Genomic DNA, 56,790 nt, shown 5'->3' on the forward strand with positions numbered 1-56,790 from the left:
CCCGGACGGTGGCCTTGCCCGCGTGGTCCCGGTAGGACAGCCGGGCGCGTTCACCGCGGCGGCAGGCGGAGGCCAGCTCCAGCAGCGTGCCGGACGAGATCTGACGGTCCGCGGGCCGGGGGGTGTGGACGAAGGTGGCGTCCATCTCGCCCAGCCGGTCGGCGATCCGCGGCGGCAGGACCGCCCGGAGTTTCAGCAGCGCCGACAGCGCGGCCTGGTCGCCGCCCAGGACACCGCTGAGCGCGGCCTCCCGCAGTGCGACGGCCACCGCGAGCGCCTCCTCGTCATCGAGGATCAGCGGCGGCACCCGGATGCCGCCGCCGAGGCGGTAGCCGCCCCACGGCCCGGGGTCGGACTCGACGCCGTAGCCGAGCTCCCGCAGCCGGGCGATGTCCCGCCGGACCGTGCGGTCGGTGACCGCCATCCGCTCGGCCAGCTCGCGGCAGGTCCATGTCGGCCGGGCGGACAGCAGGGAGACCAATCGCAGCAGGCGGGCGGAGGTACCGATCACATCCTGAAGTGTCCCCGATGACCAGGACCGGAACTGTCCTGGTCCCGTCATAGCGTCCTCCCATGAGCACCGAACCCGCATCCGCACCCGCGATCCGTCTGCTGTCCGTCGACTTCGACTGCCCGGACCCCGCCGAGCTGGCCCGCTTCTACGGCGACGCGCTCGGCCTGCCCGTCGTCTACTCCAGCGACGACTTCGTCCTGCTCGGCCGGGAGGGTTCATCCGGACTGGGCTTCATCCGGGTGGCCGACTACCGGCCTCCGACCTGGCCGGATCCCTCCCAGGGCAAGCAGGCCCACATCGAGCTGGGCGTCGACGACCTGGAGTCCGCCCAGGCGCGGATGCTGGCGCTGGGCGCCTCGGAGCCCCCGGTCCAGCCGCATCCCGACGAGCGGAGGGTCCTGCTGGACCCCGCAGGCCACCCGTTCTGCATCTCCACGCAGAACTGAGCGCCGTCGGCCGGCCGCCGGACCCCGGTGACGCGCTCGCTCGGGTGCCCGTCGCGCGCCGGTCGGGGGCCGGGCGTCCCCCGCATGAGGCGATCCTCTCAGGAGAACCGGCCTCCGCCGAAGCCGGGGCGCTCCACCACGAGATGATCGCCTCATGGTGGATGTGATTTTCTTCGATCTGGACGGCACCCTGGTCGATCACCGAAGCGCGGTGTGGGAGGCCATCGGCCGCATCGTCCGGGCGGCGCCGAACGCGACGGCTCCGCCGGAGGAGCTGGTGACGCTGTGGTGGACGCTGGAGGGGCGCCACATGCGGGAGTACCTGGCGGGTGAGTGCTCCTTCGCCGAACACCACCGGCGCAGGATCCGTTCCTTCCTGCCGGTGCTCGGCGAACCGGTCCCGGAAAGCCCCGGCCTTCTGGACGCCTGGATCGCCGAGCGCTACCTCACCGTGTTCGAGGAGTCCTGGCGGTGCTATCCCGATGTCCAGCCCTGCCTGGAGACCCTGAAACGACTCCCCGCGGGACCGCGTCTGGCCGTTCTCACCAACGGGGACCCCGAGCAGCAGCGCGCCAAGCTCGCCCGCTTCGGTCTCCTGGAGTACTTCGAAGCCGTCCTGACTCCGACCGAGCTCGGCGTGGCCAAGCCCGCCGCCTACGCCGCCGCCTGCCGGCGGATGGGGACGGACCCCTCGCAGGCGGTCAACGTGGGCGACATGCTGGAGAGCGACGTGAACGCGGCCGCCCTCGCCGGGCTCACCGGCATCTGGCTGGACCGCGGTGTCGACTTCGTCACCGGTGGGCCGTCGCCGACGGCGGACGAGACGGTGCTCCGCATCGAACGCCTCACCGACCTCCCCGGCCACCTGTCACGCACGAACGCCTGACCGGCTCCCACGAACCGCAGCGCGGCCCGGGTCGGGGAGTCCGCTCTTCTCCCCGCGCCAGGCGGGCCGGACGCCGCGGTCCGCGACCGCCCGGGGGCGGGCAGGGAACGCGGCGGGCATCGGGGCGGTCAGGCGCCGTCCGGGCCGGAGGGTTCGACGGCGGCCAGGCGGCGGCGCAGGTGGGCGCGTTCGGGCTCGGTGCCGGCCAGGGCGAGCGCCTCGCGGTAGGCGGCCGCGGCCTCGGGGAGCCGGCCGAGCCGCTGCAGCAGGTCGGCGCGGGCCGCCGCGTACGGGTGGTGGGCGTGCAGGCGCGCCTCACCGGCCAGGCCGTCGAGCAGCCGCAGCCCCGCCTCGGGGCCGTCGCGCATCGCCACCGCCACGGCCCGGTTGAGCGCGACGACCGGGGACGGCGCGAGCACCAGCAGCACGTCGTACAGCGCCACGATCTGCGGCCAGTCGGTGGTGGCGACGTCCGCGGCCTCGTCGTGCAGCGCCGCGATCGCGGCCTGCACACCGTACGCCCCCGGCGGGCCGCCGCTCAGCGCGGCGAGCACCAGAGCGCGACCCTCCTCGATCATCGTGCGGTCCCAGCGGCTCCGGTCCTGGTCGGCCAGCAGCACCAGCCCGCCGTCCGGGCCGGTCCGGGTCTCGCGCCGGGCGTGGACCAGCAGCATCAGGGCGAGCAGCCCGGCGACCTCCCGCTCGGCGGGCATCAGCCGGCGCAGGATCCGCGCCAGCCGGATCGCCTCCTCGGCGAGGTCGAACCGCTGCAGGTCCGCACCCGAACTCGCCGCGTACCCCTCGGTGAAGATCGAGTACAGGACCTGCAGCACCCCGGGCAGGCGCTCGGGCAGCTCGTCGGCGCCGGGCACGCGGAACGGGATCCGGGCCTGGCGGATCTTCTTCTTGGCCCGCACGATCCGCTGGGCCATCGTCGCGGGCGGGACGAGGAAGGCCCGCGCGACCTCGGGCGTGGTCAGCCCGGCCAGGCAGCGCAGCACCAGCGCCGCGCGGTCGTCGGCGGCCAGGGCCGGATGGGCGCAGGTGAAGAAGAGCTGCAGCCGCTCGTCGGGCAGGCCGCCGTCGGCCTCCGGAGGCGGAACGGGACCGGCCCGCTCCGCCTCGACCTGCAGGACGGCCAGCCGGGCGGCGTAGGCCTTGTCCCGGCGCAGCCGGTCGACGGCCTTGCGCCGCGCCGTCGTCAGCAGCCAGGCGCCCGGCCTGGTCGGCACGCCCGCCGCCGGCCAGTGCGCCAGCGCCGCCTCGATCGCCTCGGAGGCGACCTCCTCGGCCAGGTCGAGGTCACCGAAGCGGCGCACGAGGGAGGCCAGCAGCCGGCCGTACTCCTCACGGAACAGCGCCTCCACCGCCGCGCCCGCTCCGGCCGCCCGGCCGGCGTCCCGCATCGCCGTCAGGCCCCGAAGTCGGCGACCGGCCGCACCACGACCGCCCCGCTGCCGCGCGCGCCGGGGCAGCGGGCGGCCCAGTCGAGCGCGGCGTCGAGGTCGGGGACGTCGATGACGTAGAAGCCGCCCAGGACCTCGCGCGTCTCGGCGAACGGCCCGTCAGTGACGGTCCGCTCCCCGGAGGAGCCGACCCGGACCGTCGTGGCGGTCACCAGGTCCGCCAGCGACTCGCTCGAGACGTGGATCCCGGCGTCCCGCACCTCCTTGTCGTAGGACATCCAGTCCTCGACCGTGCACTCGGCGGACGCGCCGTTCTCGTCGACGGCACCCGCATGGATGAGCAGCATGTACTTCACTGTCGTCTCTCTCCGATCCTGTTGTGATCCCCGTACGGCGGTCGCCGTACATCATGACGACGAACGGGGGACGACCGGATCGACAGCGCCTTCGAAATTTCTCCCCCGGGGGCGGGGACGCCGGTCCGGTCCTCCCGGCGGGAGCCGCCGGAAGGACCGGAGAGCGCCGGGTCGCGGGTCCGTTCCCCCGGCGGAGCGGCATCGCCGGGTCACCGGTCCATCCCCGCCCGGCGGCTCCCGTCCCGCCGGAGACGCCCCGCCTCCGTCACCGGGCCAGGGCGCGGCCGATCACGAGGCGCTGCACCTGGTTGGTGCCCTCGACGATCTGCAGGACCTTCGCCTCGCGCATGTACCGCTCGACCGGGAAGTCCTCCACGTAGCCGTAGCCGCCGAGGACCTGGACGGCGTCGGTGGTGACCTTCATGCACATGTCAGTGGCGAACAGCTTGGCCATCGCCGCCTGCGTGCCGTACGGCCGGCCCGCGTCGCGCGCCCGGGCCGCGTCGAGGTAGAGGGCGCGGGCGGCGGCGAGCTGGGTGGCCATGTCGGCCAGCAGGAAGGAGAGTCCCTGGAAGTCGACGAGGCGCGATCCGAACTGGCGGCGCTCCTTGGCGTAGGCGGTGGCGGCGTCGAGGGCCGCCTGGGCCACCCCGACGGCGCAGGCGGCGATGCCGAGCCGGCCGCCGTCCAGCGCGGCCATCGCGATGCGGAAGCCCTCCCCCTCGGCGCCGAGCAGCGCCTCCGGCGCGAGCCGCGCGCCGTCGAAGCGGACCTGCGCGGTCGGCGAGGAGCGCATGCCCATCTTCTTCTCCGGCGCGGCGGACGAGAGGCCGGGGGTGGCGGCGGGCACGTGGAAGCAGGAGATGCCCCGGGCCCCGTCGTCGGACGTGCGGGCCATCAGGGTGTAGAAGTCCGCGACCCCGCCGTGCGTGATCCAGGCCTTGACCCCGTCCACGGTGTAGCCGTCCTCACCGCGCACCGCCCTGGTCGTCAGGGCCGCGGCGTCGGAGCCGGAGTGCGGCTCCGACAGGCAGTAGGCGCCCAGCAGCTCGCCGCCGAGCATGTCCGGCAGCAGCTCGGCCCGCTGCGCGGCGCTGCCGTAGGCCGCGACCGGGAAGCACGAGAGCGTGTGCACCGACAGGCCCAGCCCGACCGCCAGCCAGCCGGCGGCCAGCTCCTCGATCACCTGGAGGTACACCTCGTACGGCTGCGCGGCCCCGCCGTGCTCCTCGGGGTAGGGCAGGCCGAGCAGCCCGGCGCGGCCGAGGGTGGTGAACACCTCGCGGGGGAAGCGCCCGGCGGACTCGTCGGCGGAGGCCCGGGGCGCGACCTCCTTGCCGACCAGGTCGCGGACCAGGTCCATCAGGTCGTGGGCCTCGGGACGGGGAAGGACGCGCTCGACGGACATCTTCCGCACACTCCAGATCATGGGCGTGGAACACGGGGACGGGGTGACCGGGATCACCGGCCACCCCGATTCTGGCATCCGCCGCGCCCCGGCGGAGCCCCGCCCCGGCACGCCCGGGGCTCGGACGCGGGCACCGCGACCGGACCCCGGCCCCGACCCGGACCCCGGCCCCGACCCGGACCCCGACCCGGACCCCGACCCCGACCCCGACCCCGACCCGGACGACGGACCGGACGACGGGCCTAGACGACGACCAGTTCGCGCGGGCGGTGGTTGACCCGCTCGCCGCCGTCCTCGGTGCAGATCACGATGTCCTCGATCCGGGCGCCGTGCGTCCCGGGCAGGTAGACGCCCGGCTCGACGGAGAAGGCGAAGCCCGGGGCCAGCGGCTCGGCGTTGCCCGCGACGATGTAGGGCTCCTCGTGGGTCTCCAGGCCGATGCCGTGGCCGGTGCGGTGGATGAAGTACTCGCCGTAGCCCTCGGCCGCGATCACCTCGCGGGCGGCGGCGTCGATCGCCTCGCACGGCACGCCGGGCCGTACGGCGGCGCAGGCGGCCTCCTGGGCGCGCCGGAGCACGTCGTAGGAGCGCAGGAAGTCCGCCGGGGGCTCCCCGACCGCGTAGACGCGGGTGGAGTCGGAGCAGTAGCCGCTGGGCATCTGCCCGCCGATGTCGACCACCACCGGCTCGCCTGCCCGGATGACCCGGTCGGACAGCTCGTGGTGCGGGCTGGCGCCGTTGGGCCCGGAGCCGACGATGACGAAGTCGACCGTCTCGTGTCCGGCGGCGATGATCGCCTCGGCGATGTCCCGGCCCACCTCGCGCTCGGTCCGGCCCGCTTTCAGGAAGCCGGGCACCTGCGCGTGGACCGCGTCGATCGCCGCGCCGGCCTCGCGCAGCGCGGCGGCCTCGGCGGCGCTCTTGCGCATCCGCAGGCCCCGCAGGACCGTCCCGGCGAGCACCTGCTCGGCTCCGGGCAGCGCGTCGCGGAAGCGCAGCGACTGCATCGCCCACATCCGGTCGGCCAGGCCGACCCGGGCGACCGCGCCCAGACGGGCGCCGACGGCCGCGTAGGGGTCGTCGGTCTCGTCCCAGGGCACGAACTCGACGCCGAGCCGCGCGGCCGGGGAGTGCTCGGCCGCGGGCAGCTCCAGCCGCGGCACCATCAGGAAGGCGTCGCCCTCGGCGGGCAGCACCAGGCAGGTGAGCCGCTCCAGCGGCAGCGCCTGGTAACCGGTCACGTAGCGCAGGTCGGGGCCGGGGGTGAGCAGCAGCGCGTCGAGCCCGGCGGCGGCGGTCGCCTCCTGCGCGGCGGCCAGGCGGGCGACGGGATAAAGGTCGTAGGACTCCGTTGTCACGCCGACCAATCTACGGGCTCCTCCCTCCTCGTGCCGATCACCGGACCCGCGGGGCGGCGCCGCCCCGACGCCTCCCGACGGCCTCACGGACGCGCCCCCGCACCGGACGCGCCCTCGCGCCCTCGCACCACCGCGCCCGACGCGGCCCCGCACCGGATGCCGGCGACGCTCCCGGTTGGTTAGATGGGGCCATGTCCGGCCTTCTGCTCCTCGACACTCCCTCTCTCTACTACCGCGCGTTCTACGGGGTGCCCGAATCGGTGACCGCACCCGACGGGACGCCCGTCAACGCGGTCCGCGGCCTCCTCGACATGATCGCCGCGCTGGTCCGGGAGCACTCCCCCCGCGAACTGGCCGCCTGCATGGACGCCGACTGGCGGCCCGCCTTCCGGGTGGCGGCCATCCCCTCCTACAAGACCCACCGCCTGGCGGCGGACGGCGGGGAGGAGACGCCGGAGGCCCTCGTCCCGCAGATCGGCGTGATCGAGCGGGTCCTCGATGCGGCGGGCATCGCCCGGATCGGGGTGGCCGGTTACGAGGCCGACGACGTCATCGGCACGTTCACCGCCCGGTCCGCCGGTCCGGTGGACATCGTCACCGGTGACCGGGACCTGTTCCAGCTGGTGGACGACGCTCGACCGGTCCGCGTCCTTTACACAGTAAGGGGAATCAAGAACATCCAGCCCGTCGACGAGGCCGCCGTCACCGACAAGTACGGCATTCCGGGCCGCTCCTACGCCGACTTCGCCGTCCTGCGCGGCGACCCCAGCGACGGCCTGCCCGGCGTTCCCGGCGTCGGCGACAAGACCGCCGCCGCGCTGGTCACCCGGTACGGCTCGCTCGCGGCGCTGCTCGACGCCGCCGACCGCGACGACCCCGCCCTGACCAGGGCCCAGCGCGCCAGGCTCGCCGCCGCCCGCGACTACCTGGCCGTCGCCCCGGCGGTGGTCCGGGTGGCCCCGGACGCGCCGGTCCCGGAGACGGACCTGCGCCTGCCCGCCGAGCCCCGCGACCCCGGGGCGCTGGCCTCCCTGGGCGAGCGGTACGGCCTGGCGAGTCCGCTCAAGCGCCTGGCCGCCGCCCTGGGCTGGCCGGCCTGACCCGCCCGCGCGAGGGCGGCCCCGGTGCGAAAACGCCTGGCGAAGAGTCGTGTCCTACCGGCTTCCAGGCGCGGCCGACCGCCCCGCCGCGTCCTACTCCTCCGGCTTCCAGGCGCGGAGCAGTCGGGAGCCGCCGGCGGCTTGCCGATCCCCATCCGGTGGCAGCGGCGTCGGGCTCGGCCGCCGGTCGTTCTGGTCACCCGGGTCCGGAGCGAAGCGGGTCGGACGGTGGCCGGCACCGCGCCGCGCTGATGCGCCCGTGCGGACTCATCGTCCTCCATGGGGCAGGATCCGTCGGCAAGGAGCGCTTCCTCATCAGCCGTCAGCGTCCCCGGCCGGGCCCGCTCCGGGCAGGGCGCGAAGTCCGATGCACCGGGGGCCGAGCGTCACCGCGGTTCGTCGGGCAGCTGCTCCATTCGTGCGCACATTCTGCGCAGGCCGGAACGGCTGGTCGATGGGCCCCTTTTTCTCCGGGTTCGGCCCTCATGGCACCACAGCAAGGTCTGCGGTACAAGACCGCCGCCCGATGCCTCCGCGGCTCCTAAGGCCGAGTCGGCGCTCGTCTCCTACCCGCCGCCGGACCCGTCGTGCGGCTCAGCGGACGACGTTGACCGCTGACCTGACCAGGTCGCTACGAGTGCCGTCGCCGCTCCAGGTCCCCCACACGCTGGCGTAGCGCACCGAGCCCGCACGGACGGTGGAGGAGATCTGCAACTGGACGCGGATCAGCCGGTAGGCGCCGCGTGCCAGGGCGACACGCCACCCGGAGCCCGAGTGCATGCCGGCGGTCACGTCGGTGCTGCCGGAGAAGTAGCGGACCGTCGATCCGGACGATGCACGGCTGCCCTTGACGGCGATGACCGCGGTGGAGGTGCCGTCGTTCTGGACGCGGACGTAGAAGCTGCGCGGGGTGAGCGTCCGCCCGGTCCGGCGCACCGTGGTCGTCTTGGTCTGCGCCGTCGTCGCGCCGGTGGCGTAGACGTTGTCCCCTGCGTACCCGGAGCTCGCGGAGGTGCTGATCAGGGCGTCGGGGCGCTGGTCGCTGGCGGCGATGGTGACGGTCATCGTCGCCGGGGATCTCAGTTCCGTACCGGGGCTGGGCGAGGAGAGTCCGACGACGATCGTCTCGGCGGCCTCGGCCACCGTGTCGTTGCGGATGGTCAGCGCGATGGCCTTGGTGCTCTGGCCGGAGATGAAGGTGAGGGTGCCGGAGGCGAAGATGAAGTCGCTCCCCGCGGTGGCCCGTCCTCCGCCGAGTGAGTAGTTCACCGTGGCGGTGGACGTGGTTCTGGTCCGAGTGACCGGCAGGTAGACGGTGCCGGCGTTCTCGGTGACCGTTCTGGCCGTCTGCGGGAACCCGACCAGCGGGTGGACGATCGCCAGGTTGTGCGCGCCTCCGGCGGAGATCCGGGTCGCTCCGGTGAGCCCGGCGGGTACGACGGTCTGGCCGTACGTATCATCACCCCAGGTGGCAATGGTGCCGCCGGACCTCAGCGCGAGGCTGTGCGTGCCGCCGGTGGAGATCTGGAGCACATTGGTGAACCCGGAGGGTGCGAACCCCCGGGGGTGGTTCTCGCTCCATTGCGTGACGGTGCCGTCCGACTTCAATGCCAGCCTCACGTCGCCGCCGGCGGCGATCCCGATCACGCCGCGGAGTCCGGCGGGCGGGGCGAGCGTGACACCTGCATGGTCGTAACCCCAGCCGGTCACGGTGCCGTCGGACCTCAGCGCCAGGCTGACGCCACCGCCGGCGGCGACCTGGACCACGTCGGTGAGCCCGTCGGGCACGGTGGACTGGCCCTGGCTGTCGTCGCCCCAGGCCATCACCGTGCCGTCGGACAGCAGCGCCAGGCTGTGACGGTCCCCGGCGGCGACCTGGACCACGCCGGTGAGACCGTCGGGCACGGAAGCCTGGCCGTTCCCGTTCCATCCCCAGGCGGTGACGGTGCCGTCGGACAGCAAAGCAAGAGCATGAAAGTAACCGGCGGCCACCTGGGTCGCGTTGATGACCCCGGGCACGCTGGTCACGCCTTCGTAGTCGAGCCCCCAGGCGGTAAGGGTTCCGTCGGACTTCAGCGCCAGGCTGAAGTTGCCGCCGGCGGCGACCTGGACCACGCCGGTGAGCCCGTCGGGCACGGTGGACTGGCCGGAGGAGTCGTCACCCCAGGCCACGACGGTTCCACCCGCGGCGGCGTGCACCGGACTCGGAACGGCCGTCAGAGTCGCAAGGACCATCGCGACGGCGGCCAGCAGCGCATGCACCCTCCTGAAGAGGTGCCGCCGGTGGTCGGCCGGCATCGGATTCGCCGCTGAACTGTTCATCGGCCCTCTCGTCTTCGCGTCGTGGGCAGACTGCGGACCCGCCCTCCAGCCGTACGGCGGAGACCGAGCCGTTCTTCCTCATCGTCCGCAGCACCGAAGAAGTGAGGGATACGGTGATGAACGTTCACACCGACGATCGGATGATCTTCCAGAGGACGGTCATCGCCACCGGCATCTCCGTCGGCGGCCGCCGTGAAATCCTCGGATTCTTCACCGTCGACAGCAAGGAGCGGTAGTTCGGGACCGGATTCTCTCGCCTACTGCGCACCCACGACCTACCCGGGGGCGGGCAGGGACACATCGACCGTCCGCACCCTCCGCACCGGCCGATCCATGGCGGGCCGCCCACCGCTCGACCCGAACGACCCCACCGACCTGGACGAGGCGGTAGGTTGATCGCCGTGCCGTACAGGAGCATCCGGGTGCCCGGTGAGTGCCATCCGCGCCTCGAGGACGGTTTCGAGCGGATCCGCCGGGAGCTGAAGCTGCCCGAGGAGTTCCCGCGCGCCGTGATCGACGAGGCCGAGTGGGTCGCCGAGGTGCCCCGGCTGCCCGTGCTCGACCGGACCGACCTGCCGCTCATCACGATCGACCCGCCCGGCGCGATGGACCTGGACCAGGCGCTGCACCTGGAGGAGCGGCCCGGCGGCTACCGCGTCTGGTACGCCATCGCCGACGTGGGGGCGTTCGTCCGGCCGGGCGGGCGGATCGACGCCGAGGCCCGGCTCCGCGGGGAGACCGTCTACCTGCCCGACGGGCGGGTCCCGCTCCACCCGCCGGTGCTGTCGGAGGGCGCCGCGAGCCTGCTGCCCGGCGCGGTCCGCCCGGCCGCGCTGTGGTGCCTGGACCTGGACGCCGACGGCCGGCTCGTGGGCGCCGACGTCACCCGGGCCCGGGTGCGCAGCCGCGAGCGGCTCGACTACGACTACGTCCAGGCGGCGGTCGACACCGGCACCGCCGACGGCACGCTGCGCCTGCTGGCCGAGATCGGCCGGCTCCGCCTGGCGCTGGAGCGGGCCAGGGGCGGCGTCACACTGCCCGTCCCGGAGCAGGAGGTGGTCGCCGACGCGGACGGCTGCTACCGGGTGGAGCTGCGCGCCCCGCTGGAGGCCGAGGCGTGGAACGCGCAGATCTCCCTGCTGACCGGCATGGCCGCCGCCACGATGATGCTGGACGCCGAGATCGGCCTGCTGCGGGTGCTGCCGCCCGCCCCGGACACCGCGGTCGCCCGGGTGCGGCGGACGGCCGCGGCGCTGGACGTGCCGTGGCCCGAGGACGCCTCCTACGGCGACGTCGTGCACTCCCTCGACCCGCGGATCCCGCGGCAGGCCGCGTTCCTGGAGGAGTCGACGGTGCTGCTGCGCGGCGCCGGCTACGCGGCCTTCAACGGCGGGCCCCCGGCGGAGTCCGGCCACGCCGCGGTGGCGGCGCCGTACGCCCACGTGACCGCGCCCCTGCGCCGCCTCGCCGACCGCTACGCCACCGAGATCTGCCTGGCGGTCGCGGCGGGCGAGCCGGTGCCCGAGGAGGTCCAGCGGGCGCTGCCCGAACTGCCGGACGTCATGTGGGTCACCGGGCGGCGCGCGGGTGCCGCGGAGCGCGAGTGCGTGAACCTGGTGGAGGCGTTCGTGCTGCGCGACCGGGTCGGCCAGACCTTCGACGCCGTGGTGATCGGCGCCGACGAGGACGGCTCGGGCGGCGAGGTCCAGGTCGTCGACCCGCCGGTGACGGCCCGCTGCGACGGCGAGCGCCTCCCGCTGGGAGAGCGGGTCCGGGTACGGCTGACGCGCGCCGACCCGGCCACCCGGGAGGTCCGCTTCGGCCTCGCCTGAGCGGACGGCCCGGCGACCGCCTCCTCACCGCCCCCAGCCGGGGACCTCGACACCGGGCCCCGGCACCTCGGCCCCCTCCCCGCAACGCGCCGGCGTCCGCCACCGTCGCCGAGCGGAGCCGGGCCGGACGGAGACGGACGGAGACGGACGGAGCGGGGCCGGGAACGGCCGAGGCCGCGCCCGGGGGCACGGGCGCGGCCTCGGGGCCGCGGGAGCGGCGCTTCGGGTCCGGCTACCTCTTCAGGCTCCAGCCCGCGCCGACGCCCATCAGGTGCAGCGCGACGCACAGGAGCCCGGCGGTGCCGAGCGTGGTGACGGTGACGACGCTGCCGACGGCGACACCGGCGATCTCGAAGATGAGCGCGAGCAGGAACAGCAGCGCGGCGGCGAGGGCGAACATCCCTACCTCCTGGGGGGCGGGCCAACGGGTTCCGACATGGAGATCTCCGGTGGGACCACCCCGGAAACGGACCCCGGGGTGACGTTCCGCGCACCGGCCGTCACAAGGTATTGACCGGGCGGTCAGCCGACCGGTGGGCGGACGCCGGTCGGCACCCGCCCGCCCCGGACGCCGGTCGGCACCCGCCCGCCCCGGACGCCGTCAGCCGACGGACGAGTACGCCACCACACCGCGCCGGAGCGCGTCCATCGCCTTGCCCGCGCTCTTCCTGATCGCGCTGTTCCGGGGCGCCGCGTCGGAGATCTGGCCGAGCAGGTCCAGCAGCTGCTTGGTCCAGCGCACGAAGTCGCCGGCGGCCAGCTCCGAGCCGTTGATCCCGTCGCCGAGCACGGCGTCCAGGGTGTGCCCCTTGGCCCAGCGGAAGGCCGCCCAGGCGAAGCCGAAGTCGGGTTCGCGGATGAACGCCAGGCCGTGGTCGCTCTCGATCGCCTCCAGGTCGCCCCAGAGCCGGATCATCTCCGCCATCGCCTGCTGCGCCCCGCCCGCGGGGATGCGGGGCTGGCGGGCCTCGTCGGCCTGCCGGGACTCGAACACCAGCGACGACACGCACGCGGCCAGCTCGGCCGGGTCGAGCCCGTCCCAGATCCCGGCCCGCAGGCACTCGGAGGTGAGCAGGTCCAGCTCGGTGTAGAGCTGGGCCAGGCGGCGCCCCTCGGCGGTGACGTCCTCCCCGTCGAGGTAGCCGAGCCGGTCGAGCACCCCGCAGACCCGGTCGAAGGTGCGGGCGATGACGTGCGAGCGGCCCTCGACCCGGCGGCGCAGGCCCTCGGTCTCGCGCAGCAGCTTGTGGTACCGCTCGGCCCAGCGGGCGTGGTCCTCCCGCTCGTCGCAGCCGTGGCAGGGGTGCTGCCGGAGCTCCCGCCGCAGACGCAGGATCTCCTCGTCCTCACCCGCGTGGTCACGGGCCCGGTCGGGCTTGCCCAGGTCGCGGTCGCCGATCTTGGCGTGCATCGAGGAGACGAGGTTGGCGCGCTCCTTCGGGGAGCGGGCGTTGAAGTGCTTGGGGATGCGCAGGCGCTCGACCGGCTCCACCGGGACCGGGAAGTCGGCCGGCGACAGCTTCTTGACCTGCTTGCCGATGGTCAGCACCAGCGGGGACGGCCCCTCGCCCCGGGAGTTGAGGCCCGGGTCCAGCACGACGGCCAGGCCCGCCCGGCGACCGCCCGGCACCCGGATGATGTCGCCGGGCCGCAGCGCCTCCAGCGAGCGCACCGCCTGCAGCCGGCGGGCGGCGCCGCGCCGGCGCGACAGCTCCGACTCGCGGTCCGACAGCGCCCTGCGCAGCGCGGCGTACTCGGTGAAGTCGCCCAGGTGGCAGGTCATCGCCTCGCGGTAGCCCGCCAGCGCCTCCTCGTGGCGGCGCAGCTGCTTGGCGATGCCGACCACCGCCCGGTCCGCCTGGAACTGCGCGAAGGACGACTCCAGCAGCGAGCGGGCGCGCTCGCGGCCGACCTGGCCGACGAGGTTGACCGCCATGTTGTAGGAGGGGCGGAAGCTGGAGCGCAGCGGGTAGGTGCGGGTGCTGGCCAGGCCGGCGACGTGCAGCGGGTCCGTGCCCGGCTGCCAGTGGACCACCGCGTGGCCCTCCACGTCGATGCCGCGCCGCCCGGCCCGCCCGGTCAGCTGGGTGTACTCGCCCGGGGTGAGGTCGGCGTGGGTCTCGCCGTTCCACTTGTCGAGCTTCTCGATCACCACGGAGCGGGCGGGCATGTTGATGCCCAGTGCGAGGGTCTCGGTGGCGAACACCGCCTTGACCAGGTTGCGGGTGAACAGCTCCTCCACGACCTCCTTGAAGGTGGGGAGCATGCCCGCGTGGTGGGCGGCCAGGCCGCGCTCCAGGCAGTCGCGCCACTCCAGGAAGCCGAGCACGGCCAGGTCCTCGTCGGGCAGGTGCGCGGTGCGCTCGTCGACGATCTGCCGGATCTCGTGCCGCTCGGCGTCGGTGGTGAGCCGGAGCCCGGCGTAGACGCACTGCTGGACCGCGGCGTCGCAGCCGGCCCGGGAGAAGATGAACGTGATGGCGGGCAGCAGGCCCTCGGCGTCGAGCCGCTCGATGGCCTCGGCCCGGTTGGGCGGGCCCGGCCGGCGCGGGCGCGAGTAGCCGCGGCGGCCCCTGCCGTAGGCCTGGCGCTCCTCGTCGCGGGACAGGCGCAGCAGGTTCGGGTTGACCAGCGGCCGCTCGCCGTTCTCGTCGGTGACGAACAGGTCGTAGATGCGGTGGCCGACGAGCATGTGCTGCCAGAGCGGGACCGGGCGGTGCTCGTCGACGATGACGGAGGTGTCGCCGCGGACGGTGCCCATCCACTCGCCGAACTCCTCGGCGTTGCTGACCGTGGCCGACAGGGCGACCAGCCGCACCGACTCGGGCAGGTGGATGATCACCTCTTCCCAGACGGCGCCGCGGAACCGGTCGGCCAGGTAGTGCACCTCGTCCATGACCACGAAGCCGAGCCCGGCCAGGGTGCCCGACCCGGCGTAGAGCATGTTGCGCAGCACCTCGGTCGTCATGATGACGATCGGGGCCTCGCCGTTGACGCTGTTGTCGCCGGTCAGCAGGCCGACCTTGGCCGCGCCGTACCGCTTGACCAGGTCGTTGTACTTCTGGTTGGACAGGGCCTTGATCGGGGTGGTGTAGAAGCACTTGCGGCCCTGCTCCAGGGCCAGGTGGACCGCGAACTCCCCGACCACGGTCTTGCCCGATCCGGTGGGGGCGGCCACGAGGACGCCGTCGCCCGCCTCCAGCGCGCGGCAGGCGTCCAGCTGGAACTCGTCCAGCTCGAAGTCGTACAGACCGCGGAACGAGGTCAGGGCCGGCCCGCTCTCGGTCTGGCTCTGACGGAAGGCGGCGTAGCGTTCCGCAGGGGTCGTCATAATCTTCAGCCTACCGATATCGGAATTCCGGTCCGTCCTCCGCCGGGTACGGCCCCGCGGCCCGGACACCGGGCCGCCCCGCGGTCCCGGCCGTGCCCGCCCGGGCACCCGGCCCGGGGTGCTCTACGGCACCAGCACGCGCAGCGCGCCGGGCACGGCCTCGCAGACGAGAGGGACCGGGCCGATCCGCTCGCCGTCGGCGTAGGCGACCACGCCGGGGGCCTCCAGCGCCACCCGGCGGGCCCGTCTGATCGTGACGGCGGGGTGGTCGACGTGGGTGCCCCGGTAGACGCGGGGGAAGGCGCGCAGGAACCGGCCCGTGGACACGGCTCCGAGGATCGTCACGTCCAGCAGGCCGTCGTCGGGGAGCGCGCCCGGGCAGACCTTCATCCCGGCGCCGTAGGAGCGGGTGTTGCCGACCGCCACCAGCATGGCCTCGGTCTCGACGACCTCGCCGTCCAGGTCGATCCGGAACGGGATGGGCGTGAAGGAGCGCAGCTCCTCCACCAGCGCGACGAGGTATCTGGCCATGCCCGGCGGCCAGGTGAGCCGGTTGGCCCGCTCGTTGACCCGGGAGTCGAAGCCGCAGCACAGCACCCCGGCGAACCAGTGGTCCTCGCCGATCCTGACGGCGTCGACCGTGCGGACCCGGCCACCGAGCACGACGCCGGCCGCGGCGACCGGGTCCCCGGTCGGCAGGCCGAGGGCGGCGGCGATGTCGTTGCCGGTCCCGGCGGGGATGACGCCCAGCGGCACGTCGGTCCCGGCCACCGCCTGGACGGCGAGGTGGACCAGCCCGTCCCCGCCGAAGGCCACCAGCGCGTCCGGGCCCTCGGCGACGGCGGTGCACGCCCGCTCCAGCGCGTCCTCGGCGGAGTCGCCGAGGATCACCGAGACCTCCGCGCCCGTCCGCCGGAGGCGGTCCAGGGCGGGCGCGAGCAGGCCGCGCGAGCGGCCGCCGCGGGCGGCGGGGTTGACGAGGACGGCGATCTCTCCGGGCACGAACCGGAACTTATCGCCTATGTAGCGGAATCAGTATCGGTCGTTCTCGAATCGAGAGCAGAATCGTCGTCCGCGAGCGGAGCGGCGTCCGCGACCGGGGACGCCCCGGCGACCGGGGGGCCGTCGGCGGCGAGGGGGGACGCCTCGTCGTCGGACAGGTGCGAGAAGTCGTCCCCGCCCGCGGCCCGGCGCTCCCGCAGGAACATGACCCCCTCGGCCAGGGCGAACAGGATCACCATCGGCAGGGCCAGCGCGATCATCGTGAACGGGTCGCCGCCCGGCGTGGCCACCGCCCCGAAGACGAACATCAGGAAGACGACCATGCGGCGGTGCTTGGCCACCGTGGCGCGCGGCAGCACGCCGATGACGTTGAGGAAGACCATCAGCAGCGGCAGCTCGAAGGAGACGCCGAAGACGATGAGGAGCACCAGCGCGTACCCGAGGTACTCGTCGAGGGTGATGGTCGGGATCGCGTTCTCCGGCGCGAAGCCGAGCAGGATGGCCAGGCCCGTGTCCATCACGAAGTAGGCCAGGGCCGCGCCGCCCAGGAAGAGCGGGACCGCCATCCCCAGGAAGGCCAGCGAGTAGCGCTTCTCGTTGCGGTACAGACCCGGCGTCACGAACGCCCAGATCTGGTAGAGCCAGATCGGCGAGGTGACGACCAGCCCGAACATCGCGGCGACCTTGAGGTTCACGAAGAAGGACTCGAAGACGCCGAGGACGAGGAACGTGCACTCCCCGCGCAGCTGGTGCGACTGCTGGAGGCTGCAGTAGGGCGCGGAGACGAAGCTCCAGACCGGGTCGAAGAAGACGAACCCGAGGATGATGCCGCCGACCAGCCCCAGCAGCGCGATGACCAGGCGGTTGCGCAGCTCGCGCAGGTGCTCCATGAGCGGCATGCGCCCGTCCGCCGCCTCCGCGGACGGCACGGACCCGTTACGGCCCGGCTTGGGCCATTTCAGCAGCGCCATTCGCGAATCCCGGTCCGAGGAGTGAGGTGGTCAGGAAAGGGGGGCGGCATCCGCCCTACGGCTGCTCGGGGGCCCCCGACCGGGCGCGCAGCCGGGCCGCCTGCTCCTCCAGGGCGCGGGCCTGCTCCTCGGCCGACGGCGCGGCGGCCGGAGCCGGCGTGGCGAGCTGCTGCGGGGCCGGGGCGACGGGCTGCGCCTGCACGACCGTGGCGGTCGGCGCGGCGGCCTCGTCGTCCTCGCGGAGCTTGGCGGTCTCCGCCTTGAAAATGCGCAGCGACCGGCCGAGCCCGCGAGCGGCCTCGGGGAGCTTCTTGGCACCGAAGAGCAGCACCAGGATCAACCCGATGATGATCAGCTCAGTGGGTCCCAGGTTGGGCATGACACATCCTTAAGCCGAACGACGTGCAGTCTCTGTGCCGATCGTACGCTGCCCGGGGCGCAGACTCATCCCCCCGCGCTCCGGTCCTCGTCCGGCCGTCCGCCGGTGGCGCCCCGCACCGCCTCCAGCCGCCGGCGCGTCCGGTCGACCTCCCGGCCCAGCTCACGGGTGGCGAGCAGCACGCGGGCCCCCATCAGGCCCAGGACCGCCGCTCCCGCGAGGCCCAGTCCGACCGCGGCGAGGATCCAGCTCATGTCACCGGATCCTAACCGCGTGTCCGCCGTACGTCCGCCGCATGGCCGCCACCGGTTCAGCCGACCGACGCGTAGCGCGCGAGCGCCGCCGTGGCCGCGGCCCGCACGCTCTCGGCCAGCGAGGCCGGGGAGACGACCCGGCCGGTGCCGCCCAGGCGCAGCGCCAGCCGGAGCAGCCAGCTCTGGTCGCGGACCCGCAGGGCCACCCGCAGGCGGCCCTCGCCGAGCTCCTCGACCCGCTCGCACGGGTAGTACTCGGCCACCCAGCGGCCCGCCGCGGTCAGCTCCAGCTCGACCAGCTCGTCGGTGGGCGAGGGGCGGAACACCCCGGGCGTCACCTCGTCGGGCACCGCGCCGGCGGGCGGGTCGGCGGGCGTGTCCAGCACGTCCACGTCGAGCATGCGGTCCAGCCGGAACAGCCGCACCGCCTCGGCCCGGTAGCACCAGCCCGACAGGTAGGAGCGGCCGTCCACCACGACCAGCCGCATCGGGTCGACCTCGCGCGGGGTGATCTCGTCGCGGCCCGGCACGTAGTAGCGGAGCGAGAGCCGCCGGCGCCGCCGCAGCGCCTCGTTGACGGCCGGCAGCGCGTCGGGCGTGGCGTCCACCTCGACGGCGACCTGGCTGCTGACCGCGGCGGCGCCCTCTCCGGCGGCCTGCTCGAACTTGGCGATGACCCGCGCCAGCGCGTCGCGCTCGCCGAACTCCGGCATCTCGGCGAGCATGCGCAGCGCCACCAGCAGCGCGCTGGCCTCGTCCACGCCCAGGCGGAGCGGGCGGGCGATGGTCTCGGCGTTGTCGATGACGATCTCACCGCCGTCCCAGGAGACGTCGATCAGGTCGCCCGGGGTGTGGCCGGGCAGCCCGCACATCCACACCAGCTGCAGGTCGTCGATGAGCTGCTTCTCGGTCAGCCCGAAGACCTTCGCGACCTCGGGCACCTCCGCCCCGGGGTGGGACATCAGGTAGGGCACCAGGGCCAGCAGCCTCGGCAGCCGGTCGGCCGTCCCGCTCACCGGCGCACCCCCCTGTCCCCGGTGGCCGGCGGCGTGTCGGCGCGCCGGAGGCCCGCCTCTCCGCTCCCGCCCTGCGGACGGCCCGCGCGGGCCGTCCCGCCCACCGCGCCCGCCGCGCGGGGTCCGGTCCGGACGATCATGCCAGTGCTCCCTTCAGGCGGCAGATGACGGCCTCGCGGGCGTCGGGCGGCCCGACCACCTCGGCGTCGGCCGCGAACCCGGCGACCCATCCGGCCAGCCGCTCGGGGTCGGTGAAGTCGACCTCCAGCTCGTCCCAGCCCCCGCCGGCGGGCCGTACGGCCTTCGCCACCTGGCGCAGCCCCTGGCAGGCGCCCTCGCGGGCCCGGATGACGGCGGTGCGCGGGGTCAGGGGCGTGTCGTCGCGGTAGCCCACCATCGACCGGATGTCGACGCCCTCGGGCACCGTCACGGTGCCGGGCCGGCCGGCCGCGACCACCGGCCCGGTGATCCTGCTGAGCCGGAAGACCCGGGGGGCGTCGCGGTCGCGGTCGTGGCCCACGACGTACCACCGGCCGCGGCGGCTGACCACGCCCCACGGCTCGATCGTCCGGGTCAGCACGCTCTCCCCGGCCGCGACCCGGTAGGGGAAGCGGACCGGGCGCCGGTCGCGCACGGCCTCCCACAGTGCCGGGAAGGCCGGGTCGCTGGTGTCGACCCGCAGCTCCAGCGCGCCGCCGAGCATGCCGCCGGTCTCGTCGGCCTCCACCCCCCCGGCGCGCAGCTTCAGCAGCGCCCCGCTGGCCGCCTCGGCCAGGCTGGCCCGCTGCCACACCCGGGCCGCCAGGCCCACCACGGCGGCCTCGTCGGGCTCCAGGGTGATCTCGGGCAGCTCGTAGGCCTGCCGGACGATCCGGTAGCCCGGGTCCTCCTCCCACGGGTCCTTCTGGACCTCGATCGGGATGCCGATCTCGCGCAGCTCGTTCTTGTCGCGCTCGAACATCCGCTGGAAGGCCTCGTCGTTGGCCGAGTCGTAACCGGGCACGGCCTGGCGGATGTGCTCGGCGCTCAGCGGCCGCCGCGTGGCGAGCAGGCAGATCACGAGGTTCAGCAGCCGCTCGGTCTTCCGGCGTGACATCCGGCCTCCCTCCCTGTTCAAATGACGCTACCCTTCCCCGCGTGATCAGATGGCGCAGGGGCGAGGTCGTACGGATCCGGCGCGAGTGGCCGGGGGCGGTGGAGCTGGACGTCGCCACCGAGGAGGGCCAGGCGCGCGCGCTCGCCTACCCCGCCCTCGTGGGACGCCCCGAGCCCGGCGACGCGGTGCTGCTCAACACGACCGCGCTCGCGATGGGTCTCGGTACGGGAGGTTACGCCATGGTGGTGGCGATTCCCGACCGGTTACCGGAAGATCCACACGGACCGGGACATCTGGTGAAGGCACGCTACACCCCCCTGCAGGCCACCGTGCCCGGCGCCGACGAGCAGGACTCCCCGCACCACGAGGTCCTGCGCGAGGCCGACTCGCTGGACGGGATGCCGGTGGTCGTCGCCGACCTGCACTCGGCCCTCCCCGCGGTCCTGTGCGGCCTGTACGGCTCCCGCCCCGGCGTCCGGGTCGCCTACGTGATGCTCGACGGGGGCGCGCTGCCCGCGTGGTTCTCCCTGTCGGGCGCGCGGCTGCGGGAGGCCGGCTGGCTGTGCGGGACGGTGACCACGGGCCAGTCCTTCGGCGGGGACGTGGAGGCGGTGACCGTGCACACCGGCCTGCTGGCGGCCCGGCACGTCCTGGCGGCCGACGTCGCGGTCGTCACCCAGGGGCCGGGCAACCTGGGCGGCGGGACCCGCTGGGGCTTCTCCGGCGTCTCGGCCGGGGAGGCGGTCAACGCCGCCGCGGTGCTGTCGGGCCGCCCGGTCGCGGCGCTGCGGGTCAGCGAGGGCGACCGGCGCGAGCGGCACCTCGGCCTGTCGCACCACTCGCTGACCGCCTACGGGCGGGTCGCCCTGGCCCCCGCCCGGGTGGCGGTGCCCGAGCTGCCGGGCGACTTCGGCGCCCGGGTGGCCGAGCAGGCCCGGCCGCTGGGCGAGCGGCACGAGCTGGTCTCCGTTCCCGTGGACGGGTTGCACGACGCGCTGCGGACGTCGCCGGTGCGGCTGTCCACCATGGGGCGGGGACTGGAGGAGGACGCGGCCTACTTCCTGGCCTCGGCCGCCGCGGGCAGGCTGGCGGCCTCGCTGCTGCCGTAGGGGCCGCCGGAGGGCGCGGCGCCGTCCAGCACGTCCCCGCCGCCGGAGGAGCCCGGACCGCCGAGGAGGTCCCCGGCGTCGTGGAAGTCCTTGAACGTGAAGGCCCGGGGGGTGGGGCCCTCGCGCCGGAGCAGCTCCAGCCGCTCCATCCCCTCGGCCAGCGCGGGGACGTGCCCTTCGGGGATCCACCACATCACCGCGTACGGCTCCGCCACGTGCAGGAACCACTCCCGGCGCCGCTGCAGCACGGGCAGGTGGGCGCTGCGGTAGACGAAGTTCCACAGCGTCTCGCGCGACTCCCAGACGGAGAAGTTGATCACCAGGTCGTCGCCGTAGGCGTGCTGGACCGTGGCCTGGGGGTCGTCCTCGCTCTCCTTGAGCCGCCAGACGAAGCCGGGGGACCCGTCGGAGATCTTGTTGATCGGTTCGAGGAGCGCGACGAACTCGGCGATCTCGGGCGAGTCGAGGGGCGCCCGGAGGCGGGCGACGTTCAGCTGTGCCAGATGCATGACCTCAGCAGACCATCTCCGCGCCTTCTATGTCAATTATCATTATTTATAGAAAGGCTGACGCAGCACTCCCCCGGCCGCGGATCCGACCGGGCCCGCTCCGGGTCGCGGCCGAGTCCTTCCAGCAGCCCCCGGCACAGCGCCAGGTTCATCGAGCAGACCAGGACCGGGTGCTCCTCGGCCAGGACGTGGAACGGGCAGTTGCGCAGCCGCAGGCGGCCGTCCTCCTCGTAGGGCTCGTAGCCGCGCCGCCCCAGCACCGCACCGAGCTCCTCGGACGGCTCCGGCCCCTGCGCCGCGTCCCCCCGGCCGGCCGGCCCGCCCCGTCCGCCCGCGAACCTGCGCCCGGCCCGCCGCGCGGCCTCCGCGGCCCGCTCGTCCCCGCCGAGCAGGTCCACCGCCTCGGCCAGCACCAGGGCGAGCGTGCGGTAGTCGCGCGGCGGGACGCTCACCTGCCGCTCCCCCGGCGCACGGCGGTAGACCTTGGCGGGCCTGCCGCTCCCCGGGCCGGTCCGGTCCCCCAGCCGTTTGAAGCCCGGTTCCAGCAGCCCCGCCTCGACCAGCTTGTCCAGGTGGAACGCGGCGAGCGTGCGCTGCACCCCCACCGCCTCGGCCGCCTCGTTCCGTCCCACCTCGCGCCCCTGGGCGACCACGTACTCGTAGACCGCCCGCCGTACGGGATCGTTCAGGGCCGCCACCGCGCTCAGATCGTCGCCGTTCACGGCCGGAGTCTAGTGCGCCCGCCCCCACCGCCCCGCTCCTCGATCCGGACCGGCCCGCTCCGGCGAGACCGACCGGGACGGGCCGGACGGCGGACGGCGCAGGGGACGGCGGACGGGGAGAGGCGGAGAGGGGGCCTCAGTAGGCGGCGAGCACGTCCACGACGAAGACGAGGGTGTCGGAGGGCTTGACCAGAGGGGGCAGCCCCTGCCGGTAGCCGAGGGCCGGAGGCACGACCAGCGCGACGCGGCTGCCGACCGGGACGCCGGTCAGAGCGCGGTCCCAGCCCGGGATGACCGCGCCCTTGCCGATCCGGAACGCCCTGGGCCGCCCGGCCCGCCAGGTGGAGTCCAGCGCGGCTCCCGACCCCCAGACCCTGCCCTCGTACTGGACGACGAGGAGCTGACCGGCCTGGGTCCTGGCCCCCCTGCCCCGGATGAGCACCTCGGTCTCCAGGGCGGCGGGAGGACGGCCGTCGGGCAGGGTGAGGGCGGGCCGTTCCCCGGGGCCACCAATGATCTTCACTCCGGCGAGTTCCCCGGGACCACCGGACCCCTGCGCGGCGGCGCCGGACGGGAAGGCGCCGAGTACGTCGATCACGTAGAACAGCGTCTCCCCGGCGCTCATCCCGCCGGGCGGATTGGGCCCGTAGCCCTCCTGCGGCGGGATCGCCGCGACGACGCGGCTGCCGACCCGGTGGCCCTGCAGGGCCTTGCCCACGCCGGTGACCGCCCGGTTCAGCGGGAAGGAGGCGGGCACCCCGCCGTCGAAGCTGGACGCCAGCAGGCGGTTGTCCCCGCCGTCCCACACATGCGCGGTGTAGTGGGCGACGACCAGGTCGCCCGGCTCCACCACGGCGCCGGTCCCGGCCATCTGCTCGCGGACCCGCAGGTCCTCCGGAGGGCCCTCGGCCGGGAAGCGGACCTCCGGCTCGGCGCCGAAGTCACCGCCGACCGTGATGTCCGGGCCCGCCCGCCCTCCCGCGGTGCAGCCGCAGGCCAGCGCGAGCGCGAGCACGGCGAGCAGGGCCCGAGGACGCATCGGCTCCCCCTGGATCGGTGGACGCGCCCACCCTAACCCGCTATTGGGGGATATGTCAGTAGCGTGCGGCAGGCCCGGCCGCGCGGATGCGCGACCGGGCCGGTCCTGTCCCCGTCTGCTCCTGGTTCCGTCCCCGGCCGTCCCCGCTCGGGGCCGCCGTCTCCCGCTCCGCGGGAGGGCGCCGCGACCGGCCGGGCCTGCCGCGCCTAGTAGGCGCCGACGATGTCCACCAGGAAGACGAGGGTGTCGGTGCCCTTGATGCCCGCCTCCGGGCGGCCCTGCTCGCCGTAGCCGAGGTCCGGCGGGATGCTGACCAGCACGCGGCTGCCGACGGTCTGGCCGACCAGCGTCTGGTCCCAGCCCTTGACGACCTGGCCGACGCCGATCGGGAAGGTCGCCGGCTCACCCCGGCCCCAGCTGCTGTCGAACTCCTTGTCGGTGCCCCAGATCTTGCCGATGTAGTGGGCCATGAGCTTCTGGCCGGACTTCACCTCGGGACCGGTTCCCTTGATGACGACCTTGGAGACCAGCTCCTTGGGCGCCTTCTCCCCGGTCTTGGTGGTCAGCGTGGGCGTCTTTCCGGCCCCCGGGTTCGTCACCTTGACGCCCTTGACACCGGGGTCGGTCGCCTTGCCGTCCACGGTGACGGGCTTCGGCGGCGGCTGCTCCAGCCCCACCATGTCCAGCACCAGCACCTGGGTCACGTCGGCCTGGCCCTGCTGCTTGGCCTGCTCCAGCTGCTGCGGGCTCAGACTGTCGGGAGCCACCACGGCGATGTGGCGGCCACCCGGCCGGGCTCCGACGAACGCGTCCTTCAGAACCGCCGGCAACTGGTCGCTGACCGGGATGGTCTCCGGGGAACCCGTGTCGTAGGTCGACATGGCCGCGGGGTTGGTCTTGCCGTCCCACGTGTAGACCGTGTAGTTGACGACGACCTTGTCGCCGACCTTGAACTCCGCTCCGGAGCCGTCCTTGACCGTCTCCTCGACGGACTTCTTCGCGGGCGTGCCCGTCGGGAAGGTCACCGTCGGCTTCTTGCCGACGTCACCCGTCACCTTGATGCCGCTGCCGGCGGCGGACTCGGTGCCGCTCTGATCGGTGCCGCAGGCTGCGGCGAACAACAGAGGCACTGCGGCCAGTACGGCCAGGCTGCGGCGGCGCATTCGATATCCCTCAAGCAGACGTCAGGTTCGCGCCACACTATCCGACTGCCGCATACGGCCGGGATAAGCGGTGAAACGTTCATCCCGGCGCACGCTCCGCGCCCGCCGCGGGCGGCGGACCCGCCGTCACATGCCCGCGATCAGCTTGTCCACCCGCTCGTCCACGCTGCGGAACGGGTCCTTGCACAGCACGGTCCGCTGTGCCTGGTCGTTGAGCTTCAGGTGCACCCAGTCGACGGTGAAGTCGCGCCGCTTCTCCTGCGCGCGCCGGATGAACTCGCCGCGCAGCTTCGCCCGGGTGGTCTGCGGCGGCACCGACTTGGCCTCGAAGATCTTCAGGTCGGAGGCCACCCGCTCGACCGCCCCGCGCTTCTGCAGCAGGTAGAACAGCCCGCGGCGGCGGTGCACGTCGTGGTAGGCCAGGTCGAGCTGGGCGACCCTCGGGCTGGAGAGCGGCAGGTCGTACTTGGCGCGGTAGCGTTCGATCAGCTGGTACTTCGTCACCCAGTCGATCTCCCGCGCCACCAGGTCCAGGTTGCCCGTGTCGACCGCGTTGAGCGTGCGCTCCCACAGCTCCAGCACCCGGTGGCTGATCTCGTCGCCGCCGCGCCGGTCCACGAAGTCGCGGGCCTTGGCGAGGTACTCCTGCTGGATCTCCAGCGAGGACGCCTCCCGGCCGTTGGCCAGGCGCACCCGCCGGCGGCCGGTCATGTCGTGGGAGACCTCGCGGATGGCCCGGATGGGGTTCTCCAGCGACAGGTCGCGCATCACCGTGCCCGCCTCGATCATGCGCAGCACCAGGTCGGTCGCGCCGACCTTGAGCAGCATGGTCGCCTCGCTCATGTTCGAGTCGCCGACGATGACGTGCAGGCGGCGGAAGCGCTCGGCGTCGGCGTGCGGCTCGTCGCGGGTGTTGATGATCGGCCGCGACCGGGTGGTCGCCGAGGAGACGCCCTCCCAGATGTGCTCGGCCCGCTGGGAGACGCAGTAGACCGCTCCGCGCGGCGTCTGCAGCACCTTGCCGGCGCCGCAGATGATCTGCCGGGTGACCAGGAAGGGGATCAGCACGTCCGCCAGGCGGCCGAACTCGCCGTGCCGGCCGACCAGGTAGTTCTCGTGGCAGCCGTAGGAGTTGCCGGCCGAGTCGGTGTTGTTCTTGAACAGGTAGATGTCGCCGGCGATGCCCTCCTCGCGGAGCCGCTTCTCGGCGTCCAGGAGCAGGCCCTCCAGGATGCGCTCGCCCGCCTTGTCGTGCGTCACCAGCTCGATGACGTTGTCGCACTCGGGGGTGGCGTACTCCGGGTGGCTGCCGACGTCCAGGTAGAGGCGCGCACCGTTGCGGAGGAAGACGTTGCTGGACCGGCCCCACGAGACGACCCGGCGGAAAAGGTAGCGGGCGACCTCGTCGGGGGACAGCCGCCGCTGCCCCCGGAACGTGCAGGTGACGCCGTACTCGTTCTCAAGCCCGAAGATGCGACGATCCATTTCCTCACACTATTCGCCGAACCCCTCTCTCGGGAGGGATCAGTGGGGGTTTTCGGTCGCGGACCTTATGCCCCCGCCACCGGCGGCGTAAGCGGAGTCAGGGAGTGTAGATTTCCCGGAACTTGACGATCTTGCCCTTGTGGACGGTGATCAAGCCGGGCATCCTGTGCTTCTTCGCGTCGGCCAGCAGCGCCTTGCGGGAGCAGCGCTTGACGCCCAGGCCGGTCTTCGCGCTCACGGTCGTGCCCGCCCTGGCCGTGCCGCAGCCGAAGGCGCTGAGGTAGACGACGTTCTTGGCGACCGGTGAGGCGTAGGCGGTCGCGTCGCCCTCCGGCGGGCCCACGAAGTAGCCCTCGACGTGCTCGGCGTTCTTCCACCTGATCGGCTCGTACTCGACGTGGCCGGCGCCGACGTAGGTGATCCAGCCGCGCAGGACGCCGTCCTTGCGGGAGCTGACGCGCTTGGTGAAGTCGTGGCCCGGGTCACGCTGGAACGAGGTGCCGAAGACCTTGGGGTCGGGGAAGTCCGGGACCGCCGCGGCCTGCGCCGCGGTCGTCCCGGTCAGGGTGAGGGCGAACGCGGCGCCGGCCGCGGCAAGGGATCGCTTCATGCCCGGTACGACGCCGCCCCGAGCCGATCGGTTGGACCGAAACGCCGTGATCCGCCTCACATGTCCCCGGAAAGGGGTGACGACGGGCCCGCCGCACGCCCTTTCCGGGAAGCGGTCAGCCGCCGGAGCCGGTGTCGATGTCGCCCTCGGGGCCGGTCGCCGGACCGTCCGCCGGACCGGTGCCGCGCTCCGGAGCGGAGACGGCCCCCGGCGCGGACTCCGATTCCTGGGGCGGCGCCTGCGCGGCCGCCCCGGCCGCGGCCTCGGCGAGCAGCGCCTCCAGCCGGGGGCCGACGAGCCGCTGGAACTTGCGGTGCTCGCGGTTGCGGTCGAGCACCGCCACCTCCAGCTGCCCCACCGGGGGACGCTCGCCGCCCGGCTCGGTCAGCGCGGCCAGCGCCGCCTCCAGCGCCTGCGCCAGGGTCATGCCCTCCCGGTAGTGCTCCTTGAGCCGGGTGGTCACCGCCTCCGCCTGGCCGCCCATCGCGGCCATGCCGTGCTCGTCGAAGACCGAGCCGTCGAAGGTCAGCCGGTAGATCGCGTCGGTCTCCGGGGTGTCGCCGACCTCGGCGACGACCACCTCCACCTCGAACGACTTGATCGACTCGGTGAAGATCTGCCCGAGGTTCTGCGCGTACAGGTTGGCCAGGCCGCGCGCGGTGACGTCCGAGCGGTCGTAGGTGTAGCCGTTGATGTCGGCGTAGCGGATGCCGCCCAGCCGCAGCGCCTCGAACTCGTTGTAGCGGCCGACCGCGGCGAACCCGATCCGGTCGTAGATCTCACTGATCTTGTGCAGGGCCCGGGAGGGGTTGGGGGCGACGAACAGGATGCCGTGCTCGTACTGGAGCACGACCACACTGCGGCCGCGCGCGATGCCCTTGCGCGCGTAGTCCGCCTTGTCCCGCATGATCTGCTCAGGGGACGCATATCCAAAGGGCATGGACACCGTGGTGCTCTTCCTCTCGTGTCAGCGGGGCTCGTGTCAGCGCAGCGGGGCGACGGGACCGTCGGGGTTGGTCATGCGGCCGGCCACGGTCGTCTGGACGTACTCGGCGACCTCGTCGTCGGGCAGCCTGCGGAACCCGTCGGCGGTGATCGTGGCGACCACCGGCCAGATCCTGCGGGTCACGTCGGGCCCGCCGGTCGCCGAGTCGTCGTCGGCCGCGTCGTACAGCGACTGGATGAGCGCCATCACGGTGTCCTCGGGAGAGGCCCCCTCCCGGTAGAGCTTCTTCAGCGCGCCCCGCGCGAAGATCGAACCGGAGCCGATCGCGTGGTGGTGGAACTGCTCGTACGGCCCGCCGCCCACGTCGTAGCTGAAGATCCGGCCGCCGTCGATGTCGGGGTCGTAGGCCGCGAACAGCGGCACCACCACCAGGCCCTGCATCGCCATCGCCAGATTGCCGCGGATCATCGTGGCGAGCCGGTTGGCCTTGCCCGCCACCGAGAGCGTGCGGCCCTCCATCTTCTCGTAGTGCTCCAGCTCCACCCGGTAGAGGCGGGCCATCTCGATGCCGGTGCTCGCCGCCCCGGCGATGCCCATGCACGAGTGGTCGTCGGTCCGGAAGACCTTCTCGATCTCCCGCTGGGCGATGATGTTGCCGGAGGTGGCCCGGCGGTCTCCGGCCAGCACCACGCCTCCGGCGCAGGTGGCCGCGACGATCGTGGTCGCGTGCGCGATCCGGTCGCCGACCGGCGTCGCCAGGTTGTCGTTGCGGCCGGGCAGCAGCTCCGGCGCGTAGGACCCGACGAACTCGGTGAACGAGGAGTTGCCGGTGTTCGTGAAGATGTGGTTCACCATGCCGGCGGGCAGGTCCCTGTGCGATGCCACGCGACTCCCTCCAAGACTTCCGTACATGTTCGAGCGACGCCGGAGGGCAAGGCCGACAGCCTTCCAGTGTGCTCGCCTAACGCCTGACCCTACTCACCTATCCGTCCCCCATGCACTCCCCTCGATCAGCCCAGCGCGAACCCGGTCCGCCCGGGTCCCCGTATCCCCGGCATCCCGCCCCCGCCGCGCGCACCGCCGATATCGTGGCCGCGCGGGCAATCATCGGAGCGGACTCACCCGGGGGGACCCATGACGCCTGACGCCGACGTCACCGGGACCACCGGGACCACCGGGACCACCGGGACCACCGGGATCATCGTCGTCCCGCACACCCACTGGGACCGCGAGTGGTACCTGCCCTTCCAGCGCTTCCGCGCCGGGCTGGTCCGCATGCTCGACCGGGTCCTCGACGACCTGGCCGCCGACCCCGCCCACCGCTTCACCATGGACGGCCAGCTCGCCGCGCTGGAGGACTACCTGGAGGTGCGGCCCGAGCGCAGAGCGCTGGTCGGATCCCTCGTCTCCGGGGGCCGGCTCGCGGCCGGGCCGTGGCTCGTCCTGGCCGACGCGTTCCTGTGCGCGGGCGAGACCCTCATCCGCAACCTCGAGTACGGCGTGCGCGGCGCCGAGGCGCTCGGCGGCGCGATGCGCGTCGGCTACCTCCCCGACCAGTTCGGCCACTGCGCCCAGCTGCCGCAGATCCTCCGGCTGGCCGGGTTCGAGCACGCCTGCCTCTGGCGCGGCGTGCCCGCCCGCGTCGACCGCGCCGCCTTCGCGTGGACCGGCGCGGACGGCAGCACCATCCGCACCCAGTACCTCCCCGGCGGGTACGGCAACGCCGCCCACCTGCTCAGCGGCCCCGGCGAGGCACTGGCCGACCGGCTGGCCGCCCTCACCGAGGCCCTGCGCCCCTGGCACCCGGACGGCCCCGTGCTGGCCATGTACGGCAACGACCACACCACCCCCGATCCGGGCATCGCCGCGGCCGGGCTGCGGCTGGCCACCCTCGGCGAGTACCTCGCCGCCCGCGGCCCGTCCGTCGACGGCCTGCCCGTGGTGGAGGGCGAGCTGCGCTCCCACGCCCGCGCCCACCTCCTGCCCGGCGTCGTCTCCGCCCGCATCCCCGTCAAGCGGGCCATGGCCCGCGCCGAACGCGTCCTCATCCGCTACGCCGAACCGCTGGCCGCCCTCTGGCCGCCCGGCGACGGCTCCGCCGTCCGGCGGCTCCTGGACGCGGCCTGGCGCCGCCTCATCGCCTGCAGCGGGCACGACTCCGTCACCGGCTGCGGGTCCGACGAGACCGCCCAGCAGGTCGCCGCCCGCATCGCCGAGGCCGAGCAGACCGGCCAGGCCGTCGTCGACCTGGTCAGCGCCTCCCTCGCCGACCGGGCCGGCCGCGACCGGCTCGTGACCGTCAACCCCTCCCCCTTCACCCGGACCGCCCTGGTCCTCGCCGACCTGCCCGAGTCCCGTTCCCGCCTGCTCGGCCCCGACGGGGAACCGGTGCCGCTGCAGCGGCTCGAACTCGCCCCCACCCTGCTCGACGAGACCGTCGTGGACGACCTCACCCGGCTCCTCGGCCGGATCCACGACCGTGAGGCCTCCGGCCAGGAGATCGTCTCCTGGAGTGCCGAGGAGGACCTGTTCACCGTCGTCGTGGGCCGCCACGGCTCGCCCGGGTACGACTACGCCGCCCTGCGCCGCGCCGTCCTCGACGGCGCGGCCGCCCGGCCCGGCCCCTGGCGCGTGCGGACCCTCGCCGAACCGGTCGTCACCGTCGCCGCCCTCGTCACCGTCCCGCCCCTCGGCCGCACCGTCCTGACCGCGGCCCCCGCCTCCGCCGCCGCGCCTCCCCCTGCGGAACCTCCCGGAGGGCTCCCTCCGGCGGGACCGCCCCCGGCGCAGACACCGCTCCGACCGGAACGGGCCGCCGCGTCCCGCCCCGCCGCGCCCCCCGCGGCCGGCCACGGCTGGATCCGCCCCGCCGAGGGCGTCCTCGACAACGGACTGCTCCGCGTCGCCGTCGCCCCCGACGGCACCCTCTCCCTCACCTCCCGCGACGCGCAGGCCCGCGGCGTCGGCCGCATCGTCGATGGCGGCGACGCCGGGGACACCTACGACCACGCGCCGCCCCGCCGCGACCTCCTGGTCGACGTCCCCGTCTCCGTCGAGGTCGAGAGCGTCTGCGCCGGACCGCTGGTGTCCGTGCTGGAGATCCGGCGCACCTACCGCTGGCCCGCCGCGTCCGGAGAGGACGGCCGGTCCGCCGCCACCGAGACCGTCACCGTCACCACCCGCGCCGAGCTCCGCGCGGGCGAGCCGTACCTGCGGCTGGAGACCTCCTTCGACAACCGCGCCCGCGACCACCGCGTCCGCTGGCACGCCCCGCTCCCCCGGCCCGCCGCCGAGTCCTTCGCCGAGGGGCAGCTGGCCGTCGTCCGGCGCGGCCTGACCGCCGAGGGCGGCTGCGGCGAGCACCCCCTGCCCACCTTCCCCGCCGAGGGCTTCGTCGCGGCGGGCGGGCTCGCCGTCCTGCTCGACCAGGTCACCGAGTACGAGCTGACCGGCGGGGAACTCGCCCTGACCCTGCTCCGCTCCGTCGGCCACCTGTCGCGCGACCGCAACGCCCGTCGCGAACGGCCCGCCGGTCCCCCGCTGCCCACCCCCGCCGCCCAGTGCCCCGGTCCCACCGCGATGCGCTTCGCCGTGCTCCCGCACACGGGCACCTGGGACGAGGCGGGCCTGCCGCGCCTGGCCGAGGAGTACCGCCACGAACTGCTGGCCGTACCGGGCTCGGGACGCGACGGCCGCGTCCCTCCCGCGGCCGGCCGCGTGGCGGACACCGTCGGGCGGCTCTCCGTCGGGCGGCTCTCCGTCGGGCGGCTCTCCGTCGAGGGCCCCGGCGTGGTGCTGACCGCGCTGCGCGAGCGCGGCGGCGCGCTGGAGGTCCGCCTGGTCGCCGAGCATCCCGCCGCCACCGAGGCCGTGATCCGCGGCTCCTTCACCGCCGCCCGCCGCGCCGACCTGCTCGGCGCGGCGGGCGAGCGGCTGCGGGTCGCCGACGGCGCCGTACGGCTACCGCTGCGCCCCTTCGAGATCGCGACCGTTCACCTGATCAGCTGACGGTCTCGAGCAGCCCGCGCCACACCTCGTCCTCGGCGGCGGCGAGACGGGCGATCTCCTCCTCGTCGGTGGTCTCACCCCAGGCCTCCCTGAGATGGCGGATCGCCGCCTCGACCACCCGCACGCCGTCCCGGAACTGACCCGGACCGCTGTTGCAGGGCAGGCAGAGCGCGTGCCGCGCCCCACCCGTGTCGTGGTCGACGTGCCCCGCCGGACGCGTCCAGCAGACCGCGCACCGCCCCTTCCGCCGGTCGAGCATCCGGTCGGCCTCGGTGATGCCGTATCGCAGTTCCAGGAGGTGGTTTCGCTCACTGCCGTGCTTCTTGGTCTTGTTGGCCCGCATCACCCGGGTGCGGCAGGGCTTGCAGTAGGCGGCGAAGCCGTCCCTCTTCGAACGGTTGCTTCCGAATCCGGCGTGCGGCTTGATCCGCTTGCATCGGGGACAGAACGTGTGCCCCTCAGGGGCAACGACCCGCTCCCGGACCGTTTCCCCTGCTCCCCCTTCCGTTTGCGGTGGCTCGCGACGGAGCGCTTCCGAAAGCGCTCCTTGCAATAGCGGGCCAGCCCGTCCGCCATTCTCCTGGTAAGCCCGAACTCGGTGACCGGCCTGGCCGGTCCACAGTCAGGACAAGTCTGAGAACTCTCCGCCGAGTCCGCACTTACCCCTGATTCAAAATTCAGACATTTTCTACTATTCTCCGCCTTTCTGGACATATGACCGGACGAACTCCTCTGCGTTCTCTTCGAGGACTTCGTCGATCTCGTCCAGGATCGAGTCGACGTCGTCCGAGAGCTTCTCCTGGCGCTCCTGGACGTCGGAGGTCGAGGAGGCCTCGACCTCCTCGGCCTCACGGTCGGTCCGGCCGGTCTGCTTCTGGCCGCCGGTGTCCTTGCTCGCCATCTGTGGCACCTCCGCCTGGGGGACGTCTGCACTTCGTATCTTCCCCGAACCGGCCGACATTTCGCGCGGATCAGCCCGCGATCTTTGCCCGCCGCCCGGGTCGTACCCGGTCGTACCCGCCAGACAACCTCCCCCTCCGCCTCCGGGGCAAATCCATCCCTTGACCGGATAGCAGTGCTACCCAATAATTGGACACCATCACTATCCAAATGGGAGGCCCTCCGCATGTCACCGTCGTCCCTGAGCACCGCCGGGGTGCTGCTCGTCACCGTTCCCGCCGTGGCCTTCGGCGGGGCCTCCCTGCTTGCGCACATCATGCGCGACATCCCTGGATACCTGGACAACCCGGTCCGGCGCGGCCTGTGGCGGGCGGGCCACGCCCATGCGGGCGTCCTGGTGCTCTTCGCACTGGTCGCCCTGCTCTACATCGACCGGGCCGACCTGTCGGAGGACATGAAGGGCCTGACGCGGGGACTGATCGCTGCCGCGCCGGTCCTGATGCCCCTCGGCTTCTTCCTGTCGGTGGTGCGCCCCTCGGACACCGCGCCCAACCGGCTCATCTGGCTGGCGGCGCTCGGCGGGATCTCCCTGGCGGCGGGGACCCTCATCCTCGGAATCGGTCTCATCTGAGGCCCCTTACAGCGTAGATCCATGCCTTTTCAGGGGGATCGATCACCTGTGGAGCGGTCCAAGTAGGCCTTCGCCTCCGTTTCCTGGGATCATTGCCCCGTGAGCACCATCGTCGCCGGCCGGTACCAGCTCGTCGCCCCCGTGGGACAGGGGGCGACAGGCGTCGTATGGCGGGCCTACGACCTGCTGCTGGAGAGGGACGTCGCCCTCAAGGAGATCGCCCTGCCGCCGGGACCCGGCGCGGCCGAGCGGCGGCGCCGGGTGGTCAAGGAGGCGCGGATGGCCGCCCGCCTGAGCCACCGGGGCATCGTGACCGTGCACAACCTGGCCGAGGAGGCCGAGCGCCTCTGGATCGTCATGGAGTTCCTGGAGGCGCTGACCCTGCACGACACCGTGGTGCAGGCGGGTCCGCTCCCCGCGGAGCTCGTGGCGAAGATGGGGCGGCGACTGCTGGAGGCGCTCCGGCACGCGCACGACGGCGGGGTGGTCCACCGGGACATCAAGCCCGCCAACATCATGCTGACCGGCGACCGGGTGGTGCTGGCGGACTTCGGCTTCGCGGGGTTCGAGAGCACCGCGACGACCTCGATGCGCGGCACCCCGGCGTTCATCGCGCCGGAGACCCTGCAGGGCAGGGGCGGCACCCGCGAGGCGGACATGTGGTCGTTCGGCGCCACGCTGTACATGGCCGTGGAGGGCAGGACGCCGTTCCGCACGGTGGACTCCATGGCCGCGCTGATGGCCGCGCTGCAGGAGCCGCCCCGCGCGCCGAAGCGGGCCGGAGCCCTGGAGCCCGTGCTGCGGGGACTGCTCCGCAAGGATCCGGCGGCCCGGCTGACGTCCGAGCAGACGTACGCGATGCTGGTGAATCTGCGTCGCCACAGTGCGGCCTGATCCGTCTCGGACAGACGAGAAAGGCCTTTCCGGTCGACCCTCATACCGGAAAAGGACAAAAAAATAATATTTCACGACATGCGCGCAACTTAATCGTTATAGGCGATACATGTCGCGGCCCGCTGGTGCACCGTTCCAGATGAAACCATGAATGCCCGGAGGGGCCCGGTCTCTACGTGCAACAGGTGAATCATGGCAACGGGAAAGATGCGACCGCTGGGGGATCGGTATCAACTGATTTCGCCGACCGGGAGGGACGGTCCGGGAATCATCTGGCGCGCCCACGACCTGCGGCTCCGGCGCGATGTGGCGATCAAGGAGATTCAGCCGCTGTTCCGCGCGGACGGCGCTGATCTGGACGGCGCACGGCGGCGGGCGATGCGCGAGGCGCGTTCGGCGGCGCGGCTGAGCCACCCGGCGGTGGTCGCGGTGCACGACCTGCTGGAAGAAGGCGGACGGCTCTGGATCGTGATGGAGCTGCTGGAGGCGCTGTCCCTGAAGGAGACGGTGTCCCATCTGGGTCATCTTCCCGTGCACTGGACCGCGTGGATCGGTTTCCAACTGCTGGGAGGACTGCGGCACGCGCACGGAGCGGGAGTGCTGCACCGGGACATCAATCCCGGCAACATCCTGCTGACGGGTGACCGGGTGGTGCTGTCGGACTTCGGCATCGCGGCGTTGAACGGGGATCCGAGCGCGTCGACCACGGTGCCGCTGCACTGCGCGCCGGCCTACGTCGCGCCCGAGCGGCTCCACGGCCGTACCGCGAGCCCCGCGGCCGACCTGTGGTCGTTCGGGGCGAGCCTGTACTTCGCGGTGGAGGGCCGCCCGCCGTACCCCGGTTCGGACTCCCTGGCGGTGCTGGGCGAGGCCGCGCACCGCGCCCCCTCTCCGCCGGTGAAGGCGGGACCGCTCCGCCGGGTGCTGGAGGGGCTGCTCCGGCGCGACCCCTCGGACCGGATCACCGCCGACCACGCCGCGCGCCTGCTCTCGGCGGTCCTCCGAATGGAGGGGGTGGCGGTGGATCCGCCCCGTCTCCCGGCCGCGCGGCTGCCTCCCGACTCGTTCGCGAGGTGACCCGGTACGGGGCCGACCGGGAGCCGCCGGCCGCCCTGCCGGGTCCGGCGGCCGGCGGAACGGGTCCGGCGGCCGGCGGTCAGCGGGCCCGGCGGCCGACGGTCAGCGGGCCCGGCGGCCGGCCCGCCCGGTCCCCGGGACGGGCGCACTCCGCGGCCAGCCGCGCGGCCAGGTGGGGGTGGCCGGCCCAGTGCAGGTGCAGGTAGGAGGCGGCGACCCGGCCGTCGGCGAACCCGTCGGCCCCTCCCCGCCAGCGGAACAGCGGGCGCTCCGGGGCGGGGTCCACCGCCGTGCGGTGGAACTCGTGGCCCCGGTAGCGCTCCCCCTCCCTGGTCAGCACCGAGTCGCGGACGGCGACCGCGTCGCGGTAGCCGAGGGTGAGTCTGCCGGTCATCTCCGCCTCGGCTCCGACGACCCCGCACATCGGCCTGCCGTCCAGGGACCGCGCGAGGTAGAGCAGGCCGGCGCACTCGGCCGCGATCGGTCCGCCGAACGCGGCGATCCGCCGGCGCAGCGGCTCGTTGGCCGACAGCTCGTCGGCGTAGACCTCGGGGAACCCTCCGCCGATGACGACGCCCCGGCTGCCCTCGGGCAGGTCCTCGTCGGTGAGCGGGTCGAACACGGCGAGCTCGGCTCCGGCCGCGGCCAGCAGTTCGGCCTGCTCGGTGTATCCGAAGGTGAAGGCCCTGCCCCCGGCGACGGCGATCCGGACGCTGTCCGATCCGTCCCACGCATCCGATCCGTCCGGCGCGCCGTGTAGGTCCGGCACGCCTCGCACGGCGGGGTGCGCCCCCGCGGACGCGGAGGACGCGGAGGACGCGGCGGCGGACGCAGGGGCGGCGGCGGTGACCGGTGCGGCGGGCACGTGGGCGGGCACGGCGGTGCGCACGGCGGTGCGCACGGCGAGGTCCGGGCTCCACGGGCGGCCGGGCAGCGGCGGGGCCGTGCGCGCCAGCCGTACCAGCGCGTCCAGATCGCAGGAGTCCGCGACGAGCGCCTCGGCGGCGTCCATCGCCCCGGCCGCCCCGGCGCCGTGCTCGGCGGCGGTGACGAGGCCGAGGTGGCGGGAGGGCACGGTGACGGCGTCGCTGCGGCGGATCGCGCCCAGGACCGGGACGCCGCTCTCGGCGAGGGCCTCGCGCAGCAGGCTCTCGTGCCGCTGCGAGCCGACCCGGTTGAGGATCACCCCGCCGAATCTGAGCCGGGTGTCGTAGGAGGCGAAGCCGTGCACCAGCGCGGCCACGGACCTGCTCTGCCGGGCCGCGTCGACGACGAGGACGACCGGGGCGTCCAGCAGGCGCGCGACGTGCGCGGTGGAGGCGAACTCACCGGATCCCGCGCCGTCGTAGAGGCCCATGACCCCTTCGATCACCGCGATGGCGGCCCCCGCCGCGCCGTGCAGGAACAGCGGCACCACGAGGTCCTCCCCGACCAGCCACGGGTCGAGGTTGCGTCCGGGCCGGCCGGTGGCCAGGGCGTGGTAGCCGGGGTCGATGTAGTCGGGCCCGACCTTGTGCGGGGAGACCGCCAGCCCGCGGCGGGTCAGCGCGGCCATGAGGCCGGTGGCGACGGTGGTCTTGCCGGCCCCGGAGGCCGGGGCGGCGATCACCAGCCGGGGCGCGGAGACGCTCATGCCCGCCGCGCCCCGGTACGGCCGGCCGGCCGGACCGCGCACCCGGCCCGGTGGACGGCCCGGCGGACGGCCCAGACGGCCCGGCCGGGTGTGTCGGCGGTCACCATTCGATGCCCTTCTGGCCCTTCTGCCCCGCGTCCATGGGGTGCTTGACCTTGCCCATCTCCGTGACGAGGTCGGCGGCCTCGACCAGGCGCGGGTCGGCGTCCCTGCCGGTGATCACGACGTGCTGGCTCCCGGGGCGGTCCGCCAGGGCGGCCAGCACGTCCTCGACGTCGATCCAGCCCCACGTGATCGGATAGGTGAACTCGTCCAGCACGTAGAGGCGGAAGGTCTCCGCGGCCAGGTCGCGCTTGATCTGCTCCCAGCCCTCCCGGGCGTCGGCGGCGTGGTCGGCCTCGCTGCCGGGGCGCTGGATCCAGGACCAGCCCTCCCCCATCTTGTGCCAGGAGACCGGCCCGCCCTCGCCCGAGTCGCCGAGGACGCGCAGCGCCCGCTCCTCGCCGATGCGCCACTTGGCGGATTTGACGAACTGGAACACCCCAATCGGCCAGCCCTGGTTCCAGGCGCGCAGGGCCAGGCCGAAGGCCGCGGTGGACTTGCCCTTGCCGGGGCCGGTGTGCACGATCAGCAGCGGCCGGGCGCGGCGCTGCCGGGTGGTCAGGCCGTCGTCGGGCACGCTGGCAGGTCTGCCCTGTGGCATGTCACGCCTTTCTCGGGGTCGGGGTCGGTACCGGGGTCGGGGCCGGTGTCGGTACCGGGATCGGAGGCGGTACCGGGATCGGAGGCGGCGCCGGGGCGGGGATCGGTGCCGGGGCGGTCGCGTCCGGGCTCATGCGGCGGTCCGCCGCCGGCGGACCAGGTCGCCGAGGCCGGTCAGGTCGTCCAGGCGCACGGTCTCGGCGCCCATCCTGGCGGCCAGCGACCGGGCCAGGCCGAGGCGGACGTACCCGTCCTCGCAGTCCACCACCACCGCGGCCGTCCCCGTCAGCAGCGCCGCGGCGCGGTGGGACTGCTCCAGCGTGCCGGAGGTGGCCCGGCCGTCGGTCACCAGGATCAGCAGCGGTCGTCTGGCCGGGTCGCGGAGCCGTTCCACGCGCAGCACCTCGGCCGTCCGGACGAGCCCGGCGGCCAGCGGGGTGCGCCCGCCGGTGGGCAGCTCGCGCAGCCGGGCCGCTCCCGCCTCCACGGAGGAGGTGGGCGGCAGGACGAGATCGGCGCCGGTGCCGCGGAAGGTGATCAGGCCGACCTTGTCGCGGCGCTGGTAGGCGTCGAGCAGCAGGCCGAGCACGACCGCCTTGACCGCCTGCATGCGGCGGCGGGCCGCCATGGAGCCGCTGGCGTCGACGGTGAACAGCACCAGGTTGCCCTCGCGCCCCTCCCGCACGGCCTCGCGCAGGTCGCCGCGGCGCACCAGCAGGCCCGGGCCGCTCCTGCCGCGCTCCCGCTGGTACGGCGCGGCGGCCAGGACGGTCGCCGGCAGGTGGAGGGAGCCCGGGCGGCCGTCGGGGACCCGGGCGCCGGTGGTCTTCCCGAGGGGCGTCCTGGCCCGCGACCGCCGCCCCGGCGCTCCGGCTCCGAGGCCGGGCACGGTGAACAGGCGGGCCCGGCGGACCGGGTCGGCCTCGGCCACCTGCTCCCGGCCCGGGCCCGCGCTCTGCGCGCCGGACGGCCCGGCCTCGGCGGAGGACCCGTCCTCCGGGCCGGACCCGGACGGCGGCGCGCCGGGCCCGCCGGCGGGCGCGGGGCCTTCCGGTTCCCGGGACGCGTCACCGGCCGGCGCCCCGTCGGCGCCGGAGCGGGAGCCCTCGTCGCCGTCCGGTCCGGAGGACGGCCCGGAGGAGGACGGCCCGGAGGAGGACGCCGAGGAGGGCCCGGCAGAGGGCGCGGAGCCGTCCGGGCCGCCGGAACCCCCGCCGCCGTCCCCTCCGCCATCGCCCTCCGGGCCGCCGGGTCCGCCCTCGGGGGCGCCGGGATCGTCGTCGGGGATCGCGTCGAGGAGGTCGTCGAGCCGGGACTCGTCCAGGCCGGGCGCGTCGAAGGGATCGCGGCGGCGGCGGTGCGGGAGGGCGAGCCGGGCGGCCTCGCGGACGTCGGCCGCGGTGACCTCGCTGCGGCCCTGCCAGGCGGCGTGCGCGATGGCGGCGCTCGCCGTGACGAGGTCGGCGCGCAGGCCGTCCACCTCGAAGCCCGCGCACACGGCGGCGATCCGCCGCAGCGCGGAGTCCGGCAGCGCCACCCGGGCGACCCGGTCCCGCGCCTCGGCGATCCGCGCGGCCAGAGCCGCCTCCTGCCCGGCCCAGGCCTCGGCGAAGGCCTCCGGGGCGGCGTCGTAGGCCAGCCGGCGCCGGACCACCTCGGCCCGCTCATGCACCTCCCGAGACGCCCTGACCTCGACGGTGAGGCCGAACCGGTCGAGCAGCTGCGGGCGCAGCTCGCCCTCCTCGGGGTTCATGGTCCCCACCAGCAGGAAGCGGGCGGCGTGCCGTACCGACACGCCCTCGCGCTCGACGTAGCAGGTGCCGAGCGCGGCCGCGTCGAGGAGCAGGTCGACCAGGTGGTCGTGGAGGAGGTTGACCTCGTCGACGTAGAGCACGCCGCGGTGGGCGGCGGCCAGCAGGCCGGGTTCGAAGGCCTTCACGCCCTCGGTGAGGGCGCGTTCGAGGTCGAGGGAGCCGGCGAGGCGGTCCTCTGCGGCGCCGACGGGCAGCTCCACCAGGCGGGCCGGGCGGACGGCCGCCTCGCCGGGCTCCGGCCCGGGCGCGCCGTGGGGCCCGTCGGGGCAGCGGGGGTCGGGGGCGGCGGGGTCGCAGGAGAAGCGGCAGCCCCGCACGACCTCCACGGGCGGCAGCAGCGCGGCCAGCGCCCGCACGATCGTGGACTTGGCGGTGCCCTTCTCCCCTCGGACCAGCACGCCGCCGACGCGCGGGGAGACGGCGTTGAGGATCAGGGCGAGTTTGAGGTCCTCAAGACCCACGATCGCGGTGAAGGGGTAGTGCGAGTCGCGCACCGTCGGCATCTCCTCGGGGTGGGTCATGGGGATGGGTCCTGCGGGGTGGGCCGTGCGGAGGGAGCGGTCATGCGGGAAGGCGGAGCCGCCACCGGCCGCCGCGCCCGGTGAGGGCGACGCGGGTCAGCGGCGCGGCGTCGACGCGCCAGAACGACCGGGCGGGGGCGTCCAGCGCGTGGACGACCGCGGCGCGGACGACGGCGGGATGGGTGACGGCGACGGTCCTGCCCGGCGCCACCGCGGAGAGCCAGCCGGACACCCGGCCGAGGAGGTCGAGCACGGATTCGCCGCCGTGGGGCGCGGCCGCCGGGTCGGTGAGCCAGGCGGCGAGCTCCGCGGGTTCGGCGGCCTCGACCTCGGCGAGCGTCATGCCGCGCCAGCGGCCGTGGTCCCAGTCGGCCAGGAGCGGGTCGGGTCCGGCCCGCAGGCCGAGCGCCTCGGCCGTCTGCAGGCACCGCCGTTCGGGCGCCCGCAGAGCCGCCGGGCCCCGGACGCCGGGCGGATCCACCGGACCGTCCGGACCATCCGGAACGTGCGGACCCGCCGTGCCGCTCCGGCCGCCGTCCGGAACCTCCGGGGCGCCCGGGTGTCCCAGGCCGCCCAGGTGTCCCTGGGCGGCCGGGCCGCTCCAGCCGGGGCCGAGTCCGCCGGCCAGCGCGCCGGCGCGGCGCAGGCCCTGCCCGTCGAGCGGTTCGTCGTGCGGGAACGCGGCCCGGGCCGTCGCCGGCGTCGAGGCGTGGCAGACCAGCAGCAGCCGGGTGCCCTCCGGACCGCCCCTCACACCGGGGTACGCGGGCGCGCGGCGGCCTCGCCGGTGCGGCCGAGAGCGCAGGCGAGGGCGAACAGGGCGCCGACGCCGAGCCAGAAGACCGCCTGGGTGCCCAGGGAGGCGATCCGGAAGTCCCACAGCAGGCCGGCGGGGAAGCCCTCGGGCACCTCGTCGACCCCGGGCAGCAGGATCCAGGCGGCGGCCACGGGGAGCAGCGTCGCCGCGCCCGCCGCGAGCCAGCGCCGCCAGGGTTCGCTGCGGGCGGCGTACCGGTGGGTGGCGGCTCCCGCGGCGACGGCGAGGATCCCGATGGCCACCGCGACCAGGTAGAGCGTGGTGCGCTGGCCGATCGTCCCGGGATCGCCGACGGCGGGCGGGTTGGCCGGGTACTTCAGGAACGGGACGAGGACCACCGCGGCGAACGCGCCGGCCGCCAGGACGACGGCGAGCGCCGGTTCCGAGCGGGGCCCCGCCCTGCCCCGCACGGCCGCGTAGGCGAGGGCGAACAGGCCGCCGACCGCCAGGCCGTACAGGGCCAGGGCGAGGAACAGCCCGAACCGCTGACCGTCCCTGCCGACGAGGGCGTCCTCGCCGTGGGAGTGCCCGCCGGCGTCCTCGTGCGCGTGTCCGGCGGGCTCGCCGGCGCCGTGGGAGTGCGCCGCGGGGGCCTCGGCTGCGGCCTCCTCCAGCGCGATGGCCCGGTCGATGTGCGGCTCGCCCACGGTGGAGGCGAAGACGGCCGCCAGCAGTCCGGCGAGCAGCCCGACGAGCATGCCCCGGACGAAGAGTCGAGTGATCACTTCCGGCTCAGTGGCACGGAACGCCGAGCAGGTGGCGCCCGTCGTGCATGAGCTCGTGCAGGTAGTTCCCGGCCTGCGAGATCGCCCCCTGGTCGAAGGCGACCAGGTAGGCCAGGAGCAGCAGCGCCGGTACGGCGAGCAGCCAGCGGGTGAGGGAGGCCCAGGGGATGGGGCGGGAAACGGGCCCGGAAATGGACTGGGCGTGCGGAGCCGAGATCTGGCTCACGGGCACCTCCTTCAGGGATTGCGCGTCCCTTTTCGTCGGTCGGTGGCGGCCGAGTGACCTGGCTCCCGTCCCCGCAGGGCCGGTTACAGTGGCGCGACCGCACCGGAATCTCACCGGATTTCCCCCGCGCCGCCACAAAACACCCGGAACGTACCCCGGGATCGGCCCTCCCGTCAATCTCGGACGATCACGCGCCCCGGCCGCCGCGGAGCGGGCCCCGCATCGGCCGTACCCTCCCCGGGTACGCGGAACCGCGCCGGGACCGTGGGGTCCCGGCGCGGTTGCGCGCGGTCGTCGTCCGGCCCCGGGCCCTCACTTCTCGCCGGTGAGGGCGGTGACCAGGTCGGCGGCGGTGCGGCAGCGGTCGAACAGGTCGCCCACGTGCGCCTTGGTGCCGCGCAGCGGCTCCAGGGTCGGGACGCGCTGCAGGGACTCGCGGCCGGGGATGTCGAAGATGACCGAGTCCCACGAGGCGGCGGCGACCGCCTCGCTGTACTGGCTCAGGCACCGGCCGCGGAAGTAGGCGCGGGTGTCGCTGGGCGGCACCTCGACGGCGCGCTGCACCTCCTCCTCGGTCACCAGGCGCTGCATCCGGCCCCGGGCGACCAGGCGGTTGTACAGGCCCCGGTCGGGGCGGATGTCGGAGTACTGCAGGTCGACGAGCTGCAGGCGCGGGTGCGACCACGGCAGCCCGTCGCGGGTCCGGTAGCCCTCCAGGAGCTCCAGCTTGGCGACCCAGTCGAGCTCCCCGGACAGTTGCATCGGGTCCTCGGCCAGGCGGGTCAGGACCGACTCCCAGCGGTCCAGGACGTCCTTGGTGGGCTCGTCCATGCCGGCGCCGCCGCGGGTCTCGGCGTACTTCCTGGCCAGTTCGAGGTATTCCATCTGGAGCTGGACGGCCGTCAGCCTCCGGCCGTCGCGCATCGTGATCTCGTACTTCAGTGTGGGGTCGTGGGAGACCGCGCGCAGCGCCTGCACCGGGTTCTCCACGGCGAGGTCGCGGGTGAAGTAGCCGTCCTCGATCATGGCCAGGACCAGCGCGGTGGAGCCCAGCTTCAGGTAGGTGGAGATCTCCGACATGTTGGCGTCGCCGATGATGACGTGCAGGCGGCGGTACTTCTCCGGGTCGGCGTGCGGCTCGTCGCGGGTGTTGATGATCGGCCGCTTGAGCGTGGTCTCCAGGCCGACCTCGACCTCGAAGAAGTCGGCCCGCTGGCTGATCTGGAAGCCCTCGCCGCGCGAGTCCTGCCCGATGCCGACGCGCCCGGCGCCGGTGACCACCTGCCGGGAGACGAAGAACGGCGTCAGGTGCCGGACGATGTCGGCGAACGGCGTGGCGCGCCGCATCAGGTAGTTCTCGTGGCAGCCGTAGGAGGCGCCCTTGTTGTCGGTGTTGTTCTTGTAGAGCTGGATCGGCGCGTTGCTCGGGATCGCCGAGGCGCGCACCGCGGCGTCGTGCATGACCCGCTCCCCCGCCTTGTCCCAGAGCACCGCGGCCCGGGGGTTGGTGCACTCCGGCGTGGAGTACTCGGGGTGGGCGTGGTCGACGTACAGCCGCGCTCCGTTGGTGAGGATCACGTTGGCCAGGCCGAGGTCCTCGTCGGTGAGCTGGCTGGCGTCGGCCACCTCCCTGGCGAGGTCGAAGCCCCGCGCGTCGCGCAGGGGGTTCTCCTCCTCGAAGTCCCACCGCGCCCGCCGCGCCCGGGCCGCCGAGGCGGCCAGGTAGGCGTTGACGACCTGGGAGGAGGTCACCATCGCGTTGGCCCCCGGCTGTCCGGGCACGGAGATGCCGTACTCGGTCTCGATGCCCATCACCCGCCGTACCGTCATGCGCACCCTCTGTTCATCCGGGGCTGTCGTGTCCGCCGTATATATCCCCGAGCCTAGACCCTTCACTATGCCCAGCGCTTGGACAGTTATGGCACCGAGGCCTTTCGGTCCAGCGGCGCGACCTCCGGCGAGGGCTCGGCGGGGACCAGGAGGGAGGCGGCGGCGCGGCGCCGCCGGCGGGCCTTCACGAACTCCTGGACGGGCCGCTCGGCCACCCGGTGGACCGCGTAGGAGAAGGCCATCGTGGCCAGGACCGTGACGAGGGCGGTCAGCCAGGGCGGCAGCGCGTCGCGCAGCGCGGGGACGATCAGGACGGCCCCGGCGGTGTGGAACAGGTAGACCGGGTAGGTGATCGCGCCCAGGACGACCAGGCCGCGCCCGCGCAGCCATCCCAGCCCGCCCAGGGCCACCATGGCCATCAGCGCGTAGAAGGTCACCACGGTCGCGACGATCGCCCAGTCGGGCACCGGCATCGCGGCGTAGCCGACCAGGTCGATCCGGCCGTGCACGCGGTTCAGGGCGGCGTCGACGGCCAGTCCGCCGCTGATGCCGGCCGTGCACCACAGCACGAGGCGGGGACCGTACCGGGTCATGAGGTAGAAGGACATGCCGCCGACGAAGTAGGCCGCGTACTTGGGCATCACGATCAGGTCGACCCAGTGGTTCTCGATGCCCGCGAAGGCGGAGACGCCCGCGGCGGCCAGCCAGACGCCCATGAAGACCAGGCAGCGGCCCAGCGTCGCCCCGACGACCACGAGCACGGAGATGAGCAGGTAGAAGCGGAGTTCGACCCAGAGCGACCAGTAGACGCCGGTGGCGTCGGTGACCTCGAACAGGCGCTGGAGCATGGTCAGGTTCGTCAGGTACTCCCCCGGGCCCAGCTTGGGGTCCAGCGCCGTGGCGGCGGTCAGGCCGTACAGCGCGGCGGTGACGCCGACGCTGATCCAGTAGGCCGGGTAGAGCCGCACGAGGCGGGAGAGCGCGAACGCGCCGAGCCCGCGCCCCCAGATGCTCATCAGGATGACGAATCCGCTGATCATGAAGAACAGCTCGACGCCGAGGATGCCGAGCCCGGAGACCGTGGAGATCGCCGGGAAGAGCTCGGCCGGCACCTCTCCCCACACCGAGCGGAACGCGATGAAGTAGTGGAAGGCCAGCACCGCCAGGGCGGCGACGAAACGCAGGAGGTCCAGCTCGACGAGGCGGCCGCTTCCCCGTGCCGCTCCGCGGGACCCCGCGCCGGTCAACGGACGACCGGTCCGGAATGTTCACGCACGCCCCTTGGACGACATACCGACCCTTTGGGTTCCCTGGGGTGGATTTTTACTTTTACTCAGTCGGCGTCACCAGGGCCACACCAGGCGATGTTCGCCTCTCCCGGCGGGAGAAGTTCCGGCTGGTGGGGACCAGGGCGGCCGCGACGGGCGCCGAAAAGCACACCAGAGCGCAGACGGCCAGTACCGGCCGCAGGCCGAAGGCGTCGACGGCCGGGGCGAGGAAGGCCAGGCCGACGGGGGCCAGGCCGTAGGAGACGAGGAAGTCCAGCGAGGACACCCGGGCCAGCAGACGCGGCTCGACCTCGCGCTGGGTGGCGGTGAACCAGGGCACGTTGAACAACTCGATGCCCAGTCCGGCGATCGCGTAGGCGGCGAACACCGCCGCCGGGTGGACCGGCAGGAGCAGGCTGAGCGGCGCGAACCCGTACAGCGCCAGACCGGCCAGCGCGGCCCACCCCTGGGCGCGCGGCCTCCACCGGGCCACGAGGACGGCTCCGGCGAGCGCGCCGAGGGTGTAGGCGGTCAGGGCCGCCGCGAGAACCGCCTCGGTCCCGTAGCGGTCGCGGCTGACCAGCGGGAGCGCCACCCCGGTGGCGGAGTATCCGGTGAAGATGACGGCGGCCAGCGCGGCCAGGCCGGCCAGGAACCACGGATGCCGCCGTGCCTCGCGCACGCCCTCGCCGAACTCCTTCAGCAGTGACGCCCTGTCGGCCGCGGGCGCGGGGGCCCGCAGGCTCCGGGACGGCAGCAGCGCGGCGATCAGCCACAGCAGGCCGGTGCCGACCAGCAGCGTCCAGGTGTCCAGTACGACCGCCGCCAGTGCGGTGGCCGTCGGCGCGACCAAGGTCGTGACGCGCACCGCCAGGGTGAGGGCGGCATTGGCCTGCCGGCGCCGGCCGGCGTCGACCACCTCGGCGGTGAGCGCCTGGAAGGCCGGCCGGCACGCGCCCTGACCGGCGCCGACGACCGCCGCCGCGGCGCTCATGAGCAGGACCGAGCGGCCAAGGCCCAGCGCGATGAGCGGGGTGGCCAGGGCGGCGGCCAGGCCGGCCCACAGGACGACGGCCCGGCGCGAGTACCGGTCGGCCAGGACCCCGGCGACGGGCACCGCGACGAGGAAGCCCACGGTGCGGGCGGCCAGGACGATTCCGAGGCCGGCGGCGGTGAGCGAGCGGTCCAGCACGGCCAGCCCGAGGATGAACGGCAGCGCCCAGGTCGCCAGGCCGGAGGCGGTGGTGCCGCACCACAACCGGACGAATCGCCGCTCGCGCAGGATGGAGCGCGGTGGCGGGTGGGCGGCGTCCGAAGCGATGGGCGTCGGTGTGATCACAGGGGGTGTCCTCCGGACGAGTTCAGGTCGGGCGCTGGGGCGGATTCGACAACATGATAGTGAAAACCACTATCATTTGCGTTCCATGAGGATCTCCCCTAAACCCCGTACCGCTGCTCTCGCCGGGCTTCTGCTGGCGCTCACGACGGCCGGCTGCGGCGCCGGTCCGGCGTCCCCGGCCTCTCCCACGGCTCCCGCATCGGCCGCTTCCGCCGCGCCGGTGAAGGTGGAGAGCTGCGGTCACGACCTCTCGTTCGCCCGCCCTCCGCAGCGGGTGGTCACGCTGGACCAGTCCTCGACCGAAACCCTGCTGGCGCTGGGGCTTCAGGACCGCATGGCCGGAACCTCCAACCTCAAGACCAAGGTGGCGGCGCAGTACCAGAGCGCCTACGGCACCGTCCCCGTGCTCAACCCGAAGCTCCTCACCGCCGAGCAGCTCCGTGCGGCCACCCCGGATCTGGTCGTCTCCTCCTTCACCGATCTGTACACCAAGGACCGCGTCGGCACCCGCGAGGAACTGCGCCGGCTGGGGCTGCCGTCCTACGTGAGCGCGGTCGACTGCCCGGAGGGCGGCGGGTCCGGCCGCACCCCGTTCGACCTGCTGCTGCGCGACTACGAGAACCTGGGCCGGATCTTCCGGGTCGAGGACCGGGCCGCGAAACTGATCGCCGAACAGCGCCAGGCCCTCGACCGGGCCGCCGACGTGCGCTCCAGCGTGACCGGCGAGCCCACGGTCGTCTGGCTGTACTCGGTGTACGCCGGTCTGCCGTACGTCGCGGGCAACGGCGGCATGCCCAGTGCCATGAGCGAACTGGTCGGCGTCCGCAACGCCTTCGACGACGTGGACGAGGACTGGCCCGAGGTGTCCTGGGAGGAGATCGCCAGGCGGGATCCGGACATCATCGTGATCGGCGATCTGTCCGAGCGCGGAGCAGCGGGGGACAGCGCGGCGGAGAAGCTGGCCATGCTGCGCGAGGAGCCGACGATGTCGAAGCTCACCGCCGTCAAGGAGAACCGCATCGTGCAGGTTCCCGGAATCGAGATGGACCCGTCGGTGCGCACGGTGAACACGCTCGGCCTCTTCGCCGACGGACTGCGGAAACTCGGTCATGTCCGCTAACGGCGTCGATGTGTCGGTCCTCCACCCCGCCGCCAGAGACCGCACCCCACCCGGTGATGTCCGCGCTGATCCGCCGGGCCGCCCAGGGGCGTCCGTCGCGGTGCTGCTCCTGGCCGGGGCGGGGCTGCTGATCGCTTCCGTGGCGGTCTCGGTGCTGATCGGCACCTCTGAGATCACCTATGCCGATCTGGGCCGCGTCCTGGGAACCCGTCTGGGCCTGCCGGTGGACCCCCTGCCCGGCCTGCTCGACTCGCTCGTCTGGGACCTGCGCGTGCCCCGCGTGCTCCTGGCGGCGCTGGTGGGCGCCTCGCTCGCGCTGTGCGGGGCGGTGCTGCAGGCGGTGACCCGCAACGGCCTGGCCGACCCCTATCTGCTGGGCATCTCCTCCGGCGCGTCCACCGGCGCGGTGGCCGTCGTCGTCCTCGGGCTGGGCGCGGGCCCGTTCTCGGTGGCCGGCGGCGCGTTCGCCGGCGCGCTGCTCTCGTTCGCCCTGCTCATGGTGTTGCTGCGGCGCAGCGGCATGGGCTCCATGAGGATCGTGCTGACCGGCGTCATCGTCGCGGAGCTCTTCGCGGCGATCACCGCACTCGTGATGATCGCCTCCGGGGACGCCGACAGCACCCGCGCGATCCTCCACTGGCTGCTCGGCTCGATGGCCTCGGCCCGATGGGACGCGGTGATCGCGAGCGCGGTCGTCACCGTCGCAGGATTGTGCGTCATCTGGCCGTACGCCACCGCCCTGGACGGGTTCTCCTTCGGCACCGACACGGCCTCCTCCCTGGGCATCGACGTGCGAACGACCCGCATCGTGCTGCTGGGCCTCACGGCGCTGCTCACCGCGGTGGCCGTGGCCGGCGTGGGCGCCGTCGGCTTCGTCGGCCTGATCGTGCCCCACGGCGTGCGTTTCCTGGTCGGCCCGCTGCACCGGGTGCTGCTTCCCTTCAGCGCCCTGGCCGGCGCGATCTTCCTGGTGTGGACCGACGCGCTGGCCCGCGTCGCCTTCGCCCCGCAGGAGGTACCGGTCGGCGTGTTCACGGCCCTCCTCGGCGTTCCGCTGTTCCTGCTGATCCTGCGCAGGCGAGGTGAGCTGTGAACATCGACGTCGAGCGCCTCGCCTGGGGCGTCCCGGGCAAGCCCATCGTCCGGGACGTCACCGTGCGCATCCGATCCGGGCAGACCGTGGGGCTGATCGGTCCCAACGGCTCCGGTAAATCCTCCCTGCTGCGGTGCATCGCCGGACTCCGCGAACCCACCGCGGGCGTGATCCGCTACGACGGGCACGACATCCGCGGCTGGAGCGCCCGCCGGATCGCGCGGCGGGTCGCCTTCGCCGAGCAGTCCGTCGACGCCGACAGCGACCTGCGGGTCGCCGACGTCGTCGCGCTCGGCCGCATCCCTTTCCGAAGCCCGTGGAAGGACCTCGACCGAACCGACCGGAGGGTCATCGACGCCGCGCTGGAGCGCCTTGAGTTGGCCGGACTGCGGACCAGGGAGTGGAAGACCCTCTCCGGCGGTGAACGCCAGCGCGCCCACATCGCACGCGCCCTCGCTCAGCAGCCCTGGTGCATCCTGCTCGACGAGCCCACCAACCACCTGGACATCAAACACCAGCTCGCGCTGATGGACCTGCTGGCCGGCACCGACCAGACCGTCCTGGTGGCCCTGCACGACCTGTCGCTGGCGGCCCGCTCCTGCGACCGGCTGATCCTGATGAGCGGCGGCGCGCTCATCGCCGACGGAACCCCTGAGGAGGTCCTCACCCCCGAACGGCTGCGGAACGTCTTCGACGTCGAGGCCCGTGTCGCTCCTGACCCGCTGGGAAACCTGGCCATCGCTTACGCCCGCCCCGGTGCGCCGATCACCGCCGTCGCCGCGCCGCCCGACTGAGCCGGCCCATGCCGTCGGCGGCTTGCGGCGTCCACGCGGGCTCCAACCGGTGGCTTCTCAGCGCTTCGACGAAGGCCGCGTGGTCCCGCCGTACCTGGTCCGCATATGCCACGGCGAAGTCCCCCACCGCCTCCGTGAAGGCGTCGCCCGCTCCCAGGTAGGCGGCGATCGCGGTCGCGTCACCGGAGCGGGCGTGGCCGTGCGCCAGCGTCCAGCCGCACGCGCCGGCGTAGCGCTTCAGCCGCTGCGGGCCCATCGCCGGAATGTCGGCCGCCCCCTTCATGTCGCGGAACTGCCGCCAGTAGTGGTCCCGCAGCGGAGCCGCCAGGGACCAGCCGAGAAAGATGTCACCGCTCGCCTGCATCAACCGCTGCCCCTCCACGACGCGCTGCCCTCCGCAGGAGAACCCGCTGCCGGGCAGGTGGGCCTCCAGCACCGATGCACCGGCCTCCTTGACCTGCAAGAAGAGTGGTTCGTCGTGCTCACGTCCCTGCATCAGGACGAGGAAGCAGCGCGTGCCGACGCTGCCCACCCCCACCACCTTCAACGCGACGTCGACCATCCGGAAACGCGACAGCAGATGCCTCCGGTCACCTGAGAGCGACGACAGGTAACCGGTGAAGCTCTCCTCCACCTGACGGTGGAACGCCGCCCGATCCCCGTGCTCTCCCATCTCCCGCAGCGGGACGAGCAGCGGCGGTTCGCTTCTGATCCGCAGCCGCCCGCCGACCCTCTCGGTGAGCCTGCTCAGCACACGCCCGCTGGTCCGCCTGCTCGCTCTCTCCTGAGCCGAGGCGAACCGCCTGCGCTCCTTCCCGCGCGGGATCCTGTCCTTGATCATTTGCAGCGAGACCTGCGCGTACCACACGTCCAGCACACCCGCGGAGGCGAACCCCGCCATGGCCCGCTGGTAGGCGGTCACCGACCGCACGGCCGCCTCGCGGCCTTCGGCGTCCCCGCAGCCGTTGTCACGCGCGGCGAGCACGAAACTGGCCGCCAGCCGCTTCACGTCCCACTCCCACGGACCGGGCAGCGTCTCGTCGAAGTCGCTGACGTCGAAGACCTGTCTGCGCTCGGGGGAGGCGAACGTCCCGAAGTTCGCCAGGTGCGCATCACCGCACAGCTGCACGGTGAAGCCGGTGACCGGAGTGCACGAGAGGTCGGCGGCCATCAGTGCCGCGCTCCCCCGGAAGAAGGCCAGCGGCGACTCCGCCATCCGCGCGTGCCGGACGGGCAGCAGCCAGGGCAGCCGACCGGCTTCCTGCGCCGACAGCCGGGCGACGGGGTCGGGACGGTTGCGGGACGGCACCCATCCGGCGTGCTCCCGGCGCGGAACGGCCTTACGGGCGGCCCTGCCCACCGCGGCCCGCTCTGCGGACACCGCCTTGCGGCTCTCCATCGCGTCTCCCTGCCACCCGGTCCGCGCCGTCCGGCCACACCGGGAGAGCCCCACCGAACGGGGGGTCTCCCCGTGTCCCGTCCTCATCTCCAGCATGCGCCCGGCGCCCGCGGGGGCCGGACGGCGGGTGGGTGTTGGGCCTCCGCGTCCGCTTACGCCTGTGTTGGGCGTTCGGCCGCCGCGCCCGCTTACGCCTGTGTTGGGCGTTCGGCCGCCGCGCCCGCTTACGCCTCTGTATCGCGTCGTGCGCACCGGCGCGAGGAGGCGGTCCCGGACGCGGCCGGACGCGGAACGGCGCGGCCCCCGGGTGGGGAGCCGCGCCGCCGGCGGACGCCGTGCCTACAGGTACTGGCCGGTGTTGGCCACCGTGTCGATGGACCGGCCGGCCTCGGTGCCCTGCTTGCCGGAGACCAGGGTGCGGATGTAGACGATCCGCTCGCCCTTCTTTCCGGAGATGCGGGCCCAGTCGTCGGGGTTGGTGGTGTTGGGCAGGTCCTCGTTCTCGGAGAACTCGTCCACGCAGGCGGCCAGCAGGTGGCTGATCCGCAGACCCTTCTGCTGGGTCTCCAGGAACTGCTTGATCGCCATCTTCTTGGCCCGGTCGACGATGTTCTGGATCATCGCGCCGGAGTTGAAGTCCTTGAAGTACAGGACCTCCTTGTCACCGTTGGCGTAGGTGACCTCCAGGAAGCGGTTCTCCTCGCTCTCGGTGTACATCCGCTCGACCACCCGCTGGATCATGCCCGCGATGGTTCCCTCCCGGCTGCCGCCGTGCTCGGAGAGGTCCTCGGGGTGGAGCGGGAGCTCCGCCGTGAGGTACTTCGAGAAGATGTCCTTGGCCGCCTCGGCGTCCGGCCGCTCGATCTTGATCTTGACGTCCAGGCGGCCGGGCCGCAGGATCGCCGGGTCGATCATGTCCTCGCGGTTGGAGGCGCCGATGACGATGACGTTCTCCAGGCCCTCGACTCCGTCGATCTCGGAGAGGAGCTGGGGGACGATCGTGTTCTCGACGTCGGAGGAGACGCCCGAGCCGCGGGTCCGGAAGATCGAGTCCATCTCGTCGAAGAACACGATCACCGGGGTGCCCTCGGAGGCCTTCTCGCGGGCCCGCTGGAAGACCAGGCGGATGTGCCGCTCGGTCTCGCCGACGTACTTGTTGAGGAGCTCGGGACCCTTGATGTTGAGGAAGAAGCTCTTGCCGGACTGGCCGGTCTTCTCCGCCACCTGCTTGGCCAGGGAGTTGGCCACGGCCTTGGCGATGAGCGTCTTGCCGCAGCCGGGCGGGCCGTACAGCAGCACGCCCTTGGGCGGGCGGAGCCGGTGCTCGCGGAAGAGGTCGGCGTGCAGGTAGGGCAGCTCGATCGCGTCCCTGATCTGCTCGATCTGCCGCATGAGCCCGCCGATCTCCTCGTAGGAGATGTCGGGCACCTCCTCCAGGACCAGCTCCTCGACCTCGGACTTGGGGATGCGCTCGTAGACGTAGCCCGAGCGCGGCTCCAGCAGCAGGGAGTCGCCGGCCCGGATCGGCTGGTCGAGCAGCGACTCGGCCAGCTTCACCACCCGCTCCTCGTCGGCGTGCGAGATGACCAGTGCGCGCCGGCCGTCCTCCAGGAGCTCCTTGAGCATCACGATCTCGCCGATGTCCTCGAAGCCCAGGGCCTCGACGACGTTGAGCGCCTCGTTGAGCATGACCTCCTGGCCGCGCTTCAGCTGCTCGGCGTCCACCGCCGGGCTGACGTTCACGCGGAGCTTGCGCCCGCCGGTGAAGACCTCCACCGTGCCGTCGTCCCTGGCCTCCAGGAAGACACCGAACCCGGACGGCGGCTGCGCCAGCCGGTCGACCTCCTCCTTGAGCGCGACGATCTGGTCCCGGGCCTCCTTGATGGTCGCGACCAGCCGCTCGTTGTGGCCGGTGACGGCCGCTAGTTTCGCCTGTGCCTCGTGGAGATGCTCTTCGAGGACCCTGGCCTGCCGGGGAGACTCCGTCAGCTTCCGACGCAGCGCGGTGATCTCCTCCTGCAGGAAGGCGACCTGTGTTGTGAGGTCGGCGACCTCCCGTTCGCGCTGCGCGGCTCGAGCCTCAGCGTCGTCGCGAGCTGCCACGCCGTCACCTCCTTCCCAGTCGAGACCGACTACTCAAGACCCTACCCATCTGGGGGCTGTCCGTTACCTGGCCGGGCGGTATTCGTATGACTACATTAAGTGCACAGTGATTAATCCCTTATATAGCGTTTAGCGCTGTCAGCATAAGAACACGTCACTCTGTTCCCGTGTCATGCCCGGCGTCCGTTGTGGCCTAATCGTCATGTGGTGGAGATCACGGCCGGGAGCACGGAGGACGGCGCGGAGCAGGGCCGGGAGAGGCGCGCGGCGCGGGTCACGGCGTGGTCGTGGACTCCTCGCCATACGCCCCCTTCGCCGGCCGCCTGCGCCGGGGTGGTGGTGTCACCCCGTCCGCCATGCGACGGGCCGTGACGAGGAAACCGGTGTGGCCGACCATCCGGTGGTCGGGCCGTACGGCGAGCCCTTCGACGTGCCAGTCGCGAACCAGGGTCTCCCACGCATGGGGCTCGGTGAAACTTCCATGTTCCCGCAAAGTTTCGACCGTGCGGGAGAGCTGGGTGGTCGTCGCCACGTAGCAGCAGACGACGCCGCCCGGCGTGAGGGCCTTGGCCGCCGCGTCCACGCACTCCCACGGGGCGAGCATGTCCAGGATGACCCGGTCGACGTCGCTCTCGTCGAGCGAGCCGACGAAGTCGCCCACGACCAGGCGCCACTGGTCCATCGGCCCGCCGTAGAACTTCTCCACGTTCTTCGTGGCGACCTCGGCGAAGTCCTCGCGGCGCTCGTAGGAGGTGACCTTCCCCTCCGGGCCGACCGCGCGCAGCAGGAAGCAGGTCAGGGCGCCGGAGCCGACGCCGGCCTCGACCACGCGGGCGCCCGGGAAGACGTCGGCCATCGCGACGATCTGCGCGGAGTCCTTGGGGTAGATGACCGCCGCGCCGCGCGGCATGGAGAGCGTGTAGTCCGACAGCAGGTGGCGGAAGGCGAGGTACTGCGTGCCGCCGGAGGAGCGGACCACCGAGCCCTCGGGCCGCCCGATCAGGTCGCTGTGCGGGATGAACCCCTTGTGCGTGTGGAAGACCCCGTCCTCCTTCAGCGTCACCGTGTGGCGCTTGTTCTTGGGGTCGGTGAGCTGAACCTGATCCCCGGCCTGAAACGGCCCATGCCTGCGAAAACCCATGCCCGCAAGGGTATCGGCGCGCGGGCCGTGGCCGGGTCCGGCCGGGACCCGCCGGACGGCGCGCGGACCGGGACCGGGCCCGCCGGGGAAACCGGTTGGCCCCGTCTCCCCGGCACCTGATAGCACTGGAGGGTGTTCACCCGAGACGTGATCCCCGCCGGGCCCGTGATCCTGCGCGGACTCGTCGGCTCCGACGCCGAGCCGATGGTCCGCGCCTGCGCCGACCCCGAGATCATACGGTTCATCCCCACCGTGCCCGTCCCCTACGGCAGGGACGACGCCGTCCAGTACCTCACGCTGGCCGAACGGCTCTGGGAGGCGGGCGGCGCGTCCTTCGCCGTCGCCGACCCCGCCACCGGCGAGTGGCTGGGCAACATCGGCCTCAAGGCGCTCGACCCGCGCGGCAACGGCGAGATCGGCTACCTGATCGCGCCCTGGGCCCGGGGCCGGGGGGTGGCCACGGCCGCCACCCGGGCGCTGACCGGGTGGGCCTTCGCCCGCGGGGTGGACCGCATGGAGCTGTTGGCCGACGTGGAGAACCTGGCCAGCCAGCGGGTGGCGCTCGCCTCCGGCTTCCGCTACGAGGGCGTCCAGCGCGCGGCCGAGGCCCGGCGCGACGGCACCCGCGGCGACCTGGTGTCGTTCGCCCGGCTGAGCACCGACTCCGGTGAGCGGACGCCCCCGTACCTGCCGCCCTTCCCCGGCGGGTCGCTGACCGACGGCGCGGTACGGCTGACGCCGCTGACCACCGAGGACGCCGACGACTACCACGCGCTGCAGACCCTGCCCGACACCGTGGCGCACCACGTCCCGCCGGAGCCCCTCGATCCGGAGGAGAGCGAGGCGTTCTGCCGCGAGGCGGGCATGCACTGGCTCACGGGCACCCGGGTGGAGGCCGCCATCCGCGACGCCGCCGACGGCGCGTTCGCCGGGCACGTCCAGCTCGGCAACATCGTCCCGCCGCTGGGCCAGGCCATGGTCGGCTACAGCATGCTGCCGGAGTTCCGCGGCCGGGGGTTCGCCACCCGCGCGGTGGAGCTGCTGGTCGGCTGGGCCTTCACGCACACCCCGGTGGCCCGCGTGGTGGCCGGCACCGCGCCGGACAACACCGCCTCGCAGCGCGTGCTGGAGAAGGCGGGCTTCGCGCGGGAGGCGCTGCTGCACGGGCTGCTGCCCGCCCCGGACGGCAGCCGCCGCGACGACCTCCAGTGGTACCGGCTGCGTCCCCGGCAGTCCCCGGCAGTCCCCAGTAGTCCCCAGTAGTCCCCAGTAGTCCCCAGTAGTCCCCAGTAGTCCCCGGCAGCCCTCCGGCGGCCCGCTCCCGGTGACGCGGGCCGCGCCCGCCGTCCTCTCCGGCGGCCCGCCCGCGGTCTCCGGGACCCTCCTGTCGCCGCCGACCGCCTCCAGGGGCTCCTCCCGGTCACCGGGTTCACCGGCTCCCCTGGCGGCACCGGGGATTCGCCCGTCCCATTCACCCCATATGAGTCATCAAGGGCTGGTCAAGCCGTGTTCTGGGGGTGATACTCCGAATCGCTACCCCGCCCGCCGCCCCGGCGCGGGCACCCGGCTCCACGAAGAGAGGGGAAAGGGATGAGCACCATCCAGCAGATCGGGCCGGCCGCCGGCTCCGTCCTTCCGCACGGCGGGTCCGGAGACCGCCTGCGCGGTCTGATCGAGTCCTTCGCCGGGCCCGGCGAGGGTCGTCTCGTCGAGCAGGTGGTGGCGACCGCCGCGGCGGTGTGCTCGGCCGGCTACGCCGGGCTGGTCGAGGTCGACCCGGTGGCGGAGCGCGCCCGGCCGGTCCACGTGCACGCGCCGCCCGGCGACCCGCTGGCGGTCCGGCGGTGGCTGCGCGACGGCACGGTGCTCACGACCCTGGCGGCCCGCTCCGACCCGCTCCGCCTGCCCCGGGAGGAGCGCACGGGCCAGCCCGGGTTCCTGGCCGTCCCGGTGCCGCTGGCCTCCCGGGGCCAGGCGTACCTGTGGGTGGCCGGGCGAGGCTTCGACCACCGGGACGAGGACCTGCTGGTGCGCTTCGCGACCGCCGCCGGGCGCGCGATGGAGGCGGCCCAGGGATTCGCGGCCGCCGTCCGGATGCTCCGCTCGGTGCACGCGTTCACCCGGCTCTCCTGACGGCCGGGAGGCGGCGCTCAGTCCGCGCCGAACCTCGCCCTGAGCTTGGCGAACGCCGCGTCGGTGCCCTGCAGGGCCCGGTCGATGTCCGCGTCGGTGTGGGCGGCCGAGACGAACCAGTTGTGCCAGGGGTGGAGGTAGACGCCCTCCTCCAGGCAGGCCGAGGACCAGAACATGCCCTTCTCCAGGGTCGCGTCGCCCGCGAAGGAGAGCCACGGGATCTGGACCGGGCCGGTCTGGTTGACCGTGAAGCCGTGGGCGGCGGCCTGCGCGGCCAGGCCGTCCCGCAGCCGGGTGCCGGCCCGCTCCATCAGCGCGACGCCGTCGATGGCGTGCAGGGTCTCGATGGTCGCCTTCGCGGCGGCCATCGGGGCGGCGTTGAACCAGAACGAGCCGGTCGAGTAGATCGTCTGGGCGGCGTCCCGCAGGGCGTCCACCCCGGTGACGGCCGCGATCGGGTGGCCGTTGGCCATGGCCTTGCTGAAGGCGTACAGGTCGGGGCGGACGCCCAGGGGCTCCCAGGAGCCGCCGAGGTCCAGCCGCCAGCCGCCGCGCACGTCGTCGACGACCAGGGCGGCGCCGAGCCGGTCGGCCAGCGCCCGCAGTCCGCGGGCGAACTCCGGCGCGGCGAGCTCCTGGTCCTCGAAGGAGTCGTGCTTGAACGGCGTGACGATGATCGCGGCGACGTCGGAGCCGTCCGGCCCCTCGGCCCGCGCCGCGGCGGCCTCGGCACTGGCCGGGTCGTTGTAGGTGTACTCGACCAGGTCGGCCCGGTCGGCGGGGGTGGTGCCCGCCGTACTCGGCGTGCACCAGGGGTCGGCCCCGTGGTAGGAGCCGTGGGCGACGAGGACCTTGGCCCGGCCGGTGGCCGCGCGGGCCACCATCAGCGCCTGGGTGGTGGCGTCGGTGCCGTTCTTGGAGAACATCACCCAGTCGGCCTGCGGAATGGTCTCCACCATCAGCTCGGCGAGCTCCACGTAGACCGGGCCGGGGCCGTTGAGGCAGTCGCCCTCGGCGAGCCGGGCCGCCACGGCGGCCTCCACGGCCGGGTGGCGGTGGCCGAGGATGATGGGCCCCCAGGAGCACATCAGGTCGACGTACTCCCGGCCGTCGGCGTCGAACTGGCGGCAGCCCTCGCCGCGCACGAAGAACTGCGGGTACCCGGAACCGTGCAGGGCCGCGTTGAGGTGGCCGTACATGCCGCCGGGCACGACCCGGGCGGCCCGTTCACGGAGCTTCGCGTCGATCGACATCTCAGGAAACATCCCTTTCGCGTCAGAACCGGGGCAGGTCGAGCCCGCCGAGATCGTCGAGGCCCGCGTCGGAGCCCAGGCCGCCGGCGACCCGGGCGGCGACCGCGGT

At 73.5% G+C, this 56,790-nt stretch carries 52 protein-coding genes and 1 riboswitch (2 of these 53 only partly in view); of the genes, 14 read left to right on the forward strand and 38 right to left on the reverse strand.

Annotated features, from left to right (window positions below; translation table 11 throughout):
• On the reverse strand, nt 1–511 hold the 5' portion of the coding sequence (locus tag HS045_RS21560) for a YafY family protein (RefSeq protein WP_196453250.1). The gene continues 455 nt to the left of window position 1, outside the view; 511 of the gene's 966 nt are visible here — the first part of the coding sequence; it begins with the start codon at nt 509–511; its stop codon lies off the left edge, out of view.
• A gap of 62 nt (nt 512–573) precedes the next feature.
• Between HS045_RS21560 and HS045_RS21565 the strand changes: the two genes are divergently transcribed.
• Both HS045_RS21565 and HS045_RS21570 read left to right on the forward strand, forming a co-directional pair.
• On the forward strand, nt 574–960 hold the full coding sequence (locus HS045_RS21565) for a VOC family protein (RefSeq protein ID WP_196453251.1): 387 nt from the start codon (nt 574–576) through the stop codon (nt 958–960).
• Between the two features lie 154 nt (nt 961–1,114).
• Nucleotides 1,115–1,846 carry an HAD family hydrolase gene (locus tag HS045_RS21570; RefSeq protein WP_196453252.1) on the forward strand — a complete coding sequence of 244 codons (732 nt, stop codon included), beginning with the start codon at nt 1,115–1,117 and terminating at the stop codon, nt 1,844–1,846.
• Nucleotides 1,847–1,974: 128 nt separating this feature from the next.
• On the opposite strand, the gene HS045_RS21575 is transcribed toward HS045_RS21570, so the two are convergent.
• The 4 genes from HS045_RS21575 to HS045_RS21590 form a co-directional block, all read right to left on the reverse strand.
• Nucleotides 1,975–3,252, reverse strand: a complete 1,278-nt coding sequence (locus tag HS045_RS21575) for an RNA polymerase sigma factor (protein WP_196453253.1) — start codon at nt 3,250–3,252, stop codon at nt 1,975–1,977.
• Between the two features lie 5 nt (nt 3,253–3,257).
• Nucleotides 3,258–3,599: a YciI family protein gene (locus tag HS045_RS21580; RefSeq protein WP_230884523.1), complete on the reverse strand. Its 342-nt coding sequence runs from the start codon at nt 3,597–3,599 to the stop codon at nt 3,258–3,260.
• Between the two features lie 274 nt (nt 3,600–3,873).
• Entirely contained in the window at nt 3,874–5,016 is a 1,143-nt protein-coding gene (locus HS045_RS21585; RefSeq protein ID WP_196453770.1) for an acyl-CoA dehydrogenase family protein, read from the reverse strand.
• 242 nt (nt 5,017–5,258) lie between these two features.
• Nucleotides 5,259–6,374, reverse strand: a complete 1,116-nt coding sequence (locus tag HS045_RS21590; RefSeq protein WP_196453255.1) for a Xaa-Pro peptidase family protein — start codon at nt 6,372–6,374, stop codon at nt 5,259–5,261.
• A 191-nt stretch (nt 6,375–6,565) separates the two neighbouring features.
• Between HS045_RS21590 and HS045_RS21595 the strand changes: the two genes are divergently transcribed.
• The gene (locus HS045_RS21595; RefSeq protein ID WP_196453256.1) at nt 6,566–7,474 is read left to right on the forward strand and encodes a 5'-3' exonuclease; all 909 of its coding nucleotides are present in this window, start codon (nt 6,566–6,568) and stop codon (nt 7,472–7,474) included.
• 594 nt (nt 7,475–8,068) lie between these two features.
• Here the strand turns inward: HS045_RS21595 and HS045_RS21600 are convergent.
• Nucleotides 8,069–9,796: a Calx-beta domain-containing protein gene (locus HS045_RS21600; RefSeq protein WP_196453257.1), complete on the reverse strand. Its 1,728-nt coding sequence runs from the start codon at nt 9,794–9,796 to the stop codon at nt 8,069–8,071.
• Between the two features lie 401 nt (nt 9,797–10,197).
• Between HS045_RS21600 and HS045_RS21605 the strand changes: the two genes are divergently transcribed.
• On the forward strand, nt 10,198–11,628 hold the full coding sequence (locus HS045_RS21605; protein WP_307827638.1) for an RNB domain-containing ribonuclease: 1,431 nt from the start codon (nt 10,198–10,200) through the stop codon (nt 11,626–11,628).
• Between the two features lie 232 nt (nt 11,629–11,860).
• Here the strand turns inward: HS045_RS21605 and HS045_RS21610 are convergent, their stop codons facing one another.
• The 8 genes from HS045_RS21610 to HS045_RS21645 all read right to left on the reverse strand — a co-directional run bounded on the left by HS045_RS21610 (nt 11,861) and on the right by HS045_RS21645 (nt 19,677).
• Nucleotides 11,861–12,028 (reverse strand): hypothetical protein, encoded by a 168-nt coding sequence (locus HS045_RS21610; protein WP_189236313.1) that lies wholly within the window; start codon nt 12,026–12,028, stop codon nt 11,861–11,863.
• 201 nt (nt 12,029–12,229) lie between these two features.
• On the reverse strand, nt 12,230–14,959 hold the full coding sequence (locus HS045_RS21615; RefSeq protein ID WP_196453259.1) for an RNA helicase: 2,730 nt from the start codon (nt 14,957–14,959) through the stop codon (nt 12,230–12,232).
• Nucleotides 14,960–15,082: 123 nt separating this feature from the next.
• Complete coding sequence (locus HS045_RS21620) at nt 15,083–15,961, reverse strand: diacylglycerol kinase (RefSeq protein ID WP_196453260.1); 879 nt, start codon at nt 15,959–15,961, stop codon at nt 15,083–15,085.
• A 17-nt stretch (nt 15,962–15,978) separates the two neighbouring features.
• On the reverse strand, nt 15,979–16,932 hold the full coding sequence (gene tatC, locus HS045_RS21625; RefSeq protein WP_196453261.1) for a twin-arginine translocase subunit TatC: 954 nt from the start codon (nt 16,930–16,932) through the stop codon (nt 15,979–15,981).
• 55 nt (nt 16,933–16,987) lie between these two features.
• Nucleotides 16,988–17,311 carry a Sec-independent protein translocase subunit TatA gene (gene tatA / locus HS045_RS21630; RefSeq protein ID WP_196453262.1) on the reverse strand — a complete coding sequence of 108 codons (324 nt, stop codon included), beginning with the start codon at nt 17,309–17,311 and terminating at the stop codon, nt 16,988–16,990.
• Nucleotides 17,312–17,376: 65 nt separating this feature from the next.
• Entirely contained in the window at nt 17,377–17,565 is a 189-nt protein-coding gene (locus HS045_RS21635; RefSeq protein ID WP_196453263.1) for a hypothetical protein, read from the reverse strand.
• A gap of 56 nt (nt 17,566–17,621) precedes the next feature.
• Nucleotides 17,622–18,581, reverse strand: coding sequence for a YafY family protein (locus tag HS045_RS21640; RefSeq protein WP_196453264.1), 960 nt, complete (start codon nt 18,579–18,581; stop codon nt 17,622–17,624).
• Nucleotides 18,582–18,717: 136 nt separating this feature from the next.
• The gene (locus tag HS045_RS21645) at nt 18,718–19,677 is read right to left on the reverse strand and encodes a YafY family protein (protein WP_196453265.1); all 960 of its coding nucleotides are present in this window, start codon (nt 19,675–19,677) and stop codon (nt 18,718–18,720) included.
• Between the two features lie 41 nt (nt 19,678–19,718).
• Here HS045_RS21645 and HS045_RS21650 point away from each other — a divergent pair, with 41 nt between their 5' ends.
• The gene (locus tag HS045_RS21650) at nt 19,719–20,786 is read left to right on the forward strand and encodes a DUF3866 family protein (RefSeq protein ID WP_196453266.1); all 1,068 of its coding nucleotides are present in this window, start codon (nt 19,719–19,721) and stop codon (nt 20,784–20,786) included.
• Here the strand turns inward: HS045_RS21650 and HS045_RS21655 are convergent.
• The 8 genes from HS045_RS21655 to prcB form a co-directional block, all read right to left on the reverse strand.
• Entirely contained in the window at nt 20,732–21,295 is a 564-nt protein-coding gene (locus HS045_RS21655; RefSeq protein ID WP_196453267.1) for a DUF3291 domain-containing protein, read from the reverse strand. The two genes, HS045_RS21650 and HS045_RS21655, sit on opposite strands and share 55 nt — an antisense overlap.
• Nucleotides 21,296–21,327: 32 nt before the next feature.
• On the reverse strand, nt 21,328–22,017 hold the full coding sequence (locus HS045_RS21660) for a metalloregulator ArsR/SmtB family transcription factor (protein WP_196453268.1): 690 nt from the start codon (nt 22,015–22,017) through the stop codon (nt 21,328–21,330).
• Between the two features lie 136 nt (nt 22,018–22,153).
• Entirely contained in the window at nt 22,154–23,056 is a 903-nt protein-coding gene (locus HS045_RS21665) for an FKBP-type peptidyl-prolyl cis-trans isomerase (protein ID WP_196453269.1), read from the reverse strand.
• 206 nt (nt 23,057–23,262) lie between these two features.
• Entirely contained in the window at nt 23,263–24,219 is a 957-nt protein-coding gene (locus HS045_RS21670; protein WP_196453270.1) for an FKBP-type peptidyl-prolyl cis-trans isomerase, read from the reverse strand.
• Between the two features lie 126 nt (nt 24,220–24,345).
• Nucleotides 24,346–25,704, reverse strand: coding sequence for a Pup--protein ligase (pafA, locus tag HS045_RS21675; protein ID WP_196453271.1), 1,359 nt, complete (start codon nt 25,702–25,704; stop codon nt 24,346–24,348).
• A gap of 97 nt (nt 25,705–25,801) precedes the next feature.
• Nucleotides 25,802–26,314, reverse strand: coding sequence for a hypothetical protein (locus tag HS045_RS21680; RefSeq protein WP_196453272.1), 513 nt, complete (start codon nt 26,312–26,314; stop codon nt 25,802–25,804).
• 115 nt (nt 26,315–26,429) lie between these two features.
• Entirely contained in the window at nt 26,430–27,254 is an 825-nt protein-coding gene (gene prcA / locus HS045_RS21685; RefSeq protein ID WP_196453273.1) for a proteasome subunit alpha, read from the reverse strand.
• Nucleotides 27,255–27,296: 42 nt separating this feature from the next.
• Complete coding sequence (gene prcB / locus HS045_RS21690) at nt 27,297–28,145, reverse strand: proteasome subunit beta (protein ID WP_374191403.1); 849 nt, start codon at nt 28,143–28,145, stop codon at nt 27,297–27,299.
• Nucleotides 28,146–28,394: 249 nt separating this feature from the next.
• Here prcB and HS045_RS21695 point away from each other — a divergent pair, with 249 nt between their 5' ends.
• Nucleotides 28,395–31,268 (forward strand): glycoside hydrolase family 38 C-terminal domain-containing protein, encoded by a 2,874-nt coding sequence (locus HS045_RS21695; protein ID WP_196453274.1) that lies wholly within the window; start codon nt 28,395–28,397, stop codon nt 31,266–31,268.
• On the opposite strand, the gene HS045_RS21700 is transcribed toward HS045_RS21695, so the two are convergent.
• The gene (locus tag HS045_RS21700) at nt 31,261–31,611 is read right to left on the reverse strand and encodes an endonuclease domain-containing protein (RefSeq protein ID WP_196453275.1); all 351 of its coding nucleotides are present in this window, start codon (nt 31,609–31,611) and stop codon (nt 31,261–31,263) included. The genes HS045_RS21695 and HS045_RS21700 overlap by 8 nt on opposite strands.
• 348 nt (nt 31,612–31,959) lie before the next feature.
• Nucleotides 31,960–32,169, reverse strand: a complete 210-nt coding sequence (locus HS045_RS21705) for a ubiquitin-like protein Pup (RefSeq protein WP_196453276.1) — start codon at nt 32,167–32,169, stop codon at nt 31,960–31,962.
• Between the two features lie 225 nt (nt 32,170–32,394).
• Between HS045_RS21705 and HS045_RS21710 the strand changes: the two genes are divergently transcribed.
• The 3 genes from HS045_RS21710 to HS045_RS21720 all read left to right on the forward strand — a co-directional run bounded on the left by HS045_RS21710 (nt 32,395) and on the right by HS045_RS21720 (nt 34,770).
• Nucleotides 32,395–32,799 (forward strand): hypothetical protein, encoded by a 405-nt coding sequence (locus tag HS045_RS21710; RefSeq protein WP_196453277.1) that lies wholly within the window; start codon nt 32,395–32,397, stop codon nt 32,797–32,799.
• A gap of 99 nt (nt 32,800–32,898) precedes the next feature.
• A complete protein-coding gene (locus HS045_RS21715) occupies nt 32,899–33,693 on the forward strand; it encodes a serine/threonine-protein kinase (protein ID WP_068899398.1) in 795 nt (264 codons plus the stop codon).
• Nucleotides 33,694–33,900: 207 nt separating this feature from the next.
• Nucleotides 33,901–34,770: a serine/threonine-protein kinase gene (locus HS045_RS21720; protein ID WP_196453772.1), complete on the forward strand. Its 870-nt coding sequence runs from the start codon at nt 33,901–33,903 to the stop codon at nt 34,768–34,770.
• Nucleotides 34,771–34,849: 79 nt separating this feature from the next.
• Here HS045_RS21720 and HS045_RS21725 read toward each other — a convergent pair whose 3' ends face one another.
• From HS045_RS21725 to HS045_RS21765, 9 genes are all read right to left on the reverse strand, one after another.
• On the reverse strand, nt 34,850–36,403 hold the full coding sequence (locus HS045_RS21725) for a cobyrinate a,c-diamide synthase (protein ID WP_196453278.1): 1,554 nt from the start codon (nt 36,401–36,403) through the stop codon (nt 34,850–34,852).
• Between the two features lie 100 nt (nt 36,404–36,503).
• Entirely contained in the window at nt 36,504–37,106 is a 603-nt protein-coding gene (gene cobO, locus HS045_RS21730; protein ID WP_196453279.1) for a cob(I)yrinic acid a,c-diamide adenosyltransferase, read from the reverse strand.
• A 129-nt stretch (nt 37,107–37,235) separates the two neighbouring features.
• Nucleotides 37,236–39,440: a VWA domain-containing protein gene (locus HS045_RS21735; protein WP_230884526.1), complete on the reverse strand. Its 2,205-nt coding sequence runs from the start codon at nt 39,438–39,440 to the stop codon at nt 37,236–37,238.
• A gap of 40 nt (nt 39,441–39,480) precedes the next feature.
• On the reverse strand, nt 39,481–40,194 hold the full coding sequence (locus HS045_RS21740) for a histidine phosphatase family protein (protein WP_307827639.1): 714 nt from the start codon (nt 40,192–40,194) through the stop codon (nt 39,481–39,483).
• Nucleotides 40,191–40,982, reverse strand: a complete 792-nt coding sequence (locus HS045_RS21745) for a CbtA family protein (protein ID WP_196453280.1) — start codon at nt 40,980–40,982, stop codon at nt 40,191–40,193. Before HS045_RS21745 ends, HS045_RS21740 begins: the two co-directional genes overlap by 4 nt.
• 7 nt (nt 40,983–40,989) lie before the next feature.
• Nucleotides 40,990–41,208 (reverse strand): CbtB-domain containing protein, encoded by a 219-nt coding sequence (locus tag HS045_RS21750; RefSeq protein WP_196453281.1) that lies wholly within the window; start codon nt 41,206–41,208, stop codon nt 40,990–40,992.
• A 29-nt stretch (nt 41,209–41,237) separates the two neighbouring features.
• Nucleotides 41,238–41,357, reverse strand: a riboswitch (cobalamin riboswitch).
• 163 nt (nt 41,358–41,520) lie between these two features.
• Nucleotides 41,521–43,038 (reverse strand): depupylase/deamidase Dop, encoded by a 1,518-nt coding sequence (gene dop / locus HS045_RS21755; protein ID WP_196453282.1) that lies wholly within the window; start codon nt 43,036–43,038, stop codon nt 41,521–41,523.
• An 86-nt stretch (nt 43,039–43,124) separates the two neighbouring features.
• Nucleotides 43,125–44,285: an acyltransferase gene (locus tag HS045_RS21760; RefSeq protein ID WP_196453283.1), complete on the reverse strand. Its 1,161-nt coding sequence runs from the start codon at nt 44,283–44,285 to the stop codon at nt 43,125–43,127.
• 82 nt (nt 44,286–44,367) lie between these two features.
• Nucleotides 44,368–45,645 (reverse strand): MFS transporter, encoded by a 1,278-nt coding sequence (locus HS045_RS21765; RefSeq protein ID WP_374191404.1) that lies wholly within the window; start codon nt 45,643–45,645, stop codon nt 44,368–44,370.
• An 85-nt stretch (nt 45,646–45,730) separates the two neighbouring features.
• Between HS045_RS21765 and HS045_RS21770 the strand changes: the two genes are divergently transcribed.
• From HS045_RS21770 to HS045_RS21780, 3 genes are read left to right on the forward strand one after another with little or no spacing between them, the layout of a single operon-like run.
• A complete protein-coding gene (locus HS045_RS21770; protein WP_196453284.1) occupies nt 45,731–46,765 on the forward strand; it encodes an ABC transporter substrate-binding protein in 1,035 nt (344 codons plus the stop codon).
• Entirely contained in the window at nt 46,755–47,858 is a 1,104-nt protein-coding gene (locus HS045_RS21775) for an iron ABC transporter permease (protein ID WP_196453285.1), read from the forward strand. Before HS045_RS21770 ends, HS045_RS21775 begins: the two co-directional genes overlap by 11 nt.
• Nucleotides 47,855–48,652 (forward strand): ABC transporter ATP-binding protein, encoded by a 798-nt coding sequence (locus HS045_RS21780; protein ID WP_196453286.1) that lies wholly within the window; start codon nt 47,855–47,857, stop codon nt 48,650–48,652. The genes HS045_RS21775 and HS045_RS21780 overlap by 4 nt, the downstream gene beginning before the upstream one ends.
• Here HS045_RS21780 and HS045_RS21785 read toward each other — a convergent pair.
• From HS045_RS21785 to HS045_RS21795, 3 genes are all read right to left on the reverse strand, one after another.
• Nucleotides 48,624–50,051 (reverse strand): DUF2252 domain-containing protein, encoded by a 1,428-nt coding sequence (locus tag HS045_RS21785; protein WP_196453287.1) that lies wholly within the window; start codon nt 50,049–50,051, stop codon nt 48,624–48,626. The two genes, HS045_RS21780 and HS045_RS21785, sit on opposite strands and share 29 nt — an antisense overlap.
• Nucleotides 50,052–50,390: 339 nt before the next feature.
• Entirely contained in the window at nt 50,391–52,154 is a 1,764-nt protein-coding gene (gene arc / locus HS045_RS21790) for a proteasome ATPase (RefSeq protein WP_196453288.1), read from the reverse strand.
• A 274-nt stretch (nt 52,155–52,428) separates the two neighbouring features.
• A complete protein-coding gene (locus HS045_RS21795) occupies nt 52,429–53,295 on the reverse strand; it encodes a tRNA (adenine-N1)-methyltransferase (RefSeq protein WP_196453289.1) in 867 nt (288 codons plus the stop codon).
• A 132-nt stretch (nt 53,296–53,427) separates the two neighbouring features.
• Between HS045_RS21795 and HS045_RS21800 the strand changes: the two genes are divergently transcribed.
• Nucleotides 53,428–54,558: a GNAT family N-acetyltransferase gene (locus HS045_RS21800; protein ID WP_307827640.1), complete on the forward strand. Its 1,131-nt coding sequence runs from the start codon at nt 53,428–53,430 to the stop codon at nt 54,556–54,558.
• A 327-nt stretch (nt 54,559–54,885) separates the two neighbouring features.
• On the forward strand, nt 54,886–55,428 hold the full coding sequence (locus tag HS045_RS21805) for a hypothetical protein (RefSeq protein WP_196453290.1): 543 nt from the start codon (nt 54,886–54,888) through the stop codon (nt 55,426–55,428).
• A gap of 17 nt (nt 55,429–55,445) precedes the next feature.
• On the opposite strand, the gene HS045_RS21810 is transcribed toward HS045_RS21805, so the two are convergent.
• Both HS045_RS21810 and HS045_RS21815 read right to left on the reverse strand, forming a co-directional pair.
• Nucleotides 55,446–56,681, reverse strand: coding sequence for an aminotransferase class III-fold pyridoxal phosphate-dependent enzyme (locus HS045_RS21810; RefSeq protein ID WP_196453291.1), 1,236 nt, complete (start codon nt 56,679–56,681; stop codon nt 55,446–55,448).
• 22 nt (nt 56,682–56,703) lie between these two features.
• On the reverse strand, nt 56,704–56,790 hold the end of the coding sequence (locus HS045_RS21815) for a carbohydrate kinase family protein (RefSeq protein ID WP_196453292.1). The gene runs 831 nt beyond the window's last position; only the last 87 of its 918 coding nucleotides appear in the window; the start codon falls outside the window, past its right edge; its stop codon occupies nt 56,704–56,706.

This window comes from Planomonospora sp. ID82291 (genome assembly GCF_015711645.1).
Taxonomy (GTDB): domain Bacteria; phylum Actinomycetota; class Actinomycetes; order Streptosporangiales; family Streptosporangiaceae; genus Planomonospora.

Excerpts from the sequence above, each read along its gene's own strand:
- HS045_RS21665 (WP_196453269.1), bottom strand. The coding sequence starts at position 23,056 with ATGCGTCCTCGGGCCCTGCTCGCCGTGCTCGCGCTCGCGCTGGCCTGC.
- HS045_RS21785 (WP_196453287.1), bottom strand. The coding sequence starts at position 50,051 with ATGGAGAGCCGCAAGGCGGTGTCCGCAGAGCGGGCCGCGGTGGGCAGG.
- HS045_RS21570 (WP_196453252.1), top strand. The coding sequence starts at position 1,115 with ATGGTGGATGTGATTTTCTTCGATCTGGACGGCACCCTGGTCGATCAC.
- HS045_RS21595 (WP_196453256.1), top strand. The coding sequence starts at position 6,566 with ATGTCCGGCCTTCTGCTCCTCGACACTCCCTCTCTCTACTACCGCGCG.
- HS045_RS21670 (WP_196453270.1), bottom strand. The coding sequence starts at position 24,219 with ATGCGCCGCCGCAGCCTGGCCGTACTGGCCGCAGTGCCTCTGTTGTTC.
- HS045_RS21695 (WP_196453274.1), top strand. The coding sequence starts at position 28,395 with ATGACGCCTGACGCCGACGTCACCGGGACCACCGGGACCACCGGGACC.
- HS045_RS21580 (WP_230884523.1), bottom strand. The coding sequence starts at position 3,599 with ATGCTGCTCATCCATGCGGGTGCCGTCGACGAGAACGGCGCGTCCGCC.
- HS045_RS21615 (WP_196453259.1), bottom strand. The coding sequence starts at position 14,959 with ATGACGACCCCTGCGGAACGCTACGCCGCCTTCCGTCAGAGCCAGACC.
- HS045_RS21680 (WP_196453272.1), bottom strand. The coding sequence starts at position 26,314 with ATGAAGCGATCCCTTGCCGCGGCCGGCGCCGCGTTCGCCCTCACCCTG.
- HS045_RS21710 (WP_196453277.1), top strand. The coding sequence starts at position 32,395 with ATGTCACCGTCGTCCCTGAGCACCGCCGGGGTGCTGCTCGTCACCGTT.
- tatC (WP_196453261.1), bottom strand. The coding sequence starts at position 16,932 with ATGGCGCTGCTGAAATGGCCCAAGCCGGGCCGTAACGGGTCCGTGCCG.
- HS045_RS21635 (WP_196453263.1), bottom strand. The coding sequence starts at position 17,565 with ATGAGCTGGATCCTCGCCGCGGTCGGACTGGGCCTCGCGGGAGCGGCG.
- HS045_RS21585 (WP_196453770.1), bottom strand. The coding sequence starts at position 5,016 with ATGTCCGTCGAGCGCGTCCTTCCCCGTCCCGAGGCCCACGACCTGATG.
- HS045_RS21600 (WP_196453257.1), bottom strand. The coding sequence starts at position 9,796 with ATGAACAGTTCAGCGGCGAATCCGATGCCGGCCGACCACCGGCGGCAC.
- HS045_RS21645 (WP_196453265.1), bottom strand. The coding sequence starts at position 19,677 with ATGTCACGCCGGAAGACCGAGCGGCTGCTGAACCTCGTGATCTGCCTG.
- HS045_RS21565 (WP_196453251.1), top strand. The coding sequence starts at position 574 with ATGAGCACCGAACCCGCATCCGCACCCGCGATCCGTCTGCTGTCCGTC.
- dop (WP_196453282.1), bottom strand. The coding sequence starts at position 43,038 with ATGACGGTACGGCGGGTGATGGGCATCGAGACCGAGTACGGCATCTCC.
- HS045_RS21735 (WP_230884526.1), bottom strand. The coding sequence starts at position 39,440 with ATGACCCACCCCGAGGAGATGCCGACGGTGCGCGACTCGCACTACCCC.
- cobO (WP_196453279.1), bottom strand. The coding sequence starts at position 37,106 with ATGCCACAGGGCAGACCTGCCAGCGTGCCCGACGACGGCCTGACCACC.
- HS045_RS21810 (WP_196453291.1), bottom strand. The coding sequence starts at position 56,681 with ATGTCGATCGACGCGAAGCTCCGTGAACGGGCCGCCCGGGTCGTGCCC.
- pafA (WP_196453271.1), bottom strand. The coding sequence starts at position 25,704 with ATGGATCGTCGCATCTTCGGGCTTGAGAACGAGTACGGCGTCACCTGC.
- HS045_RS21700 (WP_196453275.1), bottom strand. The coding sequence starts at position 31,611 with ATGCGGGCCAACAAGACCAAGAAGCACGGCAGTGAGCGAAACCACCTC.
- HS045_RS21720 (WP_196453772.1), top strand. The coding sequence starts at position 33,901 with ATGCGACCGCTGGGGGATCGGTATCAACTGATTTCGCCGACCGGGAGG.
- HS045_RS21775 (WP_196453285.1), top strand. The coding sequence starts at position 46,755 with ATGTCCGCTAACGGCGTCGATGTGTCGGTCCTCCACCCCGCCGCCAGA.
- tatA (WP_196453262.1), bottom strand. The coding sequence starts at position 17,311 with ATGCCCAACCTGGGACCCACTGAGCTGATCATCATCGGGTTGATCCTG.
- HS045_RS21705 (WP_196453276.1), bottom strand. The coding sequence starts at position 32,169 with ATGGCGAGCAAGGACACCGGCGGCCAGAAGCAGACCGGCCGGACCGAC.
- HS045_RS21805 (WP_196453290.1), top strand. The coding sequence starts at position 54,886 with ATGAGCACCATCCAGCAGATCGGGCCGGCCGCCGGCTCCGTCCTTCCG.
- HS045_RS21610 (WP_189236313.1), bottom strand. The coding sequence starts at position 12,028 with ATGTTCGCCCTCGCCGCCGCGCTGCTGTTCCTGCTCGCGCTCATCTTC.
- prcA (WP_196453273.1), bottom strand. The coding sequence starts at position 27,254 with ATGCCCTTTGGATATGCGTCCCCTGAGCAGATCATGCGGGACAAGGCG.
- HS045_RS21655 (WP_196453267.1), bottom strand. The coding sequence starts at position 21,295 with ATGCATCTGGCACAGCTGAACGTCGCCCGCCTCCGGGCGCCCCTCGAC.
- HS045_RS21575 (WP_196453253.1), bottom strand. The coding sequence starts at position 3,252 with ATGCGGGACGCCGGCCGGGCGGCCGGAGCGGGCGCGGCGGTGGAGGCG.
- HS045_RS21725 (WP_196453278.1), bottom strand. The coding sequence starts at position 36,403 with ATGAGCGTCTCCGCGCCCCGGCTGGTGATCGCCGCCCCGGCCTCCGGG.
- HS045_RS21795 (WP_196453289.1), bottom strand. The coding sequence starts at position 53,295 with ATGGGTTTTCGCAGGCATGGGCCGTTTCAGGCCGGGGATCAGGTTCAG.
- HS045_RS21770 (WP_196453284.1), top strand. The coding sequence starts at position 45,731 with ATGAGGATCTCCCCTAAACCCCGTACCGCTGCTCTCGCCGGGCTTCTG.